This window comes from Micromonospora sp. NPDC049114, assembly GCF_040648635.1.
Classification (GTDB): domain Bacteria; phylum Actinomycetota; class Actinomycetes; order Mycobacteriales; family Micromonosporaceae; genus Micromonospora.
The window spans coordinates 636,141-693,811 of the sequence record NZ_JBEZEA010000002.1 but is presented as its reverse complement, the minus strand read 5'-3'; the positions used below and the strand labels follow the sequence as shown (position 1 = coordinate 693,811).

Genomic DNA, 57,671 nt, shown 5'->3' with positions numbered 1-57,671 from the left:
CCGCCGACGACCAGCCGGGGCGCGGGCGGCGCGAGGCGGCGCGGTGCCGACGCGCGCCGTCCACCGCCGAGCGGGGCGTCCGGTCGACGCACCCCGTCGTCGAGCACCTTCGCGAGGCCGGTCAGCAGCCGAACCATCCGCTCCGGCCCGAACAGGTCGGCCCGGTACGCCAGGTCGGCGTGCAGGTCGTCGCCCTGCCAGGTGAGGCTGAGGAAGAGGTCGAAGTCGACACCGACGCTCGGCACCTCGACCGGCGTGGCCGCCAGCCCGGCGAACTCCGGCAGCTCGTCGGCGCCGTCGAGGACGTTGAGCACGCACTGGAACAGCGGGTGGTACGCGGCCTGGCGGGGCAGCCGCAGCGCCTCCACGATTGTCGCGAACGGCAGCCCCTGATGCCGGTACGCCTCCCGTGCCGTGCGGTACGCCCGGGTCACGAGCTGCCGGAAGGTGGGCCGGCCGCCCACGTCCATGCGCAGCGGCAGCAGGTCGGCGAAGCAGCCGATCAGCGGGGCGAGTTCGGCGCGTTCCCGGCCGGCGGTGGGGACGCCGAGCACCAGGTCCGGTTGCCCGCTCTCGGTGTGCAGCAGGGCGGCGAAGCCGGCCAGCAGCACGGCGAACGGGGTGACCCCCTCGGCCCGGGCCAGCTCCCGCACCGCCGCGCCGAGCCCGGTGCCCAGCCGCTGGGCCTGGTAGCCGGCGACGTCCGAGCGCTCGTCGGGGCGGGGGTGGTCGGTGGGCAGCTCCAGCAGCGGCGGCGCGTCGGTCAGCCGTTCCCGCCAGTACGCCAGGTGCGGCTCGACGGCGCTCGACGCCAACCAGTCGCGTTGGTGCCGGGCGTAGTCGGCGAACTGCACCGGCAGCGGGGCAAGCGGCCGGTCGACGCCTGTGGTGTGGTGGGCGTACCGGGCGGCGAGGTCGTCGAGCAGGACGCTCCACGAGGTGTTGTCGCAGACGATGTGGTGCATGCCGAGCAGCAGGTGCCAGCGCTGGTCGGGTAGCCGCAGCAGGCGGGCCCGCACCAGCGGGCCGGCGGCCAGGTCGTACCGGTGCGCGGCCAGTTCGGCGGCCGCCCGGCGCAGCGCCCGGGCCTGCTTCGCCGCCGGCAGCCCGGTCAGGTCCAGCGTCTCCAGCCACGGGTCGACGTGCGGGCGTACCACGGGTTCCGGTTCGCCGCCCCGGTCGGCGAAGGTCGTGCGCAGCACCTCGTGCCGGGCCAGCACGTCGTCGAACGCCCGGCGCAGCGACGTCTTGTCGAGGTCGCCGCGCAGCTCGACGGCGGCGGTGGTGTTGTGCCGGACGACGTCGTCGCCGAGCTGGTCCAGGGCCCAGAGCCGCACCTGCGCGGAGGAGGCCACCGCGGGCACACCCGGCGGGGCGGGGGTGAGCGGGGCGAGGGCGGTGGCGTCCGGGTCGGCGTCGAGCACGGCCGCGAGCCCGGCCACTGTCGGGTTGGTGAACAGGGTGTAGAGCGACACCTCGCGGCCGAACTCGGCCTGCACCTGCGACAGCAGACCGGTGGCGAGCAGCGAGTGCCCGCCGAGGTGGAAGAAGTCGCTTGTCACGCCTACCTGCTCGACGCCGAGCGCGGCGGCCCACAGGCCGGCGAGCCGCTCCTCGGTCCGGGTGCGCGGAGTAACGATCTCGCCGTCGACGGCCGCGACGACCGCCGGGGCCGGGCGGCTCCGGTCGGCGATCGCCGCGGCCGTGCTCAACTCCTCGACCAGGTACGCGGCCCGCTCCGCCCCGATCGCCGGGTGCAGCCCGCTCGCCCCGGTGGCCGGCGTCGGCGCGGGTGGGTCCAGCGGCCAGACGTGGGCGAGCATCCGGCGCAGCTCGTCCCACCCGGCGGGCACGGCAAGCGCCAGCACGCCCGGGTGCGCCTCGTGCAGCGCCGCGACCGCCTGTGGGTCGGCGTCGAGCACCACTGTGGTGGCCGGGTCGGCGTCGGCGAGCGCGGCGGCCGTGTACGCCCGTACGTCGTGGCCGGGCAGCGCGCCGGCGAGCCGGTCGAGCGGCAGCCGCTCGGCGTCGACGAGCACGAGGCGGCGCGGCTGGCCGACGAGCCGCCGCAGCTCACGCAGCACGATCGTGCCCAGCGCCGCGAAGTACTCGCCCGTGTACGGCACATGACCCAACTCGTCCGCGCGCTCGTCGCTCACCTCGCTCACCGGGTAGGTGCCGGCGTGGTCGGCGGCCCAGGCCGCGTGGACCCCCGGCGTGCGGGCGGCCAACGCGGCCAGCCGGTCGTCGAGGCGGCCGGACCGCTCGCCGAGCCGGTCGGCGGCGCGCGGCGACGCGGGGCACACCACCAGCAGCAGCGGGGCGTCGGTTCGCCGCCGGTACGCGGCCACCGCCGCGTCGAGGTCGTCCATCGCCGCGTCGAGGGCCGCCTCGGCGGCGGTGTGGTCCTGCCGGCGCAGCCAGTCCTCCCACCGCAGCAGGCAGACAGTGGCGTCGGCCGTCGGCCCGGCCAGCAGGTGGGCCACCAGCTGGCCGTACCCGGCCAGCTCCACCGACGCGGGTACGCGCAGGAAGCGCAGCCAGAAGTTCACCGGATCGCGCAGCGGGTCCACGGTGAAGGTGGCCGCCAGGGCGATGCGGTGGCGGCGCAGCCCGGTCACCTCCGACAGCGGCTCATCCGGCGCGTCCGCCATGGCGCGCAGCAGCTCCGGCAGCCGGCCCACGGTCGCGGCGATCGTCTCGTCGAGGTACAGGTCTGCGTTGAAGTCGACAGCGCCGTCGATCCGGTCTCCGTGCGCGGTCAGGCTGACGAACAGGTCGAAGTCGGTGAGGCCGCTCTCGGCGGGCACCGGCCGGAAGGTGACCCCGCCGGCCTGCCGCTGCGGCACCCCGCCGTCGGTCATTGTCGCCAGCACCTGGAACAGCGGGTTCACGCTGGGATCGCGGACCGGCCGGACCTCCTCCACCACCCGCGCGTACGGGGCCTCCTGATGGGCGTACGCCTCGCTGACCGTGCGGTGCACCCGGCGGACGAGGTCGCGCACGCTCGGGTCGCCACCGGTGTCCACCCGCAGCACCAGCATCGTGGCGAAGCAGCCGATCAGCGGCTCCAGGTCGGTGCTCGCCCGGCCGGCGGCGGGCATGCCGAGCAGCAGGTCGTCCTGGCCGGTGGCCTGGCGCAGCAGGGCGGTCAGCCCGGCGAGGACCACTGCGTTGACTGTCGCGCCGGCGCTGCGGGCCAGCCCCGCGAGGGCGGCCGTCACCTCGGCGTCGACGGTGAACGGCAGGCTCCGGCCACGGTGGGTCTGCACCGGCGGCCGGGGGCGGTCCGGTGGCAGCGTCGAGCGGGCCGGCGCCGAGGCGAGCCGTTCCCGCCAGTGCGCCAGGTGACCGGCCAGCTCCCGCTCCGCCTCCGGCCGGCGGCGGGCGGCGACGTGCGCGACGAACCGGGTGGGCAACGCGGGCAGCCCGGCCGGCACGTCGGCGGCGAACTCGCCGTACCAGCGCACCAGCTCCTCGACGAAAACGCCTGCCGACCAGGCGTCGAAGACGATGTGGTGCGCGGTCACCAGCAGCAGGTGTTCGTCGGCGGCGAGGGCGAGCAGCCGGACGGCGAGCAGCGGCCCGCTGGTGAGGTCGAAGGTGACTGCCGCGTGCGCGGCGACCTCCCGATCGATCGCGGCCTGCCGCTCCGACTCCGGCAGCGCCGTCAGGTCGACTACCGCAAGCGGCACCTCCAGGGCGTCCGACACCCGCTGGGTGACGACGCCGTCGACGGACGCGAACACGATCCGCAGCGCGTCGTGCCGGGCCACGACCGCGTCGATCGCCCGGTGCAGCGCCGGGACGTCCAGGGGACCGGTGATCCGCTCGGCGAAGGGCACGTTGTAGACAGGCGTGCCCGGCTCCAGCCGGTCCAGGAACCAGAGCTGCTCCTGGGTGAAGGAGAGCGGGTAGCTGGCCGGTCCGCTGCCCGATCGGGGCGACGGCACGGCGGTGTCGGGGCGGCTGGCGGGGGCCTTGCCGGCACGGTTCTGGCGCAGCCGCAGGGCCAGCAGCTCCCGCTGCTCGGGGGTGAGGTCGGCGAGGTCCGGGTGCAGGTCCTGGGTCATCGGGTGGCCCCTTCGACGTACGCGCGGTCGGCGGCCGGCCCGCCGCCGAGCAGGCGGGACAGCGGGGGAGGGGTGTCGTGCAGGTAGAGGTGGCCCCCGGGCACGACGGTCAGCGAGAAACCGAAATCGGTGCAGGCCGCCCAGCCGGCCACCTCGTCCGGGTCGACCAGGGGATCGTCGGCCGCCGCCACCGCGTCCACGGGCAGCGGCAGCGGCGGCACGGTCGCCGGCCGGTACGACGCGACGACTGTCAGGTCGGCCCGCACGGTGGGCAGGATCAGCTCCAGCAGGCCCGGGTCGGCGAGCACCTCGTCGGGGATCCCGCCCAGGTCGCGCAGCCACCGGGTCAGCGCCGCGTCGTCGAGGCGGTGCGCCGCGCCCAGCGGTGCCGCGGTGCGCGGCGGACGCGCCGCCGAGACCACCAGACGCTGGGGTACGTGGTCTCCCCGCGCGACCAGGCGGGCGGTCACCTCGTACCCGATCAGGCCGCCCATGCTGTGCCCGAAGATCGCGAACGGCGCCGGCACCCGCTCGACGATCGCCGCGACCAGCGGGGGCGCCAGCTCGTCCATGGTGCTCAGTGGCGGGTCGGCCAGCCGGCGCTCACGGCCGGGCAGCTGCGCGGCCCACACCTCCACGTCGTCGCCCAGCAGGGTGCCCCACGGCCGGTAAGCGGCAGCGCCGGCACCGGCGTACGGCAGGCACACCAGCCGCAGTCGGGCGGCCGGGCGCGGCGCGACGCAGCTCAACCAGGCTGCGGCGCCGGCCGTTCGGGCGGCGGTCGCCGGCAGGGATACGGGTGGTGTCGCCATGCCCGCACACGCTAGGAACGGGCCGTGACAGCGGTCTTAGCGTCGGCTGAGGGTTCGTCGCGGTGTCCGCTGGGCGCGGCCGATGCCGGGCGGCACCTCGGCGACACGCTGGTGGCCGTGAAAGCCCGTGTGACGACGGTTTCGCTTGCCCCGTAACGGCTTCGTCGTCACTGCCGTCGAGCCGGGCCACCGCCCATGGTTGTGCACGTCGTGGGTCAGCGGGTCAGGTCGGCGTAGACGACGATCTGCCAGGCGAGCACGGCCGTGGCGGCGACCTCGATGCCGGACACGGCGACGAAGGCGAAGCTCAGGGGCCCATTCGCCCAGAAGACGATCAGGGCGGCAACTGGCGGAGCGACGAAGGTACCCAGGTCGACGGCGAGTTGTAGGTACTTCCGGGAGATGCGGCGGGCGTCGGAGCGGTGGGCCGTCTCCCAGCCGAATACGGGCTGACTGTCCGACGTCAGCGCCATCAGGCGGGGACCAAGGTCCGTGCGGACGTAGCGACCAATGGCCGAGATCTTCTCATCGTTGATCAGATAGGTCCATCCGAGGACGGCGCTGGCCACGGGCAGCAGGAGCAACAGATTGGCGTGGTCCTTGACGGAGAGAACGGCCGCGACCACCGCCGCCATCGATCCGAGAGTGGCATAGATCAGGTTGTCGCGGAATCCGATTCGTGTGCGTTGCTCGTGCTTCAGCTGCTCGTACTCGGTGAGCAGTAGCCCGCCGGTGGTGATTTCGCCGCCCATGCACGTCCTTCCCGCGCGACCGATGATGCGTCCCATGATGCCCGAAGCAGCCAAACGAACGGTCAGCACGTGCATAGACGATCTTGAACATGGCCCTCGGCCGACCGGAGATCGTCGGCAGAATCCGACAGTCGCCCCCCAGTCACTACCTGGCGTCATGGTTGCCTTTTGGTCTGCTTCGTGGCCCGAGTGTCGGTCTCCGCATCGGTCGTCCGTCCATTGTCGGGTTTCGACACCGCGGTAACGTGCTGTCGCACCTTCACAGGCCGTGTTCGCGCTGCTAGGTTTCTGCTCGGGATTCACCCGCTGGTCATGTTGACGCATGGGTGTGTCGCCCAATCGGACAAGGACGGGCTCAGGATCACTCCGTCCGCGACTTGACTTGGGGTATCGATGACGGGGCGGCAGGCGTCGATATCGGCAACGGTGTACCAGCCGACGAAGGGCGATCAGCTGGCGCTGCACGTCGCCAAGTTGTTCGTGGGCCTGGCGACCAGTTCGCTGAGCCGCAGTTTGCAGGACGCCCTGGACCGCAGGTCGGCGGCGAAGAGGTTGGCCGCCGAAGACGGCTATCTGGTCCCCATCCCAGGCGACGGCGCAATTGAGTCGCTGCGGCGTTCGTGGGCCAAGGCAGCCGAATACTGGCGAAGCGAGCCGAGGGCGTTGCTGGACCTGACGGAATGCTCTTTCTCCGATGTTGCCGGGCCGGTCTACCTCATCTCGAAAATCGTCGAACGGCACCGTCTCGGGCTGGTTACCAGAGTTCGACTCCCCGAGCAGCCAGAGATGATCGACTTTCTCCGGGAAATCAACTTCCTGGATGCCGTGACGGTCGCTTCCGAGACGTCGCTGTCCCAATTGCTGACCACCGAGAGCCTGTACCGACTGACCCGCGTCGACTCCTACCTCAAGCGCGCGCCGGGGAACAGCAGGCGCCCGACTCTCCCCTTCAATATCTTTCCGCTCAAGGTCCTCCAACTGGGGTCGAACACCCGGCACGCGCCGGCGGTACGGTACGCGGCGGATTGGCTGTCGAAGCACGTGGTGGCCGCGCTCGACCGGGATCTGGCCGGCCCTGGCGCCCAGGTGGCCCGGTTGGTGATCCTGGAAACCCTCATCCGCGCGTCGATCGGTCACGACAAGCAGACCGCGGTTGTCGCCGCGCATTATGGACTGCATCGAGACGATCGTGCCTACCTCCAGATCGCCTTCTGGTGGGACGGGGCTGGTGAGCGATCCACCAGGGTGGCGACGACTGACTTGCTTGAACTGGTGTTCGACGAGCCGGAGAACGTGCTGGCAGCCTTGCCGCACACGCCCATGGCTGTTCAGGATGCCTGGCAACTGCCGAGCAGCCCCACCGTCCTCGCCAGCGCGGTGGTTGACATCTTCGGCGGCCAACTCGACACCTACGGCGCCGATGCGCATCTCGCCCTGGCCCGCGACCAGCGCGATGGCACCGATGTCCCAGCCCCGACTCCGACCCTAACCTACGATCGGTCGAACGGCGGGGCAGTGCTCGGTGATCTCGTTGTCGTGACCCTCCCGCTCAACGACTAGTCCGGCGCCTGTCCGATGCTGGAACAGTCCCCACAGATGTCACAGACCACGTTCGATCTCGTTCGCTTCGGGTTGGGGCCGGGCGAGGAACCGGACGACCGGCAGCGCGCCTTCTACGCGGACGTTGCCCGGATCGTCGCCGGCCGCACGCTGCGCTACGCGGAATCGGCAGCTGCCTTCCACACCGTCGCCACGGACAAGGCGCTCGTCGAAACCGGTTCGGTCTACCAGCCGCTCTTTCAGGCGTTGATGGAGCTTCCTGACCGGGCCGACCTCGGAATCCTCGATCTGTCGGTGAGCACCCAGACAGTCAACAGCGAGCTGTTTCTCCGTCCTGAGGCGTTGCTGCATCTCGCCTCGGCGGTAAGCGCCGCATGCGACACCGAGCAGTGGGCCGATCGAACCCTGGTTATCCTGCTGCCCACCGAACAGGCGGAAGACATCAAACTTCGTGAACGCTTGCAGACGCGATTGACCTCCGGTCAGATCCATCTCCTCTCCGACGGCGGCACCTCGTCCTGGTCGGACGACGATGTCGACGACTATCGGAGCGCGTTGAATCGTCTGCGGACCGCGCCGATCGATCTGTTGGAACGAAAGCTGATCACTCGGCTCGGCTGGTTCAGCCCGCATGGCCGTCAGGGTGAGCGGAAGGTGTTGCGCCATTACTTCGACGCCAGCCGGGCACAGGACGAACTCGGCCATCTGCTGGACAACGCGCTCGGCTCTGACTCCGCCGAGCGGCCTGACCTGGTCGTCTATCACGAGTCCGTGTCGAACTGGCTTGCCAATCCACTGAAGGGATCCTGCATATCCGCCGGCTCACTGCCGGTCCGGTCCTTCTCCGAGGCGATCGTCAAGGCGCCAGAGGATCCCCACCCTCGATCGGTGCTGCTCGTCGTCGCCGTCGTCAACACAGGGGTGTCACTCGCGGAACGGGTCGCCACCATTACCGCTGCGCTGCGTCCCACCCGGTTGCGGATCCTGGCCGTCCTCTGTGTCGGTGGAGCGCAGCCACGGTTCGGACGCCGTCGGATCGAGGGCGACGACGGCACGGAGTACGACGTCGAATACTTCTTGTCGGTCGAACAACGCACCGAGTTGGAGGCCGAGTGCCGCCTGGCAGTGGTGGGAGAGACCAGGCGGTACGAGGAGCGGACCAACACGCTGACCACCGCGGAGTTCTGGGACCTCGTACGAATGTGCGGCGTGAAGCCCGAGGATGACGTGCCGACTCCCCGCCGGGGCGCCTACCCCGTGGTCCCTGACGTCCCTCGGATCCTTGAAAAGTATGGGAATTGGCTGGCCGACAAGCTATGGATGTTTGTGCGTCGGTCGACGAGCACGGTGGGGCAGGACATCCTGTTGGTCTGCCCCGAACGCGAACAGGGATCCCGCAAGCTGTCCAACAGCTTGTCCCTGCGGTCGGGCGCCCAAGTGGTGAGGATCCCCCGCGAGGCGATCGAGAAGGTGGTTGACGGCACCGCCCCGGAGCGGGTCTTCGATGACGCCGCCCCCTGGTGCCAGGAGCTGGACTCCGTCGCCACCAAGGAGGTGGTCCTCATCGACGAGTTCGTCGGTGCCGGCGACACGATCGACGCCATGGAGCGCATCGCCCTCGCGAAGGGCCTGAACGTGAAGGCCGTCTGCACACTGCTCGACTTTGCGCCCGAGGCCGCAGGACAGCGACACTCGCTCTACGGCTGGCGGCCGCCAGCCCCCCGGAAGGACGTGCCCACGCAGCGCGCGGACTCCGATGCGGAAGCGGTGCGCAGGCCGTGACCCGACAGCCGACGGAGAACGACGTTCTGACGTTGCTCGCGCTGCTGCGGTCAGAGGCGTCTGATGACGTGGCTTCGATCATGTTCGATGATCTTGTTTGGTCCGTCAGCCGCCTCGACGAGAGATTTCGCTCCAAGGTCCTTGTCCATGCTGCGGCGATCATGGGCTCGCGGTGGCTTGATGCCGAGCGCGCCAAGGACATCTTCGATCAGCTCGACAGATGGCAGGTGTCGCGTAGCGTCGACTTTGCGCTCGTTACGGTGAAGGAGCGGGAGTTCGACGCAGCGAAGGTGGCGCTGGGCGTCGACCTCCGACGCGAACCTGACTATTCAGCGCGAGGCGCGTACTTCTTCGACGTCGAAGTGGCGCGTGAGGGTCAGCCACCGCTGAAGGGGATCATCACCAAGTGCGGGACGGCCGGTAACAGTCGGATGGCCGCCTTCCTGCACACCGTGTTCTCCACGTACGAGGTCAGGCTGTGCTGCCTCGTCGGCATGGCAGCCGGTCACAGTGGGCAGGTCAGACTGGGCGACGTCGTGTTCGGCGACAAGATCATCGACACCGGGCGCGGAATATCGACGACCCGCGGTTACGAGCCCGACCCGGCGTCGCTGGACCCGGACCTCAGGATCGCCCGCGAGATGACGTCGTTCCGGCCGGAGCGGCTCGGCTGGCACGACCTGATCGCCAAGGAGGTCGCGGCGGCAACCGCCGACCTGGACGATCTGCAGGTTCCTGAGCTCTTCGACCCGGCGACCTACCGTCCAAGGCTCATTCTGAAGACGATCCAGGCCAAGGACGAGTTGGTGGAGGACGGCAAAGTCGGACGGCGGGCGCGGTGGTTCGGCCCGGAGCGCCGCACCGGCGCATTGGAGATGGAGGGCGCCGGATTTGCGGTCACCTGCGACGAGCAGGCCGTTCCCTGGATGGTCATGCGGGGGATCGCCGACTTCGGTGAGCCCGACCGGGTGAAGGATTGGCAGTTCGTCAGCACGGTGGCGGCGACTACCGCGGTGAAGCTCTGGTTGAAATCCTGCCGGTTCATGCAGGATCGGCGGAACTAGCGTCGGCTGAGTTCCGTGCGGTGTCCGCCGCGCGACCGCGCCGGCTCATTCCTCGGTGACGACCGCCACGATGGCGAAATGCGGCCGATGGATTCCACCGTCCGGGCGCTCCAGGCGTTCGACCTCGGTGAAGCCGGCGCGCGCCAGCCGCTCGGAGATCTCGTCGACGGGCCACCGGTAGGCGGTCAGGACCTTGTGGTCGAAGGCGTCGACCTCGTCGCCGGCGAAGAGCCCCAGCACCAACCGTCCGGACGGGGCCAGGGCGCGACGGAACGTGGCGAGCACGCCGTCGAGGCGCTCCGGCGGCAGGTGGATCAGCGAGTACCAGGCCAGGATGCCGGCGACTGAGTGGTCGGCGACGTCGAGGTCGTCCAGCGACCCGAGGCGGTAGCTGCCGCCGGGATGGGTCGCCCGCGCGTGGGCGATGAACTCGGGGACCACGTCGACGCCCGTGGCGTCGACGCCCAGCGAGCGCAGGTGGTCGGTGAGGTGACCCGGGCCGCAGCCCAGGTCGAGCACCGGACCGGGTCGGCCCCCCAGGTGCCGGCCGATGAGGGCGAGATCGTCGGGGTCCACCTTCTCCCGCGTGCCGAACAGTTCGATGTAGAGATCCGCGACCGCGGCGTACGCCTGCTGTACCTGTTCCGTGCCCACCGCCCGACTATAGGAGCTCCGCCCTCCGGGCGACCGACCGCACGCAACCGCCCGTCCAGAAGATCGTTAGTGCCCGGGGGGTGGCCGGGATGGCGCACGGGTGGACGGGACGGCTGCTGCGCGATCCGGTGGCCTCGCCCCGGGCGGCGTTTCTCGAACTCTTCTACGACCTGGTCTTCGTCTTCGCCCTCACCCGGGTCGCGCAACGGCTCATCACCGAGCTGAACGCCAGCGAGCCGGAGCGCGACGTGCGGGCGGGGGCCGCCGAGGCGCTGTTCTTCTTCCTGCTGCTCTGGTTGATCTGGATGTTGGCGGCCTGGGTCACCAGCCTCTACGATCCGGCGCTGGCGTTCGTCCAGGCGCTGGTCATCGTGGTCATGTTCGGCGCGCTGGTGCTGGCCATCGGGATGCCGTACGCGTTCGGCGGCCGAGCCGTGGTGTTCGCGGTCACCTACGTCACCATCCAGCTCGGCCGGCCACTCGCGCTCACGCTGGCGTTGCGCCACCATCCACGACGGTTGGTGACGACCCGCATCACGATCTGGACGGCAGTCGCCGCGGTGCCCTGGCTCATCGGCGCCGCCGTGAGCGAGCACTCCCGTCCCGCGGTCTGGGCCGGTGCCCTGGCCATCGAGTACGTGGGGTTCGCCACCGGCTGGCCGATACCCCGGCTCGGCGCCTCCCGGGTGAACCAGTGGGTGATCAACGGGGTCCACCTGGTGGAGCGCTACCAGCAGGTGTTCCTGATCGCGCTCGGCGAGGCGATCCTGGTGATCGGCCTGGCCTCCAGCGCGGACCGGTTGACCCCCGCGAAGGTCGCCGCGTTCGTCATCGCGTTCGCCGTCACGGTGCTGTTCTGGCGGATCTACTTCCACCGCGCCGGACACCTGCTCCCCACCGCGATCCGCGACTCGACGTCCCCGGCGCGACTCGGCGAGCGGGCGACCTACATCCACCTGGTGACGGTGGCCAGTGTGCTGGTCACCGCCGTCGGATTCGAGCTGGTCATCGCCCACCCCACCGACGAGGGCGGGTTGCCGCCGGCGGTCATCATGCTCGGCGGTCCGGCGTTGTTCCTCCTCGCGCAGGGCTGGGCGGAGTACGAGGTCCGCGGGCGGCGCTCCGTCCACCGGCTGGGCGGGGCGCTGGTGCTGATGGCGGCTGTCCCGGTCGGCGCCCGGCTGCCGGGCCTGGCGGTCCTGGTCCTGGCCGCCGTGGTGCTCGGCCTCGTCGGCGGGGCCGACCTGGGCCGTCCCGGTCGAGGTGGCTGATCCGCAGGTCGCCCGCCGGCTGGTACGCCTCGGCATCGGCACCCTGTGTGCCCCGCGGCAGCGATCCCGCCGCCACCGGCTTTCGCCGGTCCCGGGCGGGTTGCTGGTGCCTGAAACTTTCGGCGCGGTGAGGTCGGGACGCTCCCCGGCCGGCGGGCGGTCCTGCTGGCAGCGAGGTTGTTGACGGATGACGTGGCAGTTAGTAGCCTCAGCGCACGAAATAGTGGCATGCAAATGTCTCGATAGATTTCGGAGACGGGAACCGACGACCTCGCCTACGACGCGGCCAGAGTTGACCCCGTCGGTGCGGCCGCCCGTCAGCCGCTGCCTCCCGTGCCCGCAGCCGGCACGCCCATCGCTCCGATCCACCGCGGTCACCCGACCACCGCCCCGCACGATCACCGTATGGAGGGCCGTTGAAACGCGTCCGGACCACCGCCGCAGCCATCGTCGCCACAGCCGCCCTCCTCCTGGCCGGCTGTCAGGGATCGGATGGCACATCCAGCTCGGCCGACACGAAGACGTTCGACTTCTGGTCGTTCGCCAACATCAACCAGAAGGCCGACGTCGACGTCTACACCAAGGCGCACCCGGATGTGCGCGTCAAGCTCACCGAGGTGGGCACCACTACCGAGACCGCCCAGGCGCTCACCGCCGCGCTGGCCGGCGGCAAGGTGCCCGACCTGGTGCTGATCCAGGCCGACGACCTGCCGAAGTTCATGCAGTCGCCGGACAACTTCGTCGACCTCACCACGCTGGGCGCGGGCGACATCAAGGGCAACTACCTCGACTGGGTGATGGCGCAGTCGACCACCAAGGACAACAAGATCGTCGGTGTGCCGACCGACGTCGGTGGCCTGGCGGTCGCCTACCGCACCGACCTGTTCAAGGCGGCCGGGCTGCCCACCGACCGGGAGGCGGTCGCCAAGCTCTGGCCGACGTGGGACGACTTCATCAACGTCGGCAAGACCTACGTCCAGAAGACCGGCAAGCCGTTCGTGGACAACACGCCGACGAGCGTCTTCTTCCAGGCGGTCAACCAGGGCAGCCAGCGCTACTACAGCGCCGACCGCAAGCTGGACTACGACAACGACCAGGTCAAGGCGGCGTTCGACGTGACGCTGAAGGCCTTCACCGCGGGCATCTCCGCCAAGCAGGAATCGTTCTCGTCCGGCTGGACCGCCGCCATGAAGAAGGGCGACTACGCGGTGGTGTGCTCGCCGTCCTGGATGCTCAGCCAGATGAAGACGAACGCCCCGGAGACCAACGGCAAGTGGGACATCGCCACCATCCCCGGCGGCTCGGGCAACTGGGGTGGCAGCTTCCTCGCCATCCCCAAGCGCGCCAAGAACGCGAAGGCGGCGTGGAACTACATCTCCGAGATGCAGTCACCCAAGGGCCAGCTGGCGCACTTCGTGTCGCAGGGGTCGCTGCCCACCACGCCGTCGGTCTACACGGACCCGCAGCTGGTCGGCAAGACCGACCCGTTCTTCAACAACGCGCCGATCGGCAAGATCTACACCCAGTCGGTGGTCGGGATCAAGCCCTTCTACTTCGGCCCGAAGGACGGCCCCATCGGCACCGAACTGCTCAACACCCTCACCAGCGTCGAGCAGGGCAAGGTGGACCCGGCCAACGCCTGGAACACCGCCCTGACCAATGTCAAGAACGCCGTGCGCGAATGACGGACGGTTGATGTGCGGCAGCCGGGTCCGGCCCGGCTGCCGCGCGTCGGGAAGGTGACGCCTTGACCACCATGCTCAGCCCGGCCGCCGCCGCACCGGACCTCCCACGGCCCAGCCGCAACCGGCAGATCCGGCAGAGCGTACGGGAGCGGCTGGCTCCGTACGCGTACATCTCGCCCTTCTTCATCCTGTTCCTGATCTTCGGCCTCTTCCCGTTGCTGTTCACCTTCTACATCTCCCTGTTCGACTGGGATCCGATCGGTGAACACCGCTTCGTGGGGCTGGACAACTTTTCCGACCTCGTGCACGACCCGCGCTTCTGGGGCGCGCTGCGCAACACGTTCAGCATCTGGGTGCTGTCGACGGTGCCGCAGTTGCTCCTGGCCCTGGGCCTGGCGCACATGTTGAACCACGCGCGGCTGCGGCTGGCCACGGTGTTCCGGATGTCGGTGCTCGTTCCCTACGTCACCTCGGTGGCGGCCACCACTATCGTGTTCGCCCAGATGTTCGACCGGGACTACGGCATGATCAACTGGATCCTCGGCCTGCTGGGCTTCGAGCACATCGATTTCACCGCCTCGCTGTGGGGCAGCCACGTCATGATCGCCACGATGATCGCCTGGCGCTGGACCGGCTACAACACGCTGCTGTACCTCGCCTCGTTGCAGGCGGTCCCCCGAGAACTGTTCGAGGCCGCCGCGGCGGACGGTGCGAACGGCTGGAAGCAGTTCCTGCACATCACCATCCCGTCGCTGCGGCCGATCATCGCCTTCACCGTCGTCACGTCGACCATCGGCGGCCTGCAGGTCTTCACCGAGCCTCTGCTGGCCAACCCGGTCGGTGGGCTCACCTGCGGGGCGGCGCGGCAGTGCCAGACCGTCACCCTCTACCTCTACGAACAGTCGTTCGGGCAGTTCCACTTCGGCTACGGCGCGGCCGTCGGTGTCGCGCTCTTCCTCATCGTGGTGGCCTTCGCCGGCCTCAACTACCTGCTGGCCACCCGCATCCGCTCGGAGCGTCCATGAAGCCCGGAACCTCGACCGCCGCACCCAAGCGGGCCCGGCGGCGTCACGCCAACCGCGTCCCGACGACGGTCTACCTCCTGCTCACCCTCACGAGCCTGGTCAGCGTCTTCCCGCTCTACTGGATGTTCGTGGTGGCCACGACGGACTCCGCCACCGCCACGACCCTCCCGCCGCACCTCACGCCCGGCGGCAACTTCCTGCACCTGGCGAAGCTGGTCTTCACCATCGTGCCGTTCGTACAGTCCCTGCTCAACAGCCTCATCGTGGCCAGCACCATCGCCGTGGGGCAGGCGGTGCTCTGCGCGTTGGCCGGCTTCGCCTTCGCCAAGCTGTCCTTCCCCGGCCGCAACACGCTGTTCCTCATCGTCGTGCTGACCATGACGGTGCCGGCTCAACTGGCTGTCGTGCCGCAATATCTGATCATCTCCCGCCTCAACTGGGTGGACAGCCTCCAGGCGGTGATCGTTCCTGGGCTGGTCAGCGCGTTCGGCATCTTCTGGATGCGCCAGCACATCGGCAACACCATCGACGACGAGCTGATGAACGCTGCTCGGGTGGACGGAGCGACCACCTGGCAGATCTTCTGGCGGGTGGCGTTCCCGCTGGTGCGGCCGGCGGCGTTCGTGCTGGGGCTGTTCACGTTCGTCTACGCCTGGAACGACTTCCTCTGGCCGTTCATCGTGCTGAAGTCGCCGGAGAACTACACCGCCCAGATCGCCATCAAGGCACTGCAGCAGAACCGGGACATCGATCTGGGCCTGGCCATGTCCGGCTCGTTCCTGGCCACCATTCCGCTGCTGGTGCTCTTCGTCTTCGTCGGGCGCAAGCTGGTGCAGGGAATCATGGAAGGCGCGTTCAAGGGCTGAGGTGCCCGGCCCACCACCTCCTGACCACAGCGACCGAGGCCGAACAGGGACGGACGATGACAGGTGTCCGCCGCCGGCTGGCCGGCCTGCTCCGACGTGCCCGCCGCCCGACCAGGCCGCCCTACCCGTTCACCGTGCGGCGCAGGCTGCGCGTGCCGATGGACGACGGCGTCGAACTGGTAGCCGACCTGTACCAACCGGTCGGCGCCGGGGAACCGCCGCTGCCCACGATCGTGGTCCGCTCGCCGTACGGCCGGCACGCCTCGCTCACCCATGCGCCCGCGCTGGCCGGGGCCGGGTTCACCGTGCTGGTGCAGAGCTGCCGGGGCACGGGCGGTTCCGGAGGCACCTTCCGGCCCCAGCTCGACGAGGAGTGCGACGGCATGGCCACCCACCGGTGGGTACGCCGCCAGCCGTGGTTCACCGGCGCCGTCGCGACGTACGGGGAGAGTTACCTCGGCTACACCCAGTGGGCGGTGGCCGGACGGATGTGCCGCGACGACCCCGGGAACGCCCCGGACGCCCTGTGCCTGAACGTCACCATGGCCGACTTCGGTGCGGTCACCTGGACCAACGGCGCCTTCTGGCTGGGCGGCTCGCTCGGCTGGTCGCGCCGGATGGTCCTGCGGGGCCCGCGCGGCGCCCTGATCCGGGCGCGGCTCGCCCGGCGCCCGGATCGGAAGCTGGCCGAGGCCCTCGACGTCCTGCCCCTGTCCGGCGGCGACACCGCCGTGGCCGGCCACCCGATCGGCTGGTACCAGGACTGGCTGGCGCACGAGAAGCTCACCGACGACTACTGGACCCGGCAGTCGCACACCGCATCGGTGCCCGACGTGACCGCACCCGTCTACCTGGCCACCGGCTGGTACGACATCTTCCTGCCCTGGCAGCTGCGCAACTACGCCCAACTGGTCGCGGCCGCCCGCCCGCCCCGGCTGACCATCGGCCCGTGGGGCCACGGCGGTGAGCGGAGCCCGTTTCTCGCCGAGTCGATCGCGTTCCTCAAGGAACACTTCGCCGGCGCTCCCGCGACCCGGCCGGCGCCCGTGCGCGCTTTCCTCACGGGTGCGGACCAGTGGCACGACCTACCTGTGTGGCCGCCACCGGGCACCGCGACGCGGCGCTGGTACCTGCACCCGTCCGGGCTGCTCGACCCGGCGATCCCCGCCGGGGGCACCACCCGCTACAGCTACGACCCCGACCGGCCCACACCGGCGCTCGGTGGCCCCGACATGGGCCCCAGCTGCGGACCGGTCGACACCCGCGCCCACGATCGCCGCCCGGACGTGGTCGTCTTCCGCAGCCCACCGCTGGCACACCCGGTCGTCCTCGCCGGGGAGCCGGTCGCCCGGGTCCGGTTCCGCTCGACGGCCGCCAGCGCCGACGTGTTCGTGCGGATCTGCGACGTGCACCCCGACGGCCGCTCGATGAGCGTGTGCGACGGCATCCGCCGCATCGGCAGCGTCGGCACGGCGGCCACCGACCCGCCGCCCGACGGGGACGGTTTCGTGACCCTGGACGTGCCGCTGTGGCCGGCCTTCCACCGCTTCGCCCCCGGCCACCGGATCGCCGTGCAGGTCAGCTCGGGGGCGCATCCGCGCTACGCCCGCAATCCGGGCACCGGCGAACCGGCCGCCACCGCGGCCACCACCGTCCGGGCGGAGCAGGAGATCTCCCACGACCCCGCCCACCCGTCCCGGATCGACCTGCCGGTTTGGGACGGGTGGGCACCGGCGACCGGCGGCGGGCGTGGCTGACGCGGCGTCGAGGCCGTCAGGCGGCGCCCGCGCGGAGATCCCCGGTGGTGTGGGCGCGGATGCCCGGGTCGGGGGAGTCGGCGAACCGGGCGACGACCGCGCGCACGTGTTCCTCGGCGGGCGCGGCGAGGCCGTCGTAGACCGAGACGAACAGCTCCCGGGCACGGCCTCGGGGCCAGTCGGCGGGCATCAGCGCGATCGGCAGCTGCGGGTCGAGGACGGGGAAACGCCGGTAGGTGTCCATGACCTCGGTGCGGGTGGCGACCGCGCGGGCGCCGGTGATCCGCCCGGTCCGGATCTGCGGGAGCAGCGGCCGCCAGCGCTCGATGAACGTCTCGTACTGGTGGGCGATGGCGGCCACGTCCCACGCCTCGATCGGCGACCTGTCGCTCGTATTCGCCAGGTCCACGTGCCGGGCCCGGAAGATGCTCATGGCACCGACGCCGAAGGCCCGGAGGCGGTTCTCGACGGTCGGGTTCGGCGCGTCGGGGGAGATCCACAGCCCGTCGAACAGCGACGCGAACCCCAGCCAGCGCAGCTGGTCGCGCAGCGCGCGCCGGTGACCGTTGGCCTCCTGGGGTAGGGAGAAGGCGACAAGCGTCCAGGACCCGTCCCACGAGTCGCCCCCGGCGGCGAATCCGGCTATCCAGGCCCCGCCGCCCAGCAGTTCGTCGGCGGCGGTCCGGGTCAGCCGGTACGAGCTGCGCCGACCGTCCCGGTGGTTCTCGAGGACTCCCCGGCGGGCCAGCCGGCTGATGGCGGTGCGGCCGCCGGTGGGGCTGACCCCGGTCTCCGCGAGCAGCGCGACGATCGACGCCGAGGGCAGCCAGGCCCGCGTACGCGCGGTGTAGTCAGCGATCAACGTCGTCGCCAGGCCCTGCGGCGAGCTGCCCGCCTGGCGACGGGGCAACCGCACGGAGCCGACGACGTCGGGGACGATGTCCGCCATCTCGTACGGGATCACCACTGATGTGCTCCGGTGTTCTGGCCGAGCCGGACGGGCGTCTACTGACGACGGGCCGGTCCCGGGGGGACCGGCCCGCGCTTGGCCCGCTGGATCTGCTCGTAGACGCGGGTCCGCAGCTCGGTGAAGCGGGGCAGGGCCCGGGTGGTGAGCTGGTCGCGCTCGGGCGGGAGGTCGATGACGAGGTCCTCCTGCACCCGGGTGGGGGAGTTGGACAGGACGAGCACGCGTTCGCCCAGATACACCGACTCGTCGATGTCGTGCGTCACGAAGACCGTCGAGATCCGCCGCGTGCGGTGCAGTTCGCGGACGAGGTCCTCCAGGTCGGCGCGGGTCTGCGCGTCCACCGCGGCGAACGGCTCGTCCATGATCAGCACGTCCGGCTGGTACGCGACGGCGCGCGCGATCGCCACCCGCTGCTGCATCCCGCCGGACAACTGCCACGGATGGCTGCGCGCCGACTGCGGCAGCCCGACCGCGTCGAGGGCGTCGTCGACCAGCCGGGCGCGTTCGGCGCGGGAGAGCTTCTTGTGGCGAAGCGGAAGCTCCACGTTGCCCCGGACGGTCAGCCACGGATACAGGCTGCGGCCGTACTCCTGGAAGACCACCGCCATCGCCGGGCTCGGGCCGGTCACCGGCGACCCCTCCATCTCGACGAGGCCGCTGGTCGGCCGGAGCAGCCCGGACAGGCATTTCAGGAGCGTGGTCTTCCCGCAGCCCGAGGGTCCGACGACGCACAGCAGCTCGCCGGGATCCATCGTGAAGCTGATGTCCCCGATCGCCTCGACCTCGCCCCGGCCGGACGCGTAGACCTTCCGCAGGTGCTCGACCCTCAGCAGGGGACGCCCGTCAGCCACGGGTGACCTCCTTCATTCCGTGGTACCAGCGCAGGACGCGGCGTTCGACGACACCGAAGACCACGGCGAGGACGACGCCGATGAGGCCGAGCAGGAGGATGCCGCTCCACATCTCGGCGATGAGGTAGTTCCGCTGGAAGTAGGCGATCCGGTAGCCGAGGCCGGCCGACGACGCGAACATCTCCGAGATCACCATGAGGATCAGGGCCACCGAGAGCGCCTGCCGTACGCCGGTCATGATGCGCGGACTCGCCGCCGGGAGGATCAGCCGCCACAGCCGGTCCCACCGGGAGATCCGGAACGAGTACGCGGTCTCCAGCATCACGCTGTCGGTCGCCCGGACGCCCTCGATCGTGTTCAGCAGGATCGGCCAGATCGCGCCGGACACGATGACGACGACCTTCATCGTGTCGGTGATGCCGAGCAGGAGCATCGCGACCGGGATCAGGACGGGTGGCGGAATCGCGCGGAAGAACTCCAGCAGCGGTTCGAGGATCTCGCGGAGCGGGCGGAACCGGCCGATGACGACGCCGGCGGCGACGCCGAGCAGGACCGACGCGCACAGTCCGATCAGGAGCCGGTACACGCTCGGCAGGACGTCGTCGACGAACGCCGGGCCGATCCAGGTCTGCCGGAACGCGTCGAGGAGCGTACGGGGGCCGACGAGGAACCGGTTTGTCGACCGGGTGGACCAGACGGCCCAGAGCCCGACGGCCAGAACGGGGAGCCCGACCGCGAACAGGACGTTCTCGGCGACCCGGACGCCCAGGTCGCGAGGGCGGGCCCGGCCCGTGCCGACGGCGGTCACCGGGTCGCCTCGTCCGCGAGCACCGACTGGTGCCAGGCCAGCGAGCGCCGTTCGACGAAGCGGAACACGACGTTCACCAGCAGCCCGAGCATCCCGGTGACCACGACGAGCCCGTAGAGGCCGACCGCGTCTCCGGCGGAGCGGGACAGCTCGATCATGCGCCCGAGGCCGGGGTTACCGATCACCATCTCCGCGGTCACGGCCAGGATGAGGGCGACCGCCGCGCCGAGACGCAGGCCGGTCATCAGGTACGGCAGCGCGGTCGGCAGGACGAGATACCGAAGCCGCTCGGCACGGGTGAGGCCGAAGCTCCGCGCGGTGTCCCGGGCGACGGTGTCGACATCGGCGACCCCGTAGATCACCTGCACGAACACCTGCCAGAACGCCGCGTAGACGATGATGACGAGCGCGGCGCGCATCTGCAGGCCGAACATCAGCACGGCGAGCGGGATCAGCGCGACCGACGGCACCGGCCGCAGGAACTCGACAGTCGTGTGCGTCGCGCGACGCAGGAACGGCACCATCCCGATCACGGTCCCCAGCGCGACCGCGGCGAGCGTCGCCACCGTCAGGCCGATCGCCCACGACGTCATGGTGAGCCGGACCCGCCGCCAGAACGCCAGGTCGCGGACCTCCTCGGCCAACCGTCCGAACACGTCGGTGGCGTACGGCAGGTAGTGCGGGTCGACCAGTCCCAGGGCCGGGATCAGTTGCCAGACGACGAGGAACCCCAGCAGACCGGCGGCGCCCAGCAGGATCTTGCGCATCGGCCGGCTACTGCTGCTGGATGAGGCGGTCGAAGTCGGGTCGCCGGTCGAGGACGCGGTACTTCTGGGCGAGCGTCGCCAGTTGCTCCAGGCCGGCCCGGTCGAGCTCCCATCCGAACGCCGGGAGCCGCACGGAGTCCGCCACCGCCTCCGGCAGTTTGAGGTTGTCCTTGATGGCCTGACGCAGGTCCTTCTCGTTCGCCGGATCCTTGGCCCAGGTGAGCGTCTTCTTCATCGCCGCCGAGAAGTCCGCGACCAGGGAGGCGTCGGAGTCCTTCAGCTTGCTCGACGTGATCGTCGTCAGGGTGGTGAGTCCGGGAACGGTGGCCTGATAGGGGGCGACCACGAGGACGTCACCGCGTTTGCGCAGCTGGGTGATGAACGGCTCGGTCACCCAGGCGGCGTCGATGTTGCCGGCCGCGAGCTGGGCCGGCGCGTCCGGGAAGGCCACCTCGACGAACTTGACCTTCGCCGGATCGCCGCCGTCCTTCTCGACCGCTGCCATGATCGTGACGTCGCCGGCGGCGCCCAGGCTGTTCACCGACACCTTGCGCCCGGCGAGCTGGGCGGGCCGGGTGATGCCCGACTTCGCCGACGTCACCACGGCGTTGATGTCGTCACCGTCGGCGTAGGACGACGCGTAGTTCCCGATGATCACCACGCCGAGGTTCTGCAGGTCGGCGCGGAACGGGCCGAACGGCTGACCGATAGCGAAGTCGATGTCGCCGTTGAGCAGCGCCGGGATGGCCTGCGCGCCGCCCTGCGCGGGCACGACCTCCACGTCGAGCCCCTGCTCCCGGAAGATGCCCGCCTTGATGCCGCCCCACAGCGCGGCGGTCTCGCTGATCGGCAGCGCGGCCACGCGGACCTTGCGCAGGTCGCTGCTCGTCCCGGGGGACGGATCGGTGGCGTCGGAGTCCGTACAGCCGGTCAGGGCGATCGCGACGGCGGTGAGAACAGCGAGGGCGGTGGCCTTCTTCATGGACGAGCCCTTCCGTGCGAAGCGCTGGTGCATCCGGAGGAGTGAGGGCCGGCGAGGAGAGGTGAACCATCCGACCGCGTCGATCAGCGTCATGCAGAGGTGATTGATTGTCAAGAATTCCGATAAGGCGAATCGCAATGCGAGACGAGTGGTCGGAACTCGATGGGAATACGTCTTGACGCGTGACGATTTTGTGACCAAACTATGCGATTGGTGGTCCGGTGGCGGAGGGAGCGACGACTTGGCGATCGTGATCGTGGGCGCGGGGATCGGTGGCCTCACCACCGCTCTCAGCCTGCACCGGGCCGGCTTCCGTGAGATCACCATCTACGAGCGAGCCGACGTGCTGCGCCCACTCGGCGTCGGGATCAATCTGCTCCCGCACGCCGTCCGGGAGCTGACCGAATTGGGCCTCGGCGACCGCGTGGAAAGGCTGGGCGCCGCCCCCGGCACGCTCGCCTACCACAACCGGCACGGTCAGCAGATCTGGAGCGAACCGCGCGGACTCGACGCCGGATATCGCTGGCCGCAGCTTTCCGTGCACCGCGGCCGGTTCCAGATGGAACTGCTCACCGTGGTGCGGGAACGGCTGGGGCCCGACGTGGTGCGCACCGGGCACCGGCTCGTCGGCGTCCGCGACGGCGTCGCGCACTTCGCGACGGCGGCGGGGGAGGTGAGCGTCGCGGGCGACCTGATCGTCGGAGCGGACGGCATCCACTCCGCGCTGCGCGGGCAACACCATCCCGGCGAGGGACCGCCGCTCTGGAACGGGCTGACGCTGTGGCGGGGCACGGCACGGGCGTCCGGCTTCCTGGACGGGCGAACCATGATCATGGCGGGGGACGCGGAACAGAAGTTCGTCGCGTACCCGATCGGTGCCGGCCTGATCAACGTCGTCGCGGAGCGGCGCGGGCCCGGTTTCGCCGGGCCCAACGCGGACTGGAACCGGACGGTCGACCCCGCGCCGGTCGTCTCCCTCTTCGCAGACTGGCGTTTCCCGTGGCTCGACGTCCCGGCACTGCTCGCCGCCGCCGACGAGATCCTCGAATACCCGATGGTGGACCGCGACCCGATCGACACCTGGACCCACGGGAACACGACGCTGCTCGGGGACGCGGCGCACCCGATGTATCCGAACGGTTCCAACGGGGCGTCGCAGGCGATCCTCGACGCGCGTACCCTCGCCTTCCACCTCGCCACCGCGCCGACGGTGCGGCAGGCGCTCGACGCCTACGAGGCGGACCGGCGGCCGGCGACCACCGCGCTCGTGCTGAGCAACCGGCGGCAGGGCCCGGAACAGGTGATGGTGCTCGCCCGCGAGCGGGCCCCCGACGGGTTCGCGCACATCCACGACGTCATCCCGCCGGAGGAGCTGACCGAGATCGCCACCGGGTACAAGAAGGCGGCCGGCTTCCTGCCCGCCGACCTCAACGAACGGGCCTCCCTGACGCCGACTGTCTTCTCCGGTGTCCTGCCGTGACCGGCCCGGAGCCGACCGGGCTGGACGCGGCGCGACTGGCGTCGGTGATCTCGCCGCTGCGCCGCACGCTGCTCGCCGCCGCCCGGGCCGCCGAGCACCTGCCGGAGATCCCGGACGCGCAGATCGAGATCGTGCGGGCCCTGCCCCGGGGCACCGTGTCCGGTCCCGGCGAGCTGGCCGAACGACTCCGCCTGAGCCGCTCGACGGTCAGCAACCTGCTGACCACGATGGAGGGCAACGGTCTCGTCGAGCGCCGCCCCCGTCCCGGCAACCACCGCCACGTCGACGTCCTCGCCACCCCGAAGGCCCTCGACCTGTTCGACCGCTTCGACCTCGCGAGCGGAGACCTGGTCGCCCGCGCCGCGGCGACCCTGCCGGCGGCGGACCGCGCGGCCCTCGCCGCCGCGGTGCCCGCGCTGGAACGCCTCCGCGACGCCCTCGCGCAAACCAAGGACACCCCATGAGTACGCGTCGAGCTGCCGGTCGGGGCCCGGTGAGCGCCCCGCCGATTCCCGGTCTGGAGGCCGCGTTCGAGGTGGCGGCCCGGCTCGGCGCGTTGGAGGACCACGGGGTGACCCGCGCGGGCCACCGCCGCGTCGTGCCCATCGTCGGCGGCCAGATCACCGGCCTGTTCGAGGCGGAGATCCTCCCGGGCGGCGCCGACTGGCAAGTGGTCCGCCCCGACGGCGCCATCGAGATCGACACACGATACTCGGCGCGCACCGCCGACGGCGGCCACATCTACCTCCGTACGTTCGGGGTCCGCAGCGGACGCCCGGAGATCCTCGAAGCGTTGCTCCGCGGCGATCCGGTCGACCCCGCCGAGTACTACTTCCGCCTGGGCGTACGGCTGGAGACCTCGGTGCCCGCGCTGGCGGTCCTGGAGCAGAGCGTTTTCGTGGCGTCCGCGATCCGCGAGGCCGACCGGGTGCGCTACACCGCCTACCGCGTCACGTAGCCGGCCCCTGGACCCGCGACCAGCCGTGCGGCAGCCAGGGAAGCCCTCGGCTGCCGCACCGCCCCGGGGTCGCCGCCCGGCGACGCGGGTGGCCGGCAGGTCCACCGCTTACTACTGTGGCGGGAGTCCCCGGCGGAACCGGCAGGGGTGCCCTGCGGTGCGGACCGACCGGCATCGGATCCCGGACCGCCCTGGATCGGCTCACCGGCCGCACCGCAGATGAGGGGTGAACGATGGACCGTGACCGCGATCCGCGCGATGTGCACGTGGTCGTGGTCGGTATCGACAGGTACGCGGCGGGCCCCGAGTGGAGCCTGGCCGGACCGGTCGACGACGCCGTCCGGTTCGCTCGCTGGTTCGTGGCCCAGGGCGTGCCGCCCGGGCAGGTGACAGTGCTGTCCTCGCCCGATCCCGGCCCGGACGCCCTCGCGCCGGGAGTCGTGCGGCGTCCGGCCGACCGGGCGACCGTACGCGAGGTGCTGTTGCGCGACCTGCCGGCGCGGCGGGCGCCGATCCTCTATGTGATCTGGGGCGGGCACGGCCAGGTCGACACCGGCCGGCACCGGCAGCTCTACTACGCCGATGCCACGGTCACCGATGCCGGCTCCCTCGACCTCGACGCCATGCTTGCCTCGTACGCCTCGGACCTCGTACCGGCATGCGACCGGCAGGTGTGGATCATCGACGCGTGTCAGTTGCACGGTCGATCGGACGGCGCTCACGTGCCCGGCAGCGAGACCTTTCCCGTGGGTGCGCCGGTTGTCGGCCGCCAGCAGGACGTCCTGTTCGCCGCCGGTCTCGGCCAGGCCGCGGCCAACCTGGGTGTGCGGCGCACCGGGCTGTTCAGCCGGGAGGTCCTGCGGCTGCTCGACGGCGGGGAGGCCGGCGGCCTCGCGCAGCCGGAGCGGCTCATGGCCCTGCTGCGGGAGCGGTTCGTCGCGCTGCGGGCGAACGGGCTCACCGCGCAGACCCCGACCTACCTCTGGCACCGCAACGCCCTCGGCGACGAGGGCCTGGTCCTGCACGGGCCCGCGGCCGGGAGCGCACCGCCACCGGCTCCGGCGTCGCCGTCCCCGGCCCTGCTGGGTCCGTTCGTGGAGGCCCTGCTCGAGGTACCGGAGTTCCTGCGGCCGAACGACCGTGAGGAGATTCTGAGCCTGCTGCGTGGCCAGGTGTACGCGGCCATCCGGCGCAGCAGCGCGGCGCGGCTCGACGCGATCAGTGTCGTGCGCACCTGCCTGCGGTATCCAGGCGCCCTGTCCGAACTCGTCGAGGCGGTTCGCTTCTTCGCCACCGACGAGGCCGCGATGGCCCGGGTCGAGAACGCCGCCACGCGGCTGGTACCGAATCCCTGACGTCCGGCGCGGGTTTCGCCGGGCGTCCACATCGGATGCCGAGAACCCGGTTCCACCCTGGTGCCCGTCGCTCGCCGCTTTCGCCGCATGCAGCGGTACGTAATAATGTCGCTATCGACTGTCATCACTTGGGGGTTGCCGTACATGGAGGAACGCCTCGCCGGTATCGAGTCTGAGCTGCCTGACTTGTCGGCGGTGACCGTGGCGACGCTGCGATCCCTTGACCCCACCGGCATGACTGCGGCGATCTCGCGGGTAGCAGAAAGAGTCGCTGACTCGGGGGGCAGCATCAGTGGCTACAGCGGCTCCTTCCCGAGCCGGATACGGTCCGCCGGGCCGGATTCGGAGGAGCATGTCGTCTGATCCCCTCCCGTTAGGTCCGACCCGCCTCCCACACGCACACTTCCACGCCCTGGCCACCGGGGCCGGCGACGACCAGAGCATCGCGGCGCTCTGGCGCTCCGAGCGCAGCTGGCGGCTGATCGTGCTGCGGGCCCTGTTGGACATCTGCGCCGACCGGGCCGACGCCTGCGGTCCGCTCGCCCCCGCCAGCGACGCCTGGGACCTGCTGGTCCGGGCGTACGACGCCGCACCAGAGATCACCGAGGACATTCTGGCCCGGCCGCAGGTCGGCAGCTGGGCCGCACACACCCTGCGCCGGCTGCGTACCAGCGGCGACCCGGCACCGTCCTGGCCCGACGTCGGCTACCTGCACGCACTCGCGGCGGCGAGTGCCGTCCGGGCCGGCCTCTCGTTCGAACTGGACATCCCGGCGCGGCACGGGACGGCGGTCCTGCCCACCGTGGGCGCCGCGTCGGTACCGCCGGAGGCCGACGTCGTCCGGGTCCGGGCCCACGGTGGGGGAGAGGTCGACCTGGAGACCGGCGCCCGCACCGTACGGTGCCGAGCGGGCGACCCGGACTGGCACGAACCCGTTGTCATCGAGGTCCGCGCGGGCGGCACCGGGCTCCGGGTCGAACTGCTCGACCGCGACCTGTACCGCGACCTGCGCGGCCCCACGCCGCCGGACCAGCTGTCGCAGTCCGAGATCGCCGGCTGGCGCGCGGACCTCGCCCGCGCCTGGGCGTTGCTGGTCGACGAGCAACCCGGCCCCGCCGAGGCGATCGGCGGCATCGTGCGCGCCTTCACGCCGGTGCCGTCCCGCGAGCGGTTCCGCCCGCTGTCGGCCTCCGGCACCGAGGCGTTCGGCGGCATCCTGCTCTCCCGACCCGACGACCCGCTGCAACTGGCGGTGACTCTGGTACACGAGTCCCAGCATCAGAAGCTCGGTGCCCTGACCCACCTGCTCACCCTCTGCGAGGCCGACGGCCGCCTCCGCTACTACGCCCCCTGGCGGGACGATCCCCGGCCGCTTCCCGGCCTGCTACAGGGTGCGTACGCGTTCGCCGGCATCACCCAGTTCTGGCGGGTCCACCGACAGCGGGCCGCGCCGGGGCAGCGGGCAGCCGCCGACTTCGAGTTCGCGCTGTGGCGGCGACAGACCCTGAGCATCCTGCGGGCGCTCGCGGGGTCCGGTCGGCTGACCGGGCATGGTCAGCGGTTCGTCGACACCCTGTCCGCGGAGCTGACGGCATGCCAGGACGAGCCCGTGTCGGTCGCCGCAGGCGATGTGGCGCACGCCGCCGCCGTGGACCACCACGCGTTGTGGCGGGGTCACAACATCGTCCTCGACCCCGCCGACCACGACGCGCTCGCGGCAGCCTGGCGGCGCGGTACCCCGGCAGCGGACGCGGTACGCGCCGTCGGCACCGCGAAGGTGCGGGCCGAACCGCCGGTGGGCCTGCTCGACGCGCGGGCCGTGCTGAGCCGGTACCTGCTGTTCGACCCGGACGCCTTCAACCGGCTGGCCGCTCAGCCCGACGATGTCGGTGCGACGGTGGCCGGCGCCACAGCGGCCGACCTGGCCCTCGTCGCTGGCGACGTCGAACGGGCGCGTGCCGACTACCTCGGCGAACTGCGGCGGGACCCATTCAGCGTGCACGGCTGGGTGGGTCTCGGCCTCGCCCACGTCGACCAGCCCGGCGATCCGGTGACGCGGGCCCTCCTGGGCCGGCCGGAACTCGTCCTGGCCGTGCTCCACGGGCTGCGGTCACGCGGACCGGCCGCGGTCATCCCGGATCCGCTGGAGTTGGCCGGCTGGATCGGTGCCGGGCTGGGGGACCGGGAGCTCGACAGCGCAGATCCGGCGGGCTGGCCTACTGCCTGACCCGCCGGACCGCACACCGGCCGTTACAGCGGCAGCGGGTCGATGTCGCAGTTGGCCCGTACGCCGGCGCCGACCGCCGCGACCGCCGGGTGCCGGGCGCCGAGGGTCTGCCGGAGTTGCTCGAGGCTCGTGTCGAACAGCGCGCCGGCCTCCGCGTCGCGTCCGAGATCGCGTAGGTCCATGGCGAGGTTCAGCGCGCACACGAGGCTGGTGGGATGCGTGGTACCCAGCACCCGACGGCACTGTTCGAGGGTGTCCGCGTCGAGGGCCCGCGCCGCGGCGGCGTCGCCGAGGTCGTAGTGGTCGCTTGCCAGGTTGATCCGGGCGACCAGCACCAGGGCGTGCGCATCGCCGAGCCGCCTGGTCAGCCGGTCCAGCGCCGCCTCGTCGAGCTCGCGGGCCTGTTCGCTCTCGCCCAGCAGGCGCACCGTCACGGCCAGGTCGACCTGCGCGCCCGCCGCGTGCGGGTGGTGCTCGCCGTACAGCCGGCGCAGCCCGTCCACCGCCACCTCCGCCGCTTCCCGGGCGGCCCGCAGGTCACCGGTCAGCCGCTGGTCGATGGAGAAGGTCAACGTCGCGAGCACGGTGTCCGGATGGTCGTCGCCGTAGCGGGTACGGAACCGGCGGAGCACGTCGCTGGACAGGTCGAGGGCGTCGTGGTGGTGGCCAGCCTTGCGCCTGAAGCTCGCCAGCATGTGGCTCTGCCGCAGGACCTCCGGGTGGTCGTCGTACCTCAGCATCCGGCGGGCCGTGGCCACCACCGTCTCCTGGTTGGCGTGCGCCGCGACGTAGTCACCCAACTCCCGGCGGTCGAGGTTGATGCCGCCGAAGGTGCTCAGGCTGTCCAGGTGGTCGGTGCCGTAGATCTGCACCCGGCGCTGGTAGGACTGCTCGTCGAGCTGGAGTGCCCGGCCGAACAGGCCGGACAACCGCATGCTGACGGCGAGGTTGTGCGCGGCGCGCAGCGTGAACGGCTCCTCCTCACCGAAATTCCGCTTCGCCTGCTCGTACACGGCCAGTGAGCGGTCCAGCGCACCGGCGAAGTCGCCGGCGACGCGGTGGTCGGCGGCCACCGCGCCGAGCGCGTCCAACGTCTCCTCCTGGTCCTCGCCGAGGGTCTGCCGGTAGAGCTTGAGGGTCTCGGCGTTCAGGCTGGCCGCAGCGGCGTAATCGCCCACGACGAAGTGCATGAAGCCGAGCCAGCTCGCCATCCGGAGGCTGTCCGGGTCGGCCACGTTGCCGTCGGCCCGCCAGGCCGACCACGCACGCTGGGCCAGGTCCCGGGCGCCGAGATGGTCGCCCCACCGCCAGAGGTACCGGGCCTCGTTGCGCACCATGTCCCGGACGAGTTCGTTCCCGCACCGCTCCGCCCCGGAGGCGACGATGTGCGGGTAGAGCTGCGCGTACCGCGGCCAGTGGTCGGCGTCGTCGGGCTGGTCGGGGTCGTTGCCGGCCAGCAGCATGTGGGCGCCGTGCCGCAGGGCGTCCCGGTCCTGCGGGTCCATCTGATTGATCAGCACCCGTTGGACGAGGCGGTGCATCTGGAAGGAGTTCGTCCGGTGGTCGATGCGCGCCAGCGAGAGCCGGCCGATCGTGCGGATCGCCCGGTTGAGGCGGACCGGGTTGCGGACGAGGAGATCGAGATCGGGATGGATGCGCAGCGCGCGCGGCTTCGACAGGAGCACCTTGCCGATCGGCTCGGGCGCGAAGAACGCGCACATCTGCAGCAGCCGCAGCGCCGGCAGGTCCTGGCCGCGCAGCCAGTTGAGCGACACGTTCCACGCCGCGGCGACGAGCTCCGGATAGTCCTGCTGGGTGCTCTCGTCGTCGAGCAGCGGCCGGTTGGCGTCGAGGAGTTCCAGGTATTCGTCGGCCGGCATCCGCGTCTCCGCGCGCCAGGCCGCCGCCTGCTCGATGGCCAGCGGTAGGTCACCCAGTGCCGCGGCGAGCCGGTCGGCGTCGTTGACAGCCAGGTCGGGCCCGCGACGGCGGAGCAGATCGATGCTCTCCTGCCGTTCGAACACATCGACCGGGAGGCTGTTGGCCACCTCCCGCCACGCACCGTTGCGGGAGGTGACGACGATGCTGCCGGGACCGCCCTTGGGGAAGAACTGTTCGACGCTCTCCGGGTCCTCGGCGTTGTCGAACACGAGCAACCAGTTGGAGTACGGGCGCCCGATGCGCAGTGCCTCCAGGGCCGCAGGTACCGCCGTGTTGGCGGTGGACGGGACCGGCAGCTCCAGGCGTGCCGCCAACTCGACCAGCGCGGACTGGATCTGGGCCGGTCGTTCGGCCGGGATCCACCAGATCAGGTCGAAGTCCTGCTGATGGAGGTAGACGTACTCGATGGCGAGCTGGGACTTGCCCACCCCGCCGGCGCCGTGCAGCGCCTCCGGCAACACGGCGGTGGTGCCGGCGCGCAGCCGCTGGTGCAGGCCGTCGAGCAGCTCCCGCCGCCCGGTGAAGTTGGTGTTTCGCAGCGGCAGGTTGCCGACGATGGCCGGCAGTTGCCCGTCGAGCCATTGCGCGGGCTGCAGGTCGTTGCTCGGCCGGCTGCTCGGGACGATGCCCCGCGCGGCGTCCAGCGTGAGGTGGGGCGCGCTACCGAACGAGCCCCCCTGGTCCGGCGAGTTCACTCTGTCAGACATTCCGGACTCCATGGTCCTGTGGGCGATAACGGAAGGCGGCTGCAGTACTCGACGTACCTGCCGTGGGATGGGAGAGCCGAGCGACTCACCCAGCCGTGCGGCTGCGACGAGGTTCGGCCCACCCAACGAGAGGTGAACAGCCAGTTCGACCCGCAGGTAGGGCTCGGCGACCGGAGTGACGCGGTCGTACGACGCGTTCCGCGGGTCCTTCACGCGGAGGGCGAGGTTGCGCACCGCCTCCACGTCGTGTGCGAGTTCGTACTCGACGAGGTGCTGGACCTCGATCGTGCGGTCGCGGTATCCGAGCGTGAGGAGCCGCTCGCGTGCACCGTGCACGAACTCGTACCTGATGCTGGTGTCGCCGCTGGCCGCTGCCGTGCGCGGAACCGGGCGTACCAGGTCGCTCGTCAGCACCTCGGTCACCTGCTCCGGCCCGGAGCGGACCGTGGTGCGCGCCACGGCGCGGATCATCCGGACATTGAGCGGTGCGGCCGCCAGCCGTGTCGCCAGCGTGAACGAGGCGGGCGACACGGTGGCCCGGAACCGGGCGACGAGATCGTGAGCGGTCAGTGACCGGCCCGGTCGGCGGGCTGTCGGCTCGTCGGACGGCAGGAGCAGCGCGGGTGTCCGCAGCTCGCCCGCCGACGGTTCGGCCAGTAGTCGGCTCCACCGCTGCAACCAGTCCATGCCACGTTCGATGACCGGCACGGCCGTCGGCTGGGCGTCGTCCCGATCGTCGGGGGCGCGCAGATCCGGGCCGGTGAGCCGCCAGGGCGACCGGGCGGTCGCCGATCCCGCGCCGTCGAGGCGCCACGCCACCTCGGTCGTTTCCATGCCCCGCTCGCGCCAGCGCTGCTGCGGCAGCAGATTGACCACGGCGACGGGCACGCTGCCGGCCCACGCGGCCAGCACGGGATGGACCAGTCCGGTTCGCCAGGCGTCCGACCCGCCGTGCGTCACCAGGAAGATGACCCGCTCGCCGGCGGAGTCGACCAGGCTGGCGGGCGGGGCCTTGCCCGCCCCCGACTCGCCGGCCACCCACACCGCGCCGTCGTCGACCGTCAGGCGCATCACCTCGACCGACGTGAAGGCGCGCTGGGCCCGCAGCACCGCGACGAACGTCGAGACCTCGTCGGCCCAGAACTCCATCACCGGATCGTGGTCGACGACCACGACGAGCTCGCGCCCGCCGCGTGCCGGAACGAGCCCGAGGGCCTCGGCCTGCCGACCCCCCGCGGTGGCGGTCGCCGAGGCCGGCCGGCTCATCGCGTACCCGCCGAGGTGGAGGTGAGCCGCGCCGATCGCTGGCGGCGGGCCCCGTCGGCGGCACACCACGTCCGGTGGTCGGTGCCGCTCATGCCAAAACCTTTCGCCTGCCGTCGTCGGTGGCGGCCGTGCCCCCTGGCTGCCGGTCCGGGTCGTCGAACAAAATCACCAAGCCGTGTCCCATGTGCGGGCCGAGCACGTCGGGGTCCTCACTCCACGCGAGCTGCCGCAGGCGCGCGGCATGACGCGGAAGCTCGACCACCCCTCGGCCGGACACGTGATCGCCGATCATCGACGCGACAGTCTCGCACAGGTCCTTTGTGGATGGTGCGTTCCGGTGCCAGACGATTGCCGGAACTCCGGACCGCAACCCGACGAGCAGTTGCCGCTCACCGTCGCTGTTCGCGGTCGGGGTTTCGCTGAGCACCAGCACCGCGACGCTGCTCTTGCTGTTGAGGGCCGCCTGGAGCTGGACGTCGACCTGGTGCCGCGACGCGCAGTGGATCAGCTGCCGGTCGCCGTCACTTCCGGGTAGGGCCTGCCACCGGTTGCGCCAGACCCGGTGCCAGTGGCCGGCGCGGATGCGGTCCAGGCTCCTGATCACCAGCGGATATTCCGTCGTCAGCGGGCTGGGCAGCGGTGACTGGAGTTCCTTGCGCCAGGTGTCGACCGGCTCGTTGATCAGCTGCCAGGGCAGCACGAACTCAATGGTCACCGCACCGCTCTGATCCGCCCACCGGCGTTCGGTCTCGTTGATGACCTGGTCGACGGCCGCCTCGAGCTCCCCGTACCAGACGCGCCGGTCCTCGCCGCGAATCGGCTGCCACACCGGGGACGACCACTGATACCAGTGCGACATGATGTAGCTGTCGTCGTCGCCGCCGTACTTCTCGAACTGGATGACCAGATAGGCGGTGCCGACGGGCGCGGGAAGCTCCGGCTGGGACGCCTCGATCTGTTCGGTGGCCCCCCAGTCCCGGGCCAATTGCGTGACCAGGTCGCGCATCCGCTCCTGAACCGCCTCCGGTACGGCAGGTGTCACCCTGTCCAGCAGCGCCAGCCACGGCGGCACCGAGGCGTGCGAGTTCGCCGACGCGAGGTGGGTGAGGAGATCCCACGCCGTCCGGCACCAGGGCGGGGGAGGGGTCGCGCGGGTCTCGGCGACGAACCGCCGCAGCTCCCCGGTCACGTCGACGGCCGACAGCGCGTCGCGCAGCCAGGGGACGTCGTGGTCGATGAACAGCTCGACCGTGTGCCACTCGTCGGCCAGGCGCAGCAGCGTGATGGTGTGCTCACTGCCTGGTTCGAGTAGCTCCATGCAGTCGACGAGGCGGCGCAGCCAGCCCGGGCGATCCACGCACACCGTCACGAGCTCGACGATCTGGGGTCGCAGCAGGCTCAGCTCCCGGTAGCCCAGCGCGCCGGCCAACGCGTGGTTCAGTTCCTGGAGCAGCAACTGCCGGCTGCCCGGGTCACGGATGATCGAGGACGTCTCCATGACTGTCGCGATCTGCCCGACGAGCCGGCGGCGTTCGTCCACGACGGCCGGTGAGTAGCGCCGCGAGGCCTCCCGGGCGGGCCTCATGTCACCGCTCACTGGCGGGGACTCGGCGGGCCATCCCGGCCAGCGCCATCAGGAGGGCTCCGACCGGAACGGGTCGAGCATCCCCAGCGCCTCGACGACGTCGGCGGCCTCGCCGGTCACCTCCACGCGCCGCCGCTGGACGCCGTCGTCCACGACGGCGCGGACGGTGACCTGCCCGGTGCGCCGGCGCAGCAGCGACAGCAGGGCATACCACCCCGCGGAGGAGCCCACCCCGGCGACGATCTGGAGCAGAGTGTCGGTTACCGGACCACGCGACGCGACGAACTCGCATTCCGCGGCGGGATGCCAGGTCTCGGCCACCAGACCCGCGGCCGCCAGCTCCCGCATCAGCGTCGGGGTCGAGTTGGGGTAGACCGGGACGCCGTCGTCCTCGCCGAGCGGCAGAAAGGTCACGTCGGCACCGGCTCTCGGGCCCAGATCACGGTGGCGGTCCGTGACGACAATCGAGACCTTTGGTGACATGGGCCTATGGTATTAGTCGAGGCCGGAACCGTGTGATCGACGAAGTGTCGCCAACTTGACAGATCTCGATGCTTCCCGGCCTTGACCTGCGGCGTCGTCCACTCTGTGGCCTCCGGCCGGGCCGGCCTCCACAGGCGCTCACGCGGTCCCGGTCGAAGCGTGGCGGGCACGGAAGCGGGCGCGGTACGCCTGGGGCGCTACCCCAGCTCGCGCCGGAAGGTGTGCCGAAGGTTGGCGGTCGAGCCGATCCCGGTCCGCGGCGACTCGACCGTCCGCCCTCGCTCCCGGCGGCGCCGTGGCGGGCCGCTGGGCCGGGGTCAACGCAGGTCGTGCCGGGCGGCCTCACCAACGGGCTCGGACGGGCTGGCCACCCCGGCCACCGCGGCGAGGCGCATGCTGGCCTCGTCCCTGGTGCCGGGCGCCGGGGTGAGGATCACGATCTTCAGCTCGGCGTCGCCGTCGGTCAGAACGTCGCAGTCGACAGTGACGGCACCGACCGACGGGTGCTTGACGATCTTGCGGTCCTCGCGGTGTGCGGCGACCGTCCCGGCGGCCCACAACTCGGCGAACCGATCGTTGCCCTCGGTGAGGTCGCGGATGAGCTTCGCGAGACGTCTGTCGTGTGGAAACCGGCCGGTGGCACGCCGGAGGTCGGAGACGACTGCGGCGCTCGTGGCGTCGGCGTCCAGTGAGATCACCGGCCAGCGCGACATGGCCGGCCCGTCGGAGGTCACCGGGAAGGTGTCGCGGGCGAAGTTGCGCAGGCCCGGCGGGGACGCCGACGGATCCCCCAGCAGCGCGGCCCAGCTCCGGTTCCACCAGATCACCTGCCAGTCGGCGGCGAAGACGGCGACGGCGGCGTCACCGAGGCGACCGACCACCCGCTGCACACCCGGCGGGATGTGGTCGGAGATCTGGTCCGCCGCCGGGGGAGCGAGGTGAGCCAACCGGAACAGGTGGTCGCGCTCGGCGGTGGTCAGCTGGAGGGCGCGGGCGAGCGCGGCGGTGACCTGCGCCGAGGGTGTGGTCGCCCGGCCCTGCTCCAGTCGCACGATGTAGTCGACCGACACGCCGGCCAGCTCGGCCAGTTCCTCCCGTCGCAGTCCGGCGGCCCGGCGCCCACGGCCGGCGGGCAGACCCGTGGTGGCCGGCGACAGGCGGTCACGCCACGCGCGGATCGTCGCCCCCAGCCCTGCGGCCTGCGTCATCACGCCTCGATTGTCACGCACACCCTGGCCATGAGGGTGGTATCGCTCGTCCTACCGTTGTGACGTCTCTGGCACGCCCATGCGCCACGGCAAACGATGGACCGCATGACGATCACCTTCATCACCGGAGCCAACAAGGGCCTCGGCCGCGAGACAGCCCGCCGCCTCATCGGCCTGGGTCACACCGTTCTCGTCGGGGCGCGTGACCCCGAGGCCGGCGCCGCGACGGCCGACACCCTCGGCGCGCGGTTCGTGCAGATCGACGTCACCGACGACGAATCCGTCGCCGCTGCCGCCGCCGATGTCGAGAGGCACGAGGGCCACATCGACGTACTGGTCAACAACGCCGGCGTCCACGGGCCGTTCGGCGACCCGAGCCACCTGACCGGCGACGTCCTGCTCGACGTCCTCAACGTCAACCTCGTCGGCGTGGTGCGGACGACCACCGCCTTCCTGCCGCTGCTGCGCCGCTCGACCGACCCCGTGATCATCAACGTGAGCAGCGCGATGGGCTCCCTGTCGGCCACGCACGACCCGTCGCGGGCCGAGTCGGGCGTCATCGCCCCGGTCTACACCTCGTCGAAGGCGGCGCTGACCATGCTGACCACCCAGTACGCCAAGGCGCTGACAGACGTGCGCATCAACGCCGCCGACCCCGGTTACACCGCCACGGACCTCAACGGCCACAGCGGGCCACAGACCGTCACCGAGGGCACGGACGCCATCGTCATCCTCGCCACGGAGGGGCCCGGCCATCGCTCGGGCCGCTTCGTCGACCGTCACGGTGAGATCGCATGGTCCTGACGACGAACGGTTAGCCTGCCTGCTGTGGCCCGCCTGCCCGGCCTGGCGGGGCTGGTCCTGGCCGCCGTGGTGCTCGGCCTCGTCGGCGGGGCCGACACGCTGGTCAGCCACCGGCTTGGCGCCGATGATCCGCCGTCACCGGCGTGACGGGGATCAGGGTTGCTCGGTGGAAGACCTGAGGCGGAAACCGGGGCCGCACCGGGGCTGCGCCCGGAGGCCAACCGAGTGCCGCCCACCTGACGATGGCTGCCATGAGACGCGCCGCATTCTTCGTCATCGCCGGGCCGGCCTGCATCGTGGGTTACGGGCTCGTACGCCTGTGGGGAAAGTCCGACGGGACGTACGGCCCGGGGTTCGACTGGCAGGCGGCGCACCTGATCGGCCTTGCGGGCATGGTGTGCTTCGTGCCGGTGGTCCTGGCCCTGGCCGGCCTGCTGCGCCGCAGCCCGTGGCGCACGGCGGTGGTGGCTGTCACGCTGGTCGGGCTCGCCGCCACGATGGTGCAGTTCGGGGCGGACATCGTCGAAGGGCTGCTGGCCGCCGACCGGGCGGAGATGTCGGCGCTCGGGGCGGACTTCAAGGACGTCCCCGGTGTCGAGGTGGTCTTCTACGACGTCGTACCGCAGCTGTTCTTCCTCGGTCTGGTCGTCCTGGCGGGCCTGCTCGCCGCCCGCCGGCGGCTGCCGTGGTGGAGCGTCGCCGTGCTGCTCGTGGGCATCGTCCTGCCGGCCGTCACGCTCGACCTGCTGCCCCTGGGCGGGCTGTGCATGCTGGTGGCGCTCGCGCCGGCGCTGCCGGCGCTGCGAGGGTCGCGAGCCGGCGTGGAAACCGTAATCTGATCTTTCCGCTGAGAGTCGCTGTGAGCTGCGGAGATAACGCTCTCACGGATGGCGCGAGAACCCTTGACGCGCCGGGTATCGAGCCGCAACGATGCATGGACACCACCACCCGGCGTGATCGGCGCACGTCGTCCCGCATCCGCGAAAGGACCTACCCGTGCGCAGATCCCTGAGAGCGTGGTTCGGCGCTGCGCTGAGCGCGATCCTCGTGGTGGGCGGCGTCGTCGCCACCCCACCCGCGGCCAGCGCCGCGCCGTTCACCGTGCTGGTCTTCAGCAAGACCGCCGGATTCCGACACGGATCCATCACCCCCGGCATCACCGCGATCCAGCAGCTCGGCGCCGCCAACGGGTTCACCGTCGAGGCCACCGAGGACGCCGCCCAGTTCACCGACGCCAACCTGGACCGGTTCGCGGCGGTGATCTGGCTGTCCACCACCGGCGACGTGCTCAACGCCGCACAGCAGGCGGCGTTCGAGCGCTACATCACCGGCGGCGGCGGGTACGTGGGCGTGCACTCCGCCTCCGACACCGAATACGACTGGCCCTGGTACGGCGGGCTCGTCGGCGCGTACTTCGCCTCGCACCCGGCCGAGCAGACCGCCACCGTCACGGTCGCCGACCAGGCGCACCCGTCCACCCGGGCGCTGCCGCAGCGGTGGAGCCGGTTCGACGAGCTGTACAACTACCGCGCCAACCCCCGGGGCAACGTGCACGTGCTGGCCACCCTGGACGAGAGCACCTACACCGGCGGCAGCATGGGGTACGACCACCCGATCTCCTGGTGCCAGAACTACTCCGGCGGGCGGGCCTGGTACACCGGCCTCGGCCACACCGACGCCTCGTACACCGACTCGGCCTTCCGTCAGCACCTGCTCGGCGGCATCCAGACCGCGGCCGGGGCGGTCGACGCCGACTGCGGTCCCACCGTCACCACCAACTTCCAGCAGGTGGAGCTGGCCAAGGGGGCTGCCGAGACCGGCGAGCCGATGAGCCTCACCGTCCTGCCCGACCGGGGCGTGCTGCACACCTCGCGCGACGGCGTGATCCGGCACACCGACGCGGCCGGCAACACCAAGATCGCCGCCACGCTGGCCGTCTACACCGGCGACGAGGAGGGCCTGCAGGGCATCAAGGCCGACCCGAACTTCGCCACCAACCGCTGGGTGTACGCCTACTACGCGCCCCCGTTGAGCACACCCGGCGGTGGCGCCCCGGCCACCGGCACACCTGCCGACTTCGCCGTCTGGGACGGCGTCAACCGGTTGTCCCGCTTCACCGTGAACGCGGACAACACCATCAACCTGGCCAGCGAGACGCTGATCCTCAACGTGCCCACCAGCCGGGGCATGTGCTGCCACGTCGGCGGCGACATGGACTTCGACGCGGCCGGCAACCTGTACCTGTCCACCGGCGACGACACCAACCCGTTCGACTCGGCCGGGTTCACCCCCATCGACGAGCGGGCCGGTCGTAACCCGGCCTTCGACGCCCAGCGCACGGCGGCGAACAGCAACGACCTGCGCGGCAAGGTGCTGCGCATCAAGCCGGGCGCGGCCGGCGGGTACACCGTCCCGGCCGGCAACATGTTCGCGCCCGGCACCGCGCGGACCCGCCCGGAGATCTACGCGATGGGGTTCCGCAACCCGTTCCGGATGAGCGTGGACAAGGCCACCGGCGTTGTCTACCTCGGTGACTACGGCCCCGACGCGGGCACCGCCGACCCGAACCGGGGGCCGGCGGGCAACGTGGAGTTCGCCCGGATCGACAGGCCCGGTTTCTACGGCTGGCCGTACTGCACCGCCCGCAACGACGCCTACAACGACTACACGTTCCCGTCCGGGCCGTCCGGGCCGAAGTTCGACTGCGCGGGTGGGCCGGTCAACAACTCGCCCAACAACACGGGCATCACCCAGCTGCCGCCGGCCGTCCCGGCCTGGCTGCCATACGGCGGTTCGGGCTCCCCGCCGGAGTTCACCGGCGGTGGGCTGTCACCGATGGCCGGACCGGTCTACCGGTACGACCCGAACAACACCTCCGCCGTGGCGTTCCCGCAGTACTACGACGGCACCTTCTTCGCCGGTGAGTTCGGCCGCCGCTGGATCAAGAACGTCAAGCTCGACGCGACCGGCCAGCCACTGAAGATCAACCCGTTCCCGTGGACCGGCACGCAGGTCATGGACATGGAATTCGGCCCGGACGGCGCGCTCTACGTGCTCGACTACGGCACCGGCTGGTTCAACGGCGACGCCAACTCGGCGCTCTACCGCATCGAGTACGCCCGCGAGGGCAGGGCGCCCGTCGCGAAGGTCACCGCCACCCCGACCAGCGGCACCGCGCCGCTGACCGTCGCCTTCTCCTCGGCCGGCACCCTCGACCCGGACGGCGACCCGTTCACCTACGCCTGGGACTTCGACAACAACGGCACCACCGACTCGACCGCGCCGAACCCGAGCTTCACGTACACCACCAACGGGACCCGCAGCCCGACCCTGACGGTCCGGGACACCACCGGCAAGACCGCCACCGCGAGCGTGGTCGTCACCGTCGGCAACAGCGCCCCGGTCGTCACCGTCAACACCCCGTTGAACGGGCAGACCTTCACCTTCGGCGACGCGGTGCCGTTCAGCGTCACCGTCACCGACGCACAGGACGGCGCGATCAACTGCGCCCGGGTCAAGGTGAACTACGTCCTCGGTCACGACTCGCACGGCCACCAGCTCGGCAGCGTGCAGGGCTGCACCGGGGTCATCCAGACCTCGGCCGACGGCGAGCACGACACGGCGGCGAACATCTTCGGCATCATCGACGCCGAGTACACGGATCTGGGCGGCGGCGGCCAACCGGCGCTGACCACGCACACCCAGGCCGTGCTGCAACCGCGGGTGCGCCAGGCCGAGCACTTCGGCGACTCCTCGGGTGTCCAGATCGTCGCCGGGGCGGCCGGGCACGGCGGCGCGGCGGTCGGCTACGTCGACAACAACGACTGGATCTCGTTCCGCCCCTACAACCTGACCGGCATCCAGTCGTTCAGCGCACGGGTCGGCGCCCCGGCCGGCGGCGGCGGGACGCTGGAACTGCGCGTCGACTCGCCCACCGGGCCGCTGGTGGGCTCGGCGACTGTCACACCCACCGGCGGGTACGCCAATTTCGCCACGGTCACCGGCGGGGTCACCGCGCCGACCGGCACCCGCACCCTGTACCTGGTCTTCAAGGGTGCCGGGCCGTGGTTCGACATCGACGAGTTCACCCTCTCCACCAGCCCCGGCGGTCCCGGGCCGGACCCGGACCCCGACCCGGACCCCGGCACCAACCTGGCCAAGGGAAAGCCGGCGCGGGCATCCAGCTACGAGGGCGCCTTCGTCGCGGCGAACGCGTTCGACGGCGTGGCCGGCACCCGCTGGGGCAGCGCCTTCGGCGATCCACAGTGGATCGACGTCGACCTGGGTGCCACGTACGCCCTCAGCCGGGTCAAGCTGACCTGGGAGGCGGCGTACGGCAGCGGGTACCAGATCCAGACCTCGACGGACGGGGTCACCTTCACCACGGTCCGGACGGTGACCGGCGGCGACGGCGGGGTGGACGACCTGACCGGGCTCACCGGCTCCGGCAGGTACGTCCGGCTCCTCGGCACCACCCGCGGCACGGCGTGGGGCTACTCGCTCTACGAGTTCGAGGTGTACGGGAGCGCCGGCGGCCCGACCGGCGGCAACCTGCTGCTGAACAAGCCGACGACGACGTCCAGCACCGAGGGGGCCGACGTGACCGGCGCGCAGGCGGTCGACGGCAGTCTCACCACCCGCTGGTCGAGCACGTTCTCCGACCCGCAGTGGATCCGCGTCGACCTCGGCAGCCCGACCGCCATCGGTCGGGTCAAGCTGAGCTGGGAGGCGGCGTACAGCAGCGCGTACCAGATCCAGACCTCGAACGACGGCACCACCTGGACCACGGTGAAGACGGTTACCGGCGCCGACGGTGGCGTGGACGAGCACAGCGGCCTCGGCGCCAACGGCCGTTACCTGCGCATCTACGGCACGGCCCGGGGGACCGGCTACGGCCACTCGCTCTGGGAGGTGGAGGCGTACAGCAGCTGAACCACAGCGACGACGTGGCCGGCACGGCATCCCCTGCCGGCCACGCCCGTCGCTCAGCTGCTGGACTTCGGGTCGGGCTGCCTGTCGAACGCCCACCGGGGGTTCGACAAGCAGCCCGGTGCACGGCGCGGGGCCCGCTAGTCGTCGGCGACGGCCACCGGCTCGGCGCCGATGCACCGGACCTTCAACTCGTGCCTGCCGGCCGCACCCTCGAACGTGACCTCGACGTCGTCGTCCGGGCCCCGGTCCACCTCGTGCACCCGATAGCCCTGTGCGGGCGCCCAGGAGACGAGGCGTACGCCGGCGGGGCCGCACTCGGCCACGGCCGTGCCGCCGCCGGTGGCGAAACTGCGGCGGACCCCGGGGTTCGGTGACGCGGCGCTCGCGGTGCCGGGGCCGGGTGACGCGGTGCCGGGTGCGGCCGGGCCGGTGCCCGTGCTGCCGGTGGGCACCGGCTCCGGCGAGGCGAGCGCCCGTTCGATCTCCGCCTCGCTGCGTATCCCGCCCGGGGTGCCGGTGATGCTCTCGCCGACCAGCCGGATCGCGCCGAGCCCGATCACTGTCGCCACGGCGACCGTGGCCACCCAACCGGCGGCGACGAGGACAGAACGACGGCTCATGCCACCGACTATCCCCGATCGGTGGTTGTCGGCAGCACATCCGGAGGCTAAGGCACGGTTAACGTGCGTCCCGCCGGCACCGGTAGCGGCTAGCCTGCCTGCTGTGGCCCGCCTGCTGCTCATCGAGGACGACCTGACGATCCGTACGCCGCTGATCCGGGCACTGCGGGAACGCGGCCATGCGGTGGCCGCGGCCTCTACCGCGATGGCCGGACTGCGCGACGCGCTGGAGGACCAGCCCGACCTGGTCGTGCTCGACCTGGGCCTGCCCGACCTGGACGGACGCGAGCTGCTGCGGATGCTGCGCGCGGTCAGCTCGGTGCCGGTCATCGTCGCCACCGCCCGCGACGACGAGACCGAGATCGTCCGGGTCCTCGACGCGGGCGCCGACGACTACGTGGTCAAGCCGTTCACCGCCGCGCAGCTCGACGCCCGCGCCCGAGCGGTGCTGCGACGTGGCCCCGCCAGCGCCGACGCGCAGGACCCGTCCCTCGTCGTGGGCGGGCTGCGTATCGACCCCCGGTCCCGGCAGGTCACCCTGGACGGCACGCTGATGGAGCTGACGCCGCGCGAGTTCGACCTGCTGCACCACCTGGCCGGCCGGCCCGGCCAGGTGGTCACCAAACGCGAGCTGCTCACCCAGGTCTGGCAGATCCCGTACGGCGGCGCCGACAAGACTGTCGACGTGCACCTGTCCTGGCTGCGCCGCAAGCTGGGGGAGAGCGCCCAACAGCCCCGCTACCTGCACACCGTGCGCGGCGTCGGAGTGCGACTGGAGGCGCCGTGAGGGCACGGCTCGCGCTGCTGGTCGCGGCGGTCAGCGTGCTCACGCTCGTCGCCTTCCTGGTGCCGCTGGCGCTGCTGGTCCGCACCGTCGCCCAGGACCGGGCCACCGTGCGGGCCACCGCCGACGCGCAGAGCCTCGTGCCGGTCGTCGGCACCGCCGACGCGTCGACCATCCGGCTCACCGTCGAGCAACTCGCCGCGGAGTCCGGTCGACAGGTGAGCGTGTTCCTGCCCGACGGCACGGTGCTCGGCGCCCAGGCACCCCGTACGCCCGCGGTGGCGCTGGCGGCGCGCGGCCAGAGCCTCACCGGGGAGTCGGCGGCCGGCCGGGAGGTGGTCATCGCCGTGCAGGGCCGGGCGGACGGCACCGGCGTGATCCGCATCGTGGTGCCGCGGCAGGAGCTGACCGCCGGGGTGACCCGGGCCTGGCTGGTGCTGGCGCTGCTGGGTGTGGTGCTGGTGCTGATCGGGTTGGCGGTCGCCGATCGGCTGGCGCGCAGGCTGGTGCGGCCGATCAGCGACCTCTCCGCCGTGTCGCACCGGCTGGCGAACGCCGAGCTGGACGCCCGGGTCACGCCCGCCGGCCCGGCGGAGCTGCGTGAGGTGGCCGGTGCTCTCAACCACCTGGCGGCCCGGATCCAGGTTCTCCTGGTGCAGGAGCGCGAGCAGGTCGCGGACCTGTCGCACCGACTGCGGACGCCGCTGACGGCGCTGCGGCTGGAGGCGGAGTCGCTGCGTGACCCGGACGACGCGGCCCGGATCGCCGCCGCCGCCGACGGGCTCGAACGGGCGGTCACCGGTCTGATCCAGCAGGCCCGCTGGCGTCGCGTGCCGACGACGGGGACGGCCGCGTCGGATGCCGCGGCGATCGTCGCGGACCGGGTGGCGTTCTGGTCGGTGCTGGCCGAGGACACCGGTCGGGCCGTGCACCTCGACCTGACCCCCGGCCCCCTCACCGTCGGGGTGCCCGCCGACGATCTGACGGCCGCCGTGGACGCCCTGCTCGGCAACGTCTTCGCGCACACCCCCGACGGCACACCCTTCACCGTCCGGCTCGCGCGCGGCGACGGCGAGGTGCTGCTCACCGTCGCCGACGAGGGACCGGGCATGCCGTCGGGCGCGGTCCGGCGGGGTGCCAGCGCGGCCGGGTCGACCGGGCTCGGCCTGGACATCGCCCGCCGCGCCGCGCAGGCCGGCGGGGGGCGGCTGGAGCTGCGGTCCGGTCCGCAGGGCGGGGCGCAGGTGCTGCTCCGGCTCGGCCCGCCGACGTCGCGTCGAGAGGCATAGCCGCTGCGGTGCCGGGTAGCTGCCACCCATGGCGCGGTATACGAAACCCGAGCTCAGAGAGCAGATCAAGGAAGAGATCAAGGCGTCCGACAAGGGCGGCCGGCCGGGACAGTGGTCGGCGCGCAAGTCACAGCTGGTCACCCAGGAGTACAAGAAGCGCGGCGGCGGTTTCCTGGGCGAAAAGGACGAGCGGCAGAAAGCGCTCCAGCGCTGGGGCAACGAGAAGTGGCAGACCAAAGAGGGCGACACCCGTGCGCGCAAGGACGGCACGACGAGCCGCTACCTGCCCAAGAAGGCCTGGGACGAGATGTCGGAGAGCCAGAAGCGCGCGACCGACACCAAGAAGCGGGAGGCCTCCCGCACCGGCAGGCAGTACGTCGCCAACACCGGGCCGGCGAAGAAGGCACGTCGGGACGCCACCACCGCCGGCCGGATGTCGGAGATGTCGGTCGCCGAGGCCAGCAAGCTGGTCCGTGGACTCGACACGCGGCAGCTCAGAACGGCCCTGCGCAACGAGCACGCCGGCAAGGACCGCAAGACGCTCGTCCAGCGGCTCGAAGCGGAACTCCACCGACGCGGCTGAGGGACTTAACCCGGCCTTAGGGTCCGGACAGCGCGGTGCTATCGCGATCCGACCGATCCTCGGAGTCGACAACCGAGGAGAGGTGGACACCACGATGAAGCGCACCAATCTGCTTCTGGCGACGGTCGGCGGTTCGGCGGTGCTGGCCGTGGCCGGGATCGCGCTGGGCGTCGCCGCCGCGAACGACACGCGGGGCGGCGACACGGCGCTCGCCGCGGCGACCATCGCGCCGACGGGCACGGACGCGCCGGACGACAGCGCCACCGCTGTCGCGCCGGGAGCCAGCGGCACGCCGTCGGCCGCAACCCCGTCGGGTACGCCGTCGAGCGGCACGCCGTCCGCCGGCACCGCGCCGACGGGCAGCGCGGTCGACGCGCAGCGCGCCGGTGAGATCGCGCTCGCCAGGGCCGGTGGCGGCCAGATCGTCGAGGTCGAGGCCGAGCAGGAGAACGGTCGCCCGGTGTGGAGCGTCGAGATCGTCGCCGGCGACACCGAGCACGAGGTGGACGTCGACCGGGACAACGGCTCGGTGATCAAGGCCGAGCAGGAGCCGGTCGACGACGACGACAAGGGCGACCGGTCGGACGACAAGGGCGACAAGTCCGACGACGATGACGACGACTCCGGCGACGACGACTGACCAGGACTGGCGACGCCCCGACCGCATCAGTCACAGCGGTCGGGGCGTCGCCGCGTACCGGGCCGGTGCCACCACTGACTCGGATCGTCCGATCGGACGAGATCGCTCACCACGGGCCACCCACTGTGCTCCGGTACCGTTGGCAGACCGTGTGCGAGCCGGGTCGGGGGCCTGGTCCAGTGGTGGAGTGGGTGGTGGCGGTGGGTGCGGTAGGTAAGGTCATCCGGTTCGACGACGCCCGTGGTTACGGGTTCATCGCGCCGTCGAAGGGTGGAGAGGACATCTTCGTCCACGCGAACGACTTCGGCGAGCAGCGGCATCTCGTGCATCCCGGCATGCGCGTCGAGTACGAGGTGGAGGCCGGTGAGCGCGGTCTGAAGGTGGCGTCCCTGCGGATCATCGAGCCGGTCGGGGTCTCCCGGCCGGAACGGGCGCCGACCGTCACACCGAGCCGGACCGGGCTGGCCGGCGAGGACGACGGGATGTGCGACGTGCTGTCGCCGCGCGAGTTCACGTACGAGGTGACGGAGTTGCTGATCGAGCGGGTGCCGACGCTGACCGGGGCCCAGCTCTCCGCGATCCGACAGTCGCTTGTCGACCACGCCAGATCACACGGCTGGGTCGAGAGCTGAGCCGGTGATCCGGCACGGCGGTCAGAGGCCGGCGTGCAGGGTCAGGCTCTGCCGCAGGTGGAGCTTCGGCCGGGAGCCGACGACCGAGCCGACGACCTCGCCCCGACGGAACACCAGCAGCGTCGGCAGCGACATGACCGCGTAGCGGCGCGTGGTCTGCGGGTTGTCGTCGGAGTTGAGCTTGGCGATGGTCATGCGGTCGCCGAACTCCTGCGCCAGCTCGACGAGGCTCTTCTCGATCATCTTGCAGGGCGGGCACCACTCGGCCCAGAAGTCGACCACGACGGGCCGGTCACTGGCCAGCACCAGCTCGGCGAACGTGGCGTCGGTGACGGTGGTCAGGGGGCGGACTGTCGTTTCCTGGGGCATGTCTTCTCCCGGTGCGCGATGGCGTGGGTGAGCTGGGTGCGTAACTGCTGACGGACCGCGGTGAGCCGATCGAGGTAGTCGTCGACCTCGGCGAGCTTGCGCCGCAGCACCAGCACGGAGTCCGGGCAGACATCGCCGGACGCGTTGCCGGCGCGCAGGCAGGCGACGAACGGTCGGACGTCGTCGAGGCCGAAGCCGACGTCGAGCAGCGCCCGGATCTCCCGGACGACCCGCAGCTCCGCCTCGTCGTAGACGCGGTAGCCGTTGGCCGAGCGCTGCGGGCGTACCAACCCGTGCGCCTCGTAGTAGCGCAGCGTCCGGGTGCTCGTGCCGGCCCGTTCAGCCAGCTCGCCGATCAGCATCGAACCTCCTCGCCCAGCCCGTCGTGACCACGCTAAACCTTGTCGTCAGCGTCAAGGCAAGGGTCGTGCCCGGGCACGGCTCAGGGCGCCGCGGTGCAGCGCCCTGAGCGTCGGTGCGTGTGCCGTGGGGGTACTAGCCGATGCGGAACTGCTCGCCGTAGACGGCGAACGTCAGTGGCGTGTTCAGGTTGAAGTTGCCGTTGTTGAGGAACACCCGCTGGGCGGTGTCGACGCGGGAGGTGTCCGAGTGCGCCTCCTCCTTGCGCATCTCGATGACCCGCTCGTCGAGGAACGCGTTGAGCCAGGTCCGCTCGTCGCCACCCTGGGCCGGCGGCTTCGCGCGGGCGAGGGCGCGGCTGCGGATCTGGCGCATCCCCTCGTACCCGTGCATGACCGCCGCGTCGTAGTAGGCGAACTGGCCGAGTGCGCGTACCCCGTCGTTCTTGCCGTCGCGGACCGACGGGTTGAAGTAGACCCGGTCCCGCTCGGCTTCCTGCGCGGCGCGGAACACCGAGTCGTTGGCTGCGGTGCGCCAGTCGCGGGGGAAGTTGGGGTCGAGGCCGGCGTGCGACGCGGTGCCGTTGACGGCGCGCAGCGCCGGCAGGTAGCCGGCCAGCACGTTGCCCGGCTTGGTGTTGGTGTACGCCTGGACCAGTTCGAGCATGTCTCCGGTGCCGGAGCAGAAGCCGATGATGCCCGCGGTGTAGCCGCGGCCGTCGCCGATGTCCTCGATGTAGGAGAACTGCGCGCGCCAGTCGAGCGAGGAGTTCTCCGCCGCCGAGACGAGCTGCATGGCGACGTCCTTCTTCGCCGGGTCGTCCAGGTTGGTGCCGGCCGGGACCGTGGCGGTCGGCGTGGGGGTGGGGGTGCCGCCGCCGGGAAGGGTCCACTGCTGGTTGGTGGTGCCGCCGCAGGTCCAGATCTGCAGTCGGGCGCCGTTGGCGGTGCTCCGGTCGGTCACGTCGAGGCACTTGCCCGAAGCGGTGTTGATCAGGGCGCCACCGCTGGCGGCGCTCCACTTCTGGGCGCCGGTGCCGTTGCAGTCGTACAGCTGGATCTTGGCGCCGTTGGCGGTCGACGCGGCGGTGACGTCGAGGCACTTGCCGAGCGCGCGGATCGAGCTGTCGCTGTTGCCGACCGTCCACGTCTGGGCCGCGCTGCCGTTGCAGTCGTAGAGCTGCACCGGCGTGCCGTTGGCCGGATTGGCGCCCGCGACGTCGACGCACTTGCCACCGAGGCCGGTGATCGGGCCGGCGGTCGCGGCGCTGGCCGACGGGAGGCCGTAGCCGACCGCCGCGACGCCGGTCAGCAGGGTGCCCACGACGTAGGCGGCTGTTCTCTTGCGCACCATGGTGTTCCTCGGGGAAGGGGCGGCGTGCCGCCGGCCGGTCGGTGCCCGACGCGGCGATCGGCCCCGGCGGGCACCGCGAGCTTCAGGAAACAGTATTAACAGATAGCGGTACGTCGATCAACTGTCGATCGGCGACTATCGGGATCAATCGCGGAAGGCGGTGGCGGCGCCCCGCAGCGCGGAGACGCACGCGAGGACCGCGGGGTGGCCGCCCGCGCCCCTGCGGTAGGCGACGCGCGTGCGGCGGCGCATGGCCAGCGGCAGCAGCCGGACCTGCGGGGAGGGCTGCGCGATGGCGAGCTGCGGAATGAGGGCGACGCCCTGACCGGCGGCCACGAGAGCGAGCGTTGCGGTGAAATCGTCGGCGTGATGCCGCACCGCCGGCGTGAAGCCGGCCAACTGGCAGGCGTGCAGGGCTACCGAGTGGCAGAGCGTGCCGGGACTGCCGAGGATCCACTGCGCGTCGCGAGCCGCGCTGATCGGCTCGGCGGCGGTGTCGTCGGCGGTGGTGCGGGGCACGGCGAGGAAGACCGTCTCCTGCAGCAGCGCGATCGAGTCCACCGTCGGATCGGGCGGGGTCGGCGCGATGTCGTAGTCGTGCAGCAGCGCGACGTCGAGCCGTCGGCTCCGCAGGGCGGCCGGCATGTCGACCGGGTCCAGCTCACTGATCATGAGATCGAGCGCGGGATGCTCGCGGGCCAGCGTGGCCAGGGCTGCCGGCAGCAGGGTGCGTACGGCGCTGGGGAAGGCCCCGATGCGTACGCTCGCGCGCAGACCGGTTCGGGCGGCCGCCACTGTCGCGTCGGCGGCCTCCAGCGCGGCGAGGATGACCTCGGTGTGCTGCACGAGCGCGGTGGCGGTCGACGTGAGGCTGACCCGGCGTCCGGTGCGCTCCAGCAACCGGGTGCCCGCCTCCCGTTGCAGGGCGGCCAGCTGCTGCGAGACGGCCGACGGCGTGTAGGCGTGCGCCTGGGCGACCGCGGCGATGGTGCCGAGGCGGCCCAGGTCCCGCAGCAGGACCAGGCGGCGGACATCAAGCATCAGCTCAGCTTACGGATAGGTCGAGCAATCGGAACTGGACCTTCCTGGTCGGTCGACCGAGAGTGGAGGCATGACCCTGACCGGCCTGTACGTTCCGCTCATCACCCCGTTCGACCTCGCCGGAGGCGTCGCCATCGACGCCCTGGCGGCCCTCGCGAATGACGCCCTGGACGCCGGCGCGGCCGGCGTGGTCGCTCTCGGCACGACGGGAGAGCCGGCCGCCCTCAGCGACGACGAGCGCGGCTCGGTGCTCGACGTCCTGTCCGCGGTCTGCCGTGCGCGCCGCGCGCACCTGCTCGTCGGCGCCAACACCGTCGAGGCGTTGCGCGCCCTGTCCGACCGGCCCGAGGTGACGGCGGCGCTCAGCCTGGTGCCCCCGCTCCTGCGGCCGGGCGGCGCGGGAGTGCTCGCCCACTTCGCCCACCTCGCCCAGGCCAGCCCGGTGCCGCTGGTCGTCTACCACGTCCCGTACCGCACGGGGCAGCAGCTCAGCCCGGACGACCTACGACAGCTCGCCGGCCTGCCCGGCGTCATCGGCATCAAGTACGCCACCGGAGGGATCGACGGGGACACCGTCGACTTCCTCGCCGACATCCGGCCCGGTTTCGCCGTGCTCGGTGGCGAGGACCCGCTCATCTCGCCGCTGCTCGCCCTCGGCGCGCACGGCGCCATCGTGGCCTCGGCCCAGGTCGCCCCCGCGGACTTCGTCCAACTGGTCGCGCTCTGGCAGGCCGGGGACCTGGTGCGGGGGCGGGCGCTCGGCCATCGGCTCGCCGGCCTGTCCGCGGCGCTGTTCGCCGAACCCAACCCGACAGTGATCAAGTCGGTGCTCCACGCGCAGGGTCGCATCCCGACGGCCGGCGTACGGCTGCCGCTGGTGCCCGCCGGTCCGGACGCCGCCCGGCGGGCGCTCCGGCACCTGGACGAGCTGACGAGCACGTCGAGGTGACCGGACGGGCGCCCGCCGGGCCGCGTCCGCGCGGTCAGTGCTCCCGGTAGGTGGCCCGGTCGAAGTCGGCGTACACCCCGTCGCCGCCCAGATCCTGCACCCACAGGCCGACGAACGCCCCGGTGAAGCCCCACGCCGCCGGCTCCCCGTCGATGATCAGGGCGGCGTGCTCGTCGGACAGGATCGTCGCGTCCAGATCGACCGGCAGCCGCTGCCAGCCCGCGCCGAGGTCGTAGTCGAAGCGCACCACGGGCCCGTCGAACACCGCCCGCAGACCGACCCGGTCGACGCCGCTGGCATCGACGGTCAGCTCGGGGTACGGGGTGCGCCGCCCGTTGTCGGAGCTGAGCAGCTCCAGCACCGTACGGCCGTCGTCGGCGCGGGTCAGGTAGAGGTGATGCCAGTTGAGGGTGTTGTAGTACGCGGTGATCCCGGCGAGCTGACGGTGGTCGACCGGGTCGAACTCGACAACTGTCTCCAGCGAGCAGTGCGTCGCCCCGACGCGTCGCGCGACCAGGCTCGGCGCCTGCCGACCCACCGGTGACTGTCCACCGTGCACCCGCAGGTGCGAGGGGCGCGACGTCAGGTCGATCCAGTCCGCGCTGGCCGGCCGGCGCAGCGTCGACCAGCAGGAAGCCAGCTCGGCGGCCTCGAAGTCGTCGGTCGCCGGCTCCGTGGGCCACGGATGCGGGGACAGGTCGGGCCCGGCGACCTCCTCGGCGGGCACCCCGCCGGGAATCCGGGGCCAACCGCCCGAGGGCCACTCGACCCGCTGGATCGCCGTCTCCCGGCCGAGCACACAGTTGCCCAGCGGTGAGTAGGGGCGGCCGACCAGGTGGGCCAGGTACCACCCGCCGTCCGGGGTCTGGACCAGGCTGCCGTGACCGGCCTTCTGCAACGGCAGGTCCGGCCGACCGACGGAGGTGAGCAACGGACCGTCCGGGTCCACCTCGTACGGACCGAACAACTCCCGCGAGCGCGCCACGGTGACCTGGTGCTCCCAGCTCGTGCCGCCCTCGGCGGTGATCAGCCAGTACCAGCCGTCGTGGCGGTAGAGGTGCGGGCCCTCGGTGACCCCGACCGGCGTGCCGGTGAACAGGATGCGGGGCCGGCCGACGAGACGACGCGCCGCCCGGTCGTACTGCTGGATCTCGATGCCGCCGAAGCGGTCGCGGCCAGGACGCCAGTCGGCGCTCATGCTCAGCAGCCAGCTGGTGCCGTCGTCGTCGTGGAACAGGGCGGCGTCGAAGCCGCGCCCGTGCAGTTTCACCGGATCCGACCAGGGGCCGGCGATGTCGGGTGCGGTGATCAGGAAGTTCTGCGGATCCCAGTAACCGCTGGCGAAGCTGGCCACGTCGCTGTAGACGAGGTGGAACTCCCCATCGTGGTACGTCAGGTCGGGCGCCCACACACCGTTGGAGTCGCCGCAGCCCCGAAGGTCGAGCAGGCGGCGGTCGGTGATGATCCCGCCCAACGGGCGCCAGTTCACGAGGTCGCGCGAGTGGTGCACGCGGACCCCCGGATACCACTCGAAGGTCGAGGTGGCCAGGTAGAAGTCATCGCCGACGCGCAGGATCGACGGATCCGGGTGGAACCCGGCGAGGACGGGGTTGCGGATCGACCAGGCAGCGGTCGCCACGTCAGCGGTGTCGGTCGACACGGGGGCTCCTCTGTGCGGCTATGAAACTTCCGGAAACTTGCAGGGACCAGATCACTGGAAGCCCCTCGTACGGTAGCCGGTCTTATCGCGATAGGACAGGGGTCTTGACCGCTGGGGGAACTGCTCGTAGCGTCCCGGCCATCGATCGGTAATACCGACGAAGCAATGAAAGTTCCGGAGATCCAGGTTCGAACCCTTGCCGGCTCGGCCGGCGTCCGAGCACCCCGTGAGTCCCCGAAGGGATGGATCATGACAGCGCACCTTTCCCGCCGATCGCTGCTCGGCCTCGCCGGCGCCGGCGCCGGCGCCTACCTGCTGAGCGCCTGCAGTGGCGACGAGAAGTCCAGCGACCCGAACGCCCCGCAGACCATCAACTGGTGGCACATCCAGAACACCGAGCCGATGCTGCCGGTGTGGGCCGCGATGGCCAACGAGTACAAGACCGCGCACAGCAACGTCACGTTCACCATCCAGCCGCTGGAGAACGAGGCGTTCAAGGCCAAGCTGACCACCGCCACCCAGGCCGGCGACCCGCCGGACCTCTTCCAGTCCTGGGGCGGCGGCGTGCTCAAGCAGCAGGTCGACGCGGGCCTGGTCAAGGACCTCACCGACGACGTGAAGGACCTGGTCGGCGGCATCCTGCCCGCCGCCATGCAGCCGTACACGATCGACGGCAAGATCTACGGCATCCCGTTCGACATCGGCATGGTCGGGTTCTGGTACAACAAGGACCACTTCGCCCGTGCCGGCATCACCGAGCCGCCCGCCACCTGGGCCGCCCTGCTCGACGCGGTACGCAAGCTCAAGACCGCAGGCATCACCCCGGTCGCCCTGGCCGGCAAGGACAAGTGGCCGGCGCACTTCTACTGGTCCTACCTCGCCATGCGTATCGGCGGCGTCGGCGCGCTGCAGAAGGCCGTCGACGACAAGAACTTCGACACCCCCGACCTCGCCGCCGCTGGTGAGCGACTCAAGGAACTCGTCGACCTCCAGCCGTTCCAGAAGGGCTTCCTCGGCGCCGAGTTCGGCTCGCCCGACGGGCAGGCCGCCACCATGGGCAACGGCAAGGCCGGCATGGAGCTGATGGGGCAGTGGGCGCCGGCGGTCCAGGCGTCCAGCTCCACCAGCAAGAAGGGCCTCGGCGACAAGCTGGGCTTCTTCCCGTTCCCCGCCGTCGACGGCGGCAAGGGCACCGCCACCGAGGTCTTCGGCGGTGGCAACGGCTTCGCCGTCGGCAAGGACGCGCCGGCCGCCACCATCGACTTTTTGAAGTTCCTGCTGAGCGCCGACAACCAGCGTCGTTCCGCGAAGACCGGCGCGGTGCTGCCCACGGTGAAGGAGGCCACCGACGCCATCAGCGACCCCAACAACAAGGTCGTCGCGGAGACCCTGGCCAAGAACACCGGCTTCCAGCTCTACCTCGACCAGGCGTACGCGCCCGCGCTCGGGCAGCAGATCAACGACAGCGTCGCTGAGATCATCGCCGGCAAGAAGGCGCCCGCGGCGATCCTCAAGGACATCACGCAGGTGGCCAAGACCGTCTGACCGTGACCCCGTATCCATCCCTAGCCGGCGATAGAACCCGAGTGGAGCAGGCATGACCAGGCCATCGACCGTGTCGGACACGAGGCGCGGCGACACGGCGACCGATCCGCCGGCACCGGGGCCGGGCACCACGCGACAGCGTGGCCGCCAGCCCCGGCCGGGGCGGGGGGGCGTCCTCGCCGTCTTCCTGGCGCCCGCCCTGGCGCTGTTCCTGCTGCTGGTGGTCGCGCCCATCCTGGTGGCCGGCTACGCCAGCCTCTACAAGTGGAACGGCTTCGGGCTGCCCGAGAACTTCGTCGGGCTGGACAACTACACCCGTGCCTTCGGCGATCCGACCTTCCGGGGTGACCTGTGGCGCGGCCTCGTGCTCGTGCTGCTGTCCCTCGCCGTGCAGCTGCCCGCGGCGCTGGCCCTGGCCATGCTCCTCAACCAGCCGCTGCGCGGCCGGGCCGTGTACCGGCTGATCTTCTTCGCCCCGTACGTGCTCTCCGAGGTCACCACTGCCGTCCTGTTCACCCTGGTGTTCTCGCCGAACCGGGGCCTGGGCGAGTCGGTCTCCCGCTGGCTGGGCGCCGACGCGGGCGCCGTCTTCGCCGACCCGGACACCGTGCTGTTCGCCGTCTTCCTGGTGGTGTCCTGGAAGTACTTCGGCCTCTACATGATGCTCTTCCTGGCCGCCCGTCAGGGCATCCCGAAGGAGCTGTCCGAGGCCGCGGTCACCGACGGCGCCACCGCCTGGCAGGCGTTCCGGCACGTCACCCTGCCCCTGCTCGGCCCGACGATCCGCATCAGCATCTTCCTGTCGGTCATCGGCACCATCCAACTGTTCGACATGGTGTGGGTGCTGACCGGCGGTGGCCCGATCCACACCTCGGAGACCATGGCCGTCACGATGTACCAGTACGGCTTCCGCCGCTTCGAGGTCGGCTACGCCAGCGCGATCAGCATCGTCATGTTCCTGCTGAGCCTCGTCTTCGCCCTGTTCTACCAGCGCATCGTCCTGCGTCGGGACACCGCGGGCGCGATCACCAACCAGGGAGGCCAGCGATGACCGCCACCACCAGCAGCGCCCAGCGGACCCGCAGCCTCGTCCTGCACCTCATCTGCATCGGCGTCGGCGCGCTCATCGTCGTGCCGGTCTGGTTCGGTGTGATCGGCGGCTTCAAGGACAACGGCCAGTTGTCGACCAACCCGCTGGGCCTGCCCGACCCGTGGGTGCCGGAGAACTACACCGACCTCTTCGCCTCCGGTGTGTTCTGGCGACAGCTCGGCAACAGCCTGCTCATCGCCGTCAGCAGCACGTTCATCGTGGTCGCCGCTGCGGCGATGGCGGCGTTCGTCTTCGCCCGCTACGCCTTCCGGGGCCGCGAGTTTCTGGTCACCCTGTTCGCGATCGGCCTGATGTTTCCGTTCGCGGTGGCGATCCTGCCGCTGTTCGTCCTGCTCCGGGGCCTGGGCCTGCTGGACAACCCACTCGGTGTCATCCTGCCCCAGGCCGCGTTCGGGCTGCCGATCACCATCATCATCCTGCGCCAGTTCTTCCGGACCATCCCCGCCGAGGTGGAGGAGGCAGCCGTCCTCGACGGCTGCAGCTCCTTCGGGTTCTTCTGGCGGGTCCTGCTGCCGATGGCCCGTCCCGCCCTGGCCACCGTCTCGGTGCTGGCCGTCGTGACGAGCTGGAACAACTTCATGCTCCCGCTTGTCGTCTTCAGCGACCAGAGTTGGTGGACGCTCCCCGTCGGGGTCCAGGCGTTCCAGGGCCAGTACGCCGACGACACCGCCCGGGTGCTCGCCTACGTCGTCCTGTCCATGATTCCCGCCCTGGGCTTCTACGCCGTGGCCGAACGCCAACTCATCGGCGGCCTGACCGGCAGCGTCAAGGGGTGACGACACCGGATCGTCAACCCACCTGAAGCGTCCCGCCAGACCAAAGGAGCGGACCGTGGGCTCCGACAACGGCCGAAACGTCACCATCGCGATGATCGCGCGGCTGGCCGGTGTGTCAGTGCCCACGGTCTCCCGGGTCATCAACGGTCGCTCCGACGTCGCTCCCGAGACCCGGGAGCGCGTCGAGCGGCTGCTCAACCACCATGGTTACCGCCGGCGCACCCAGGCCCGGCGGACCGAGGCCGCGCTGATCGACCTGGTCTTCAACGACCTGGACAGCCCGTGGGCCGTGGAGATCATCCGCGGGGTGGAGGACGTCGCCCGGGCCAGTGGCGTCGGGACCGTCGTCTCCGCCATCCACTGGCGGATCTCGTCGGCCAAGCAGTGGCTGGACAACATGCGTACCCGCTCCACCGAGGGCGTCATCTTCGTGACCTCGATGGTGAACCCACCTCTGCAGGCGGAGCTGCGCCGGCTGCACCTGCCGGTGGTCATCATCGACCCCGCTGGTGTCGACCCGCAGGAGTCGCCCACCATCGGCGCCACCAATTGGGCGGGCAGCCTGAGCGCCAACCAGTACCTGCTCGGCCTCGGCCACCGCCGCATCGGCTTCATCGCCGGACCACCACACCTGATGTGCAGCCGGGCCCGGATGGACGGGTACCGCGCGGCGCTCGGCGCCGCCGGCGTCGCCGTCGACGACGCCCTGATCAGGCCCGGCAACTTCTACCACGAGGCCGGCTTCACCTCGGGTACGCAACTACTGGCCCTGCCCGACCCACCGACCGCCATCTTCGCCTCCAGCGACCAGATGGCGCTCGGCGTCTACGAGGCCGTCCGCAAACGCGGCCTGCGGGTGCCGGACGACGTCAGCGTGGTCGGTTTCGACGACCTGCCGGAGGTCCGCTGGTGTTCCCCGCCGCTGACCACGGTCCGCCAGCCCCTGGCCGAGATGGGCATGCTGGCCGCCCGGACCGTGCTGCGTCTCGCCGGGGGCGAGAAGACCGAGAGCCCGCGCATCGAACTCGCCACCGAACTCGTCGTGCGCGACAGCGCCGGCCCGCCCCGCTGACCGCGCGACCGTCGCGGCACCCCAGGATCGCGCCCACCCGGCCGGCGCCGAACAACCGCCGGGCGATCTCCAACCGGGCGGCGAGGACCGGCGAGGGCGTACCGTCGGCGTCCACCTTGGTGCCGAGCACCAGGGCGACCGGCGCCGCCGGCACGTCGGCTTCGCTGAAGAGGTGGCCGTCCGCGGTGTCGCGGACCCACCGCACGCTGGCCACGGTGCCGCCGGCCAGGACCACCGCACCCACCACCAGAACGAGGAGGGTACGACGGACGAGCCGCCGGTGCTCCCCGTACCACCGCGCCACACCGAAACGTCCCCGCATTCGGGCGAGACTAGTCCGGCCCGCTCAGAGCCAGCCGTTGGCCCGCGCGGTGCGGGCGGCCTCGATGCGGTTGCGGGTGCCGGTCTTTCCGATCGCGGCGGAGAGGTAGTTGCGCACGGTGCTCTCGGACAGGTGCAGCCCGGCGGCCATGTCCGCGACGGTTGCCCCGTCGACGGCGGCGGCGAGCACGTCGCGTTCCCGGTCGGTGAGCGGGTTCGGGCCGGCCGCGAGGGCCGCGGCGGCCAGTGCCGGGTCGATCACCCGCTCGCCGGCCAGGACCCGTCGGACGGCCACCGCCAGCTCCTGCACCGGCCCGTCCTTGACGAGGAAGCCGTGGGCGCCGGCCTCCATCGCCCGGCGCAGGTAGCCGGGCCGGCCGAAGGTGGTGAGGATCAGCACCCGGCAGGAGGGCAGCTGGTCGCGCAGCGCGGCGGCGGTGTCGAGGCCGCTGCCGTCGGGCATCTCGATGTCCAGGAGCGCCACGTCGGGACGTACCCGCAGAGCCACCTCCGTCGCCTGGGCCCCGGTCGCGGCCTCGGCGACCACCTCGATGTCGGGTTCGAGGTTCAACAGCAGGGCCAACGCCCCGCGCATCATGCCCTGGTCCTCGGCGAGCAGCAGTCGGATCACCGCGCCCACCGTCCCGTGGGGGAGTGGGGGATCCGGGCGGTGAGCAGCAGGCCCCCACCGCGCGCCGGGCCGACGTGCAGCGTCCCACCGGCCTGCGCCAACCGCTCGGCGAGGCCACGCAGACCGTTGCCGAACTGCGGACGACCGCCCACCCCGTCGTCGCGGATGGTCAGCACCGCCTCGTCGGCGTCGGAGGTGACGTCGACATCGCACCGCGATGCCCGGCTGTGCCGCACCACGTTCGTCACCCCTTCCCGCAGCACCCAGCCGAACGCGTCGTCCGCCTCCACGCTCAGCGGCCGGCCGACGTCGGACACGCTGACGGTGATGCCGACGTCGGCCAGGGCCGTCCGGACGCTGTCGAGTTCCCGCGCGAAGCTGCGCTCCCGATAGCCGGTGACCGCCTCGCGGACCTCGGTGAGTGCCGTCCGTCCGATCCGCTCGATGTCCGCCGCCTCCGCCGCGGCCCGTTGCGGGTCCGTCGGCGCGAGCCGGCGTACGACCTCCGCCTTCACGACCACCAGGGACAGCGTGTGGCCCAGCAGGTCGTGCAGGTCCCGGGCGAAGCGCAGCCGTTCCTGCTCCACCGCCGTGCGGGCCAGCTCCCGTTGGGTGCGGCGCAGCTCCTCGACCAGTCGGGCCGTCCGGGCGAACGCCAACGTCAGGGCGCCTGCGAGCACCGTGATCAGCGCCATCTGGGCGGTGTCGGTGGCCGACGCCCGGTCCACCACACCGATGATCACGACGGCGGCGGCAGATCCGCCCACCCAGGCGAACCCCCAGGCCACCCGCACGAAACCGACCGCGCCGGCCGTGGCGACGTACAGGAGCAGGACCAGCCAGCCTTCCGGGCCGCCGGCGTACGAGAGGGCGAGCCCGACCCCGAGCAGCGCGAAGGCGACGAGCCCGGCGTGGTGCACCGCCGGTCGGACGACCAGGTCGGCCACGGGTACGGCCACCAGCGCGAGATAGAGCAGCGCGAAGGCGCCCAGCCCCACCGCCGCCGGAGTCGCGGGGTGCACCTGCCCGCGCACGATCGCGGCGGCCGGCGTCAGCAGCAGCCACAGCCAGAGGGTGTGGGCCGCGACGAGCACGAACCCACGAGGGTTCCGGCTGAGCGCGGCGGCCCCGGACGACATGCTGGACACCGTATCGAGGGTCACCGGCGGGCGGTGGACCGCCGGTACGCCCAGGCCGAGAGGCCCAGGAACGCCACGGTCCACCCCGCGAGCACGGCGAGCCCGGACGGGGTGGGTGCCAGACCTGCTGCCGAGCGCCATCCGAGTTCCGCGAACCGGTACGTCGGCAGG

The 57,671-nt window shown here is 71.3% G+C and carries 49 protein-coding genes (2 of these 49 cut by a window edge); 27 read left to right on the top strand and 22 right to left on the bottom strand.

Annotated elements, in window-relative coordinates; translation table 11 throughout:
* From AB0B39_RS10730 to AB0B39_RS10720, 3 genes are all read right to left on the bottom strand, one after another.
* On the bottom strand, positions 1-4,073 hold the 5' portion of the coding sequence (locus AB0B39_RS10730; protein WP_357574144.1) for a condensation domain-containing protein. It extends 2,572 nt beyond the left edge of the window; 4,073 of the gene's 6,645 nt are visible here — the first part of the coding sequence; its start codon is at positions 4,071-4,073; its stop codon lies beyond the left edge, outside the window.
* Complete coding sequence (locus AB0B39_RS10725) at positions 4,070-4,885, bottom strand: alpha/beta fold hydrolase (RefSeq protein WP_357574143.1); 816 nt, start codon at positions 4,883-4,885, stop codon at positions 4,070-4,072. The genes AB0B39_RS10730 and AB0B39_RS10725 overlap by 4 nt, the downstream gene beginning before the upstream one ends.
* A gap of 215 nt (positions 4,886-5,100) precedes the next feature.
* Positions 5,101-5,712 (bottom strand): hypothetical protein, encoded by a 612-nt coding sequence (locus tag AB0B39_RS10720; protein ID WP_234582703.1) that lies wholly within the window; start codon positions 5,710-5,712, stop codon positions 5,101-5,103.
* A gap of 318 nt (positions 5,713-6,030) precedes the next feature.
* Here AB0B39_RS10720 and AB0B39_RS10715 point away from each other — a divergent pair, with 318 nt between their 5' ends.
* The 3 genes from AB0B39_RS10715 to AB0B39_RS10705 are packed head-to-tail and all read left to right on the top strand — an operon-like array spanning position 6,031 to position 10,043.
* On the top strand, positions 6,031-7,197 hold the full coding sequence (locus tag AB0B39_RS10715; protein ID WP_357492663.1) for a hypothetical protein: 1,167 nt from the start codon (positions 6,031-6,033) through the stop codon (positions 7,195-7,197).
* A gap of 36 nt (positions 7,198-7,233) precedes the next feature.
* Positions 7,234-8,979: a hypothetical protein gene (locus AB0B39_RS10710; protein ID WP_357574142.1), complete on the top strand. Its 1,746-nt coding sequence runs from the start codon at positions 7,234-7,236 to the stop codon at positions 8,977-8,979.
* Positions 8,976-10,043: a hypothetical protein gene (locus AB0B39_RS10705; protein WP_357492659.1), complete on the top strand. Its 1,068-nt coding sequence runs from the start codon at positions 8,976-8,978 to the stop codon at positions 10,041-10,043. Before AB0B39_RS10710 ends, AB0B39_RS10705 begins: the two co-directional genes overlap by 4 nt.
* A 45-nt stretch (positions 10,044-10,088) precedes the next feature.
* Here the strand turns inward: AB0B39_RS10705 and AB0B39_RS10700 are convergent, their stop codons facing one another.
* Complete coding sequence (locus tag AB0B39_RS10700) at positions 10,089-10,697, bottom strand: class I SAM-dependent methyltransferase (RefSeq protein WP_357574141.1); 609 nt, start codon at positions 10,695-10,697, stop codon at positions 10,089-10,091.
* A gap of 89 nt (positions 10,698-10,786) precedes the next feature.
* Here AB0B39_RS10700 and AB0B39_RS10695 point away from each other — a divergent pair, with 89 nt between their 5' ends.
* The 5 genes from AB0B39_RS10695 (at position 10,787) to AB0B39_RS10675 (ending at position 17,301) form a co-directional block, all read left to right on the top strand.
* Complete coding sequence (locus AB0B39_RS10695) at positions 10,787-11,968, top strand: low temperature requirement protein A (protein WP_357574140.1); 1,182 nt, start codon at positions 10,787-10,789, stop codon at positions 11,966-11,968.
* A gap of 416 nt (positions 11,969-12,384) precedes the next feature.
* Positions 12,385-13,653 (top strand): ABC transporter substrate-binding protein, encoded by a 1,269-nt coding sequence (locus tag AB0B39_RS10690; RefSeq protein ID WP_234582709.1) that lies wholly within the window; start codon positions 12,385-12,387, stop codon positions 13,651-13,653.
* A gap of 71 nt (positions 13,654-13,724) precedes the next feature.
* Positions 13,725-14,678: a sugar ABC transporter permease gene (locus tag AB0B39_RS10685; RefSeq protein WP_357493424.1), complete on the top strand. Its 954-nt coding sequence runs from the start codon at positions 13,725-13,727 to the stop codon at positions 14,676-14,678.
* On the top strand, positions 14,675-15,544 hold the full coding sequence (locus tag AB0B39_RS10680; protein ID WP_234582710.1) for a carbohydrate ABC transporter permease: 870 nt from the start codon (positions 14,675-14,677) through the stop codon (positions 15,542-15,544). The genes AB0B39_RS10685 and AB0B39_RS10680 overlap by 4 nt, the downstream gene beginning before the upstream one ends.
* A gap of 56 nt (positions 15,545-15,600) precedes the next feature.
* A complete protein-coding gene (locus AB0B39_RS10675) occupies positions 15,601-17,301 on the top strand; it encodes a CocE/NonD family hydrolase (RefSeq protein WP_357574139.1) in 1,701 nt (566 codons plus the stop codon).
* A 16-nt stretch (positions 17,302-17,317) separates the two neighbouring features.
* Here AB0B39_RS10675 and AB0B39_RS10670 read toward each other — a convergent pair whose 3' ends face one another.
* From AB0B39_RS10670 to AB0B39_RS10650, 5 genes are read right to left on the bottom strand one after another with little or no spacing between them, the layout of a single operon-like run.
* Entirely contained in the window at positions 17,318-18,268 is a 951-nt protein-coding gene (locus tag AB0B39_RS10670) for a PaaX family transcriptional regulator C-terminal domain-containing protein (protein WP_357574138.1), read from the bottom strand.
* A 38-nt stretch (positions 18,269-18,306) separates the two neighbouring features.
* Positions 18,307-19,122 carry an ABC transporter ATP-binding protein gene (locus AB0B39_RS10665; RefSeq protein WP_357574137.1) on the bottom strand — a complete coding sequence of 272 codons (816 nt, stop codon included), beginning with the start codon at positions 19,120-19,122 and terminating at the stop codon, positions 18,307-18,309.
* Positions 19,115-19,930: an ABC transporter permease gene (locus AB0B39_RS10660; RefSeq protein WP_357574136.1), complete on the bottom strand. Its 816-nt coding sequence runs from the start codon at positions 19,928-19,930 to the stop codon at positions 19,115-19,117. The genes AB0B39_RS10665 and AB0B39_RS10660 overlap by 8 nt, the downstream gene beginning before the upstream one ends.
* Positions 19,927-20,697, bottom strand: coding sequence for an ABC transporter permease (locus tag AB0B39_RS10655; RefSeq protein ID WP_357574135.1), 771 nt, complete (start codon positions 20,695-20,697; stop codon positions 19,927-19,929). The genes AB0B39_RS10660 and AB0B39_RS10655 overlap by 4 nt, the downstream gene beginning before the upstream one ends.
* Before the next feature lie 7 nt (positions 20,698-20,704).
* The gene (locus AB0B39_RS10650; protein ID WP_357574134.1) at positions 20,705-21,679 is read right to left on the bottom strand and encodes an ABC transporter substrate-binding protein; all 975 of its coding nucleotides are present in this window, start codon (positions 21,677-21,679) and stop codon (positions 20,705-20,707) included.
* Positions 21,680-21,929: 250 nt separating this feature from the next.
* Between AB0B39_RS10650 and AB0B39_RS10645 the strand changes: the two genes are divergently transcribed.
* The 5 genes from AB0B39_RS10645 (at position 21,930) to AB0B39_RS10625 (ending at position 27,699) form a co-directional block, all read left to right on the top strand.
* The gene (locus AB0B39_RS10645) at positions 21,930-23,159 is read left to right on the top strand and encodes a flavin-dependent oxidoreductase (protein ID WP_357574376.1); all 1,230 of its coding nucleotides are present in this window, start codon (positions 21,930-21,932) and stop codon (positions 23,157-23,159) included.
* Positions 23,156-23,623 (top strand): MarR family transcriptional regulator, encoded by a 468-nt coding sequence (locus AB0B39_RS10640; RefSeq protein WP_357492641.1) that lies wholly within the window; start codon positions 23,156-23,158, stop codon positions 23,621-23,623. Before AB0B39_RS10645 ends, AB0B39_RS10640 begins: the two co-directional genes overlap by 4 nt.
* The gene (locus tag AB0B39_RS10635) at positions 23,620-24,117 is read left to right on the top strand and encodes a DUF3237 domain-containing protein (RefSeq protein ID WP_357492639.1); all 498 of its coding nucleotides are present in this window, start codon (positions 23,620-23,622) and stop codon (positions 24,115-24,117) included. The genes AB0B39_RS10640 and AB0B39_RS10635 overlap by 4 nt, the downstream gene beginning before the upstream one ends.
* 233 nt (positions 24,118-24,350) lie before the next feature.
* Positions 24,351-25,472 (top strand): hypothetical protein, encoded by a 1,122-nt coding sequence (locus tag AB0B39_RS10630; protein ID WP_357492637.1) that lies wholly within the window; start codon positions 24,351-24,353, stop codon positions 25,470-25,472.
* A gap of 352 nt (positions 25,473-25,824) precedes the next feature.
* Complete coding sequence (locus AB0B39_RS10625; RefSeq protein WP_357574133.1) at positions 25,825-27,699, top strand: HEXXH motif domain-containing protein; 1,875 nt, start codon at positions 25,825-25,827, stop codon at positions 27,697-27,699.
* Between the two features lie 23 nt (positions 27,700-27,722).
* On the opposite strand, the gene fxsT is transcribed toward AB0B39_RS10625, so the two are convergent.
* The 4 genes from fxsT to AB0B39_RS10605 all read right to left on the bottom strand — a co-directional run bounded on the left by fxsT (position 27,723) and on the right by AB0B39_RS10605 (position 34,889).
* Positions 27,723-31,613, bottom strand: a complete 3,891-nt coding sequence (gene fxsT, locus AB0B39_RS10620) for an FxSxx-COOH system tetratricopeptide repeat protein (RefSeq protein ID WP_357492633.1) — start codon at positions 31,611-31,613, stop codon at positions 27,723-27,725.
* A gap of 88 nt (positions 31,614-31,701) precedes the next feature.
* Positions 31,702-33,198, bottom strand: a complete 1,497-nt coding sequence (locus tag AB0B39_RS10615) for a hypothetical protein (protein WP_357574132.1) — start codon at positions 33,196-33,198, stop codon at positions 31,702-31,704.
* Between the two features lie 48 nt (positions 33,199-33,246).
* Complete coding sequence (locus AB0B39_RS10610; RefSeq protein WP_357492629.1) at positions 33,247-33,612, bottom strand: hypothetical protein; 366 nt, start codon at positions 33,610-33,612, stop codon at positions 33,247-33,249.
* 386 nt (positions 33,613-33,998) lie between these two features.
* A complete protein-coding gene (locus AB0B39_RS10605) occupies positions 33,999-34,889 on the bottom strand; it encodes a helix-turn-helix transcriptional regulator (RefSeq protein WP_357574131.1) in 891 nt (296 codons plus the stop codon).
* A gap of 105 nt (positions 34,890-34,994) precedes the next feature.
* On the opposite strand from AB0B39_RS10605, the gene AB0B39_RS10600 reads away from it, so the two are divergent.
* The 4 genes from AB0B39_RS10600 to AB0B39_RS10585 all read left to right on the top strand — a co-directional run bounded on the left by AB0B39_RS10600 (position 34,995) and on the right by AB0B39_RS10585 (position 40,625).
* The gene (locus tag AB0B39_RS10600) at positions 34,995-35,693 is read left to right on the top strand and encodes an SDR family NAD(P)-dependent oxidoreductase (RefSeq protein WP_357574130.1); all 699 of its coding nucleotides are present in this window, start codon (positions 34,995-34,997) and stop codon (positions 35,691-35,693) included.
* Positions 35,694-35,717: 24 nt separating this feature from the next.
* Complete coding sequence (locus tag AB0B39_RS10595) at positions 35,718-35,840, top strand: hypothetical protein (RefSeq protein WP_357574129.1); 123 nt, start codon at positions 35,718-35,720, stop codon at positions 35,838-35,840.
* 104 nt (positions 35,841-35,944) lie between these two features.
* A complete protein-coding gene (locus tag AB0B39_RS10590) occupies positions 35,945-36,532 on the top strand; it encodes a hypothetical protein (protein WP_357574128.1) in 588 nt (195 codons plus the stop codon).
* A gap of 157 nt (positions 36,533-36,689) precedes the next feature.
* Positions 36,690-40,625, top strand: coding sequence for a ThuA domain-containing protein (locus tag AB0B39_RS10585; RefSeq protein WP_357574127.1), 3,936 nt, complete (start codon positions 36,690-36,692; stop codon positions 40,623-40,625).
* 137 nt (positions 40,626-40,762) lie between these two features.
* Here the strand turns inward: AB0B39_RS10585 and AB0B39_RS10580 are convergent, their stop codons facing one another.
* Entirely contained in the window at positions 40,763-41,245 is a 483-nt protein-coding gene (locus AB0B39_RS10580; protein WP_357492619.1) for a septum formation initiator, read from the bottom strand.
* A 103-nt stretch (positions 41,246-41,348) separates the two neighbouring features.
* Between AB0B39_RS10580 and AB0B39_RS10575 the strand changes: the two genes are divergently transcribed.
* From AB0B39_RS10575 to AB0B39_RS10555, 5 genes are all read left to right on the top strand, one after another.
* Positions 41,349-42,032, top strand: coding sequence for a response regulator transcription factor (locus AB0B39_RS10575; RefSeq protein ID WP_357574126.1), 684 nt, complete (start codon positions 41,349-41,351; stop codon positions 42,030-42,032).
* Positions 42,029-43,318: a HAMP domain-containing sensor histidine kinase gene (locus AB0B39_RS10570; RefSeq protein WP_357574125.1), complete on the top strand. Its 1,290-nt coding sequence runs from the start codon at positions 42,029-42,031 to the stop codon at positions 43,316-43,318. The genes AB0B39_RS10575 and AB0B39_RS10570 overlap by 4 nt, the downstream gene beginning before the upstream one ends.
* A gap of 28 nt (positions 43,319-43,346) precedes the next feature.
* Positions 43,347-43,901, top strand: a complete 555-nt coding sequence (locus tag AB0B39_RS10565; protein ID WP_234582732.1) for a DUF5872 domain-containing protein — start codon at positions 43,347-43,349, stop codon at positions 43,899-43,901.
* A gap of 94 nt (positions 43,902-43,995) precedes the next feature.
* The gene (locus AB0B39_RS10560; RefSeq protein ID WP_357574124.1) at positions 43,996-44,541 is read left to right on the top strand and encodes a PepSY domain-containing protein; all 546 of its coding nucleotides are present in this window, start codon (positions 43,996-43,998) and stop codon (positions 44,539-44,541) included.
* A 200-nt stretch (positions 44,542-44,741) separates the two neighbouring features.
* Complete coding sequence (locus AB0B39_RS10555; RefSeq protein ID WP_234582816.1) at positions 44,742-45,173, top strand: cold shock domain-containing protein; 432 nt, start codon at positions 44,742-44,744, stop codon at positions 45,171-45,173.
* Between the two features lie 21 nt (positions 45,174-45,194).
* On the opposite strand, the gene trxA is transcribed toward AB0B39_RS10555, so the two are convergent.
* The 4 genes from trxA to AB0B39_RS10535 form a co-directional block, all read right to left on the bottom strand.
* On the bottom strand, positions 45,195-45,542 hold the full coding sequence (trxA, locus tag AB0B39_RS10550) for a thioredoxin (RefSeq protein ID WP_234582734.1): 348 nt from the start codon (positions 45,540-45,542) through the stop codon (positions 45,195-45,197).
* Positions 45,512-45,904, bottom strand: a complete 393-nt coding sequence (locus tag AB0B39_RS10545) for a MerR family transcriptional regulator (protein WP_234582735.1) — start codon at positions 45,902-45,904, stop codon at positions 45,512-45,514. Before AB0B39_RS10545 ends, trxA begins: the two co-directional genes overlap by 31 nt.
* 133 nt (positions 45,905-46,037) lie before the next feature.
* Positions 46,038-47,255, bottom strand: a complete 1,218-nt coding sequence (locus AB0B39_RS10540) for a chitosanase (RefSeq protein ID WP_357492610.1) — start codon at positions 47,253-47,255, stop codon at positions 46,038-46,040.
* A gap of 144 nt (positions 47,256-47,399) precedes the next feature.
* On the bottom strand, positions 47,400-48,296 hold the full coding sequence (locus AB0B39_RS10535) for a LysR family transcriptional regulator (RefSeq protein ID WP_357492608.1): 897 nt from the start codon (positions 48,294-48,296) through the stop codon (positions 47,400-47,402).
* A 70-nt stretch (positions 48,297-48,366) separates the two neighbouring features.
* Here AB0B39_RS10535 and AB0B39_RS10530 point away from each other — a divergent pair, with 70 nt between their 5' ends.
* Positions 48,367-49,245 (top strand): dihydrodipicolinate synthase family protein, encoded by an 879-nt coding sequence (locus tag AB0B39_RS10530; RefSeq protein ID WP_357574123.1) that lies wholly within the window; start codon positions 48,367-48,369, stop codon positions 49,243-49,245.
* Between the two features lie 34 nt (positions 49,246-49,279).
* Here the strand turns inward: AB0B39_RS10530 and AB0B39_RS10525 are convergent, their stop codons facing one another.
* Entirely contained in the window at positions 49,280-50,905 is a 1,626-nt protein-coding gene (locus AB0B39_RS10525) for a glycoside hydrolase family 43 protein (protein ID WP_357492604.1), read from the bottom strand.
* Between the two features lie 249 nt (positions 50,906-51,154).
* Here AB0B39_RS10525 and AB0B39_RS10520 point away from each other — a divergent pair, with 249 nt between their 5' ends.
* From AB0B39_RS10520 to AB0B39_RS10505, 4 genes are read left to right on the top strand one after another with little or no spacing between them, the layout of a single operon-like run.
* Positions 51,155-52,450 carry an extracellular solute-binding protein gene (locus AB0B39_RS10520; RefSeq protein ID WP_357492602.1) on the top strand — a complete coding sequence of 432 codons (1,296 nt, stop codon included), beginning with the start codon at positions 51,155-51,157 and terminating at the stop codon, positions 52,448-52,450.
* Positions 52,451-52,502: 52 nt separating this feature from the next.
* On the top strand, positions 52,503-53,501 hold the full coding sequence (locus AB0B39_RS10515) for a sugar ABC transporter permease (protein WP_357492600.1): 999 nt from the start codon (positions 52,503-52,505) through the stop codon (positions 53,499-53,501).
* Complete coding sequence (locus tag AB0B39_RS10510) at positions 53,498-54,337, top strand: carbohydrate ABC transporter permease (RefSeq protein WP_357492598.1); 840 nt, start codon at positions 53,498-53,500, stop codon at positions 54,335-54,337. The genes AB0B39_RS10515 and AB0B39_RS10510 overlap by 4 nt, the downstream gene beginning before the upstream one ends.
* 55 nt (positions 54,338-54,392) lie before the next feature.
* Complete coding sequence (locus tag AB0B39_RS10505) at positions 54,393-55,409, top strand: LacI family DNA-binding transcriptional regulator (RefSeq protein WP_357492596.1); 1,017 nt, start codon at positions 54,393-54,395, stop codon at positions 55,407-55,409.
* Between the two features lie 346 nt (positions 55,410-55,755).
* Here the strand turns inward: AB0B39_RS10505 and AB0B39_RS10500 are convergent, their stop codons facing one another.
* The 3 genes in view from AB0B39_RS10500 to AB0B39_RS10490 are tightly spaced (at most 20 nt apart) and all read right to left on the bottom strand, a layout consistent with a single transcriptional unit that may run on beyond the window.
* On the bottom strand, positions 55,756-56,361 hold the full coding sequence (locus AB0B39_RS10500; RefSeq protein ID WP_234582745.1) for a response regulator transcription factor: 606 nt from the start codon (positions 56,359-56,361) through the stop codon (positions 55,756-55,758).
* Positions 56,358-57,500, bottom strand: a complete 1,143-nt coding sequence (locus AB0B39_RS10495) for a sensor histidine kinase (protein WP_357574122.1) — start codon at positions 57,498-57,500, stop codon at positions 56,358-56,360. Before AB0B39_RS10495 ends, AB0B39_RS10500 begins: the two co-directional genes overlap by 4 nt.
* A gap of 20 nt (positions 57,501-57,520) precedes the next feature.
* A protein-coding gene (locus tag AB0B39_RS10490; protein WP_357574121.1) for an ABC transporter permease crosses the window boundary here: on the bottom strand, positions 57,521-57,671 show its 3' portion. It continues 581 nt past the right edge of the window; 151 of the gene's 732 nt are visible here — the last part of the coding sequence; the start codon falls outside the window, past its right edge; the stop codon is at positions 57,521-57,523.

What these genes read in the sequence shown, in the direction of transcription:
- AB0B39_RS10725 (WP_357574143.1), bottom strand. Translation starts at nt 4,885, where the DNA reads ATGGCGACACCACCCGTATCCCTGCCGGCGACCGCCGCCCGAACGGCC.
- AB0B39_RS10720 (WP_234582703.1), bottom strand. Translation starts at nt 5,712, where the DNA reads ATGCACGTGCTGACCGTTCGTTTGGCTGCTTCGGGCATCATGGGACGC.
- AB0B39_RS10715 (WP_357492663.1), top strand. Translation starts at nt 6,031, where the DNA reads ATGACGGGGCGGCAGGCGTCGATATCGGCAACGGTGTACCAGCCGACG.
- AB0B39_RS10710 (WP_357574142.1), top strand. Translation starts at nt 7,234, where the DNA reads ATGTCACAGACCACGTTCGATCTCGTTCGCTTCGGGTTGGGGCCGGGC.
- AB0B39_RS10695 (WP_357574140.1), top strand. Translation starts at nt 10,787, where the DNA reads ATGGCGCACGGGTGGACGGGACGGCTGCTGCGCGATCCGGTGGCCTCG.
- AB0B39_RS10685 (WP_357493424.1), top strand. Translation starts at nt 13,725, where the DNA reads ATGCTCAGCCCGGCCGCCGCCGCACCGGACCTCCCACGGCCCAGCCGC.
- AB0B39_RS10680 (WP_234582710.1), top strand. Translation starts at nt 14,675, where the DNA reads ATGAAGCCCGGAACCTCGACCGCCGCACCCAAGCGGGCCCGGCGGCGT.
- AB0B39_RS10675 (WP_357574139.1), top strand. Translation starts at nt 15,601, where the DNA reads ATGACAGGTGTCCGCCGCCGGCTGGCCGGCCTGCTCCGACGTGCCCGC.
- AB0B39_RS10655 (WP_357574135.1), bottom strand. Translation starts at nt 20,697, where the DNA reads ATGCGCAAGATCCTGCTGGGCGCCGCCGGTCTGCTGGGGTTCCTCGTC.
- AB0B39_RS10650 (WP_357574134.1), bottom strand. Translation starts at nt 21,679, where the DNA reads ATGAAGAAGGCCACCGCCCTCGCTGTTCTCACCGCCGTCGCGATCGCC.
- AB0B39_RS10635 (WP_357492639.1), top strand. Translation starts at nt 23,620, where the DNA reads ATGAGTACGCGTCGAGCTGCCGGTCGGGGCCCGGTGAGCGCCCCGCCG.
- AB0B39_RS10630 (WP_357492637.1), top strand. Translation starts at nt 24,351, where the DNA reads ATGGACCGTGACCGCGATCCGCGCGATGTGCACGTGGTCGTGGTCGGT.
- AB0B39_RS10625 (WP_357574133.1), top strand. Translation starts at nt 25,825, where the DNA reads ATGTCGTCTGATCCCCTCCCGTTAGGTCCGACCCGCCTCCCACACGCA.
- fxsT (WP_357492633.1), bottom strand. Translation starts at nt 31,613, where the DNA reads ATGAGCCGGCCGGCCTCGGCGACCGCCACCGCGGGGGGTCGGCAGGCC.
- AB0B39_RS10615 (WP_357574132.1), bottom strand. Translation starts at nt 33,198, where the DNA reads ATGAGGCCCGCCCGGGAGGCCTCGCGGCGCTACTCACCGGCCGTCGTG.
- AB0B39_RS10605 (WP_357574131.1), bottom strand. Translation starts at nt 34,889, where the DNA reads ATGACGCAGGCCGCAGGGCTGGGGGCGACGATCCGCGCGTGGCGTGAC.
- AB0B39_RS10600 (WP_357574130.1), top strand. Translation starts at nt 34,995, where the DNA reads ATGACGATCACCTTCATCACCGGAGCCAACAAGGGCCTCGGCCGCGAG.
- AB0B39_RS10590 (WP_357574128.1), top strand. Translation starts at nt 35,945, where the DNA reads ATGAGACGCGCCGCATTCTTCGTCATCGCCGGGCCGGCCTGCATCGTG.
- AB0B39_RS10580 (WP_357492619.1), bottom strand. Translation starts at nt 41,245, where the DNA reads ATGAGCCGTCGTTCTGTCCTCGTCGCCGCCGGTTGGGTGGCCACGGTC.
- AB0B39_RS10565 (WP_234582732.1), top strand. Translation starts at nt 43,347, where the DNA reads ATGGCGCGGTATACGAAACCCGAGCTCAGAGAGCAGATCAAGGAAGAG.
- AB0B39_RS10560 (WP_357574124.1), top strand. Translation starts at nt 43,996, where the DNA reads ATGAAGCGCACCAATCTGCTTCTGGCGACGGTCGGCGGTTCGGCGGTG.
- trxA (WP_234582734.1), bottom strand. Translation starts at nt 45,542, where the DNA reads ATGCCCCAGGAAACGACAGTCCGCCCCCTGACCACCGTCACCGACGCC.
- AB0B39_RS10545 (WP_234582735.1), bottom strand. Translation starts at nt 45,904, where the DNA reads ATGCTGATCGGCGAGCTGGCTGAACGGGCCGGCACGAGCACCCGGACG.
- AB0B39_RS10540 (WP_357492610.1), bottom strand. Translation starts at nt 47,255, where the DNA reads ATGGTGCGCAAGAGAACAGCCGCCTACGTCGTGGGCACCCTGCTGACC.
- AB0B39_RS10535 (WP_357492608.1), bottom strand. Translation starts at nt 48,296, where the DNA reads ATGCTTGATGTCCGCCGCCTGGTCCTGCTGCGGGACCTGGGCCGCCTC.
- AB0B39_RS10530 (WP_357574123.1), top strand. Translation starts at nt 48,367, where the DNA reads ATGACCCTGACCGGCCTGTACGTTCCGCTCATCACCCCGTTCGACCTC.
- AB0B39_RS10520 (WP_357492602.1), top strand. Translation starts at nt 51,155, where the DNA reads ATGACAGCGCACCTTTCCCGCCGATCGCTGCTCGGCCTCGCCGGCGCC.
- AB0B39_RS10515 (WP_357492600.1), top strand. Translation starts at nt 52,503, where the DNA reads ATGACCAGGCCATCGACCGTGTCGGACACGAGGCGCGGCGACACGGCG.
- AB0B39_RS10510 (WP_357492598.1), top strand. Translation starts at nt 53,498, where the DNA reads ATGACCGCCACCACCAGCAGCGCCCAGCGGACCCGCAGCCTCGTCCTG.
- AB0B39_RS10495 (WP_357574122.1), bottom strand. Translation starts at nt 57,500, where the DNA reads ATGTCGTCCGGGGCCGCCGCGCTCAGCCGGAACCCTCGTGGGTTCGTG.